This is a genomic window from Sorangium sp. So ce385 (assembly GCF_051474135.1).
Lineage (GTDB): Bacteria > Myxococcota_A > Polyangia > Polyangiales > Polyangiaceae > Sorangium > Sorangium cellulosum_D.
In genome coordinates, this window is sequence record NZ_CP150337.1 from 7095989 (window position 1) to 7153659 (window position 57671).

Annotated in this window: 43 protein-coding genes and 1 tRNA gene (1 of these 44 cut by a window edge); 20 read left to right on the forward strand and 24 right to left on the reverse strand. The window is 73.0% G+C overall.

Features of this window, described 5'->3' with window-relative positions:
• The 8 genes from WME83_RS25700 to WME83_RS25735 all read right to left on the reverse strand — a co-directional run.
• Positions 1-3030: the 5' portion of a hypothetical protein gene (locus tag WME83_RS25700; protein WP_437321926.1), read on the reverse strand. 2424 nt of this gene lie to the left of the window's left edge; only the first 3030 of its 5454 coding nucleotides appear in the window; its start codon is at positions 3028-3030; its stop codon lies beyond the left edge, outside the window.
• Between the two features lie 178 nt (positions 3031-3208).
• The gene (locus tag WME83_RS25705; RefSeq protein ID WP_437321927.1) at positions 3209-4816 is read right to left on the reverse strand and encodes a serine/threonine-protein kinase; all 1608 of its coding nucleotides are present in this window, start codon (positions 4814-4816) and stop codon (positions 3209-3211) included.
• A gap of 96 nt (positions 4817-4912) precedes the next feature.
• A complete protein-coding gene (locus WME83_RS25710) occupies positions 4913-5929 on the reverse strand; it encodes a hypothetical protein (RefSeq protein WP_437321928.1) in 1017 nt (338 codons plus the stop codon).
• Complete coding sequence (locus WME83_RS25715; RefSeq protein ID WP_437321929.1) at positions 5929-7011, reverse strand: tetratricopeptide repeat protein; 1083 nt, start codon at positions 7009-7011, stop codon at positions 5929-5931. The genes WME83_RS25710 and WME83_RS25715 overlap by 1 nt, the downstream gene beginning before the upstream one ends.
• 214 nt (positions 7012-7225) lie before the next feature.
• Entirely contained in the window at positions 7226-7534 is a 309-nt protein-coding gene (locus tag WME83_RS25720) for a hypothetical protein (RefSeq protein ID WP_437321930.1), read from the reverse strand.
• A 55-nt stretch (positions 7535-7589) separates the two neighbouring features.
• Positions 7590-8657, reverse strand: a complete 1068-nt coding sequence (locus tag WME83_RS25725) for a DUF4190 domain-containing protein (protein WP_437321931.1) — start codon at positions 8655-8657, stop codon at positions 7590-7592.
• Positions 8658-8723: 66 nt separating this feature from the next.
• On the reverse strand, positions 8724-9899 hold the full coding sequence (locus WME83_RS25730; protein WP_437321932.1) for a hypothetical protein: 1176 nt from the start codon (positions 9897-9899) through the stop codon (positions 8724-8726).
• Positions 9900-10075: 176 nt separating this feature from the next.
• Positions 10076-10162, reverse strand: a tRNA-Leu gene (locus WME83_RS25735).
• A 342-nt stretch (positions 10163-10504) separates the two neighbouring features.
• On the opposite strand from WME83_RS25735, the gene WME83_RS25740 reads away from it, so the two are divergent.
• The 9 genes from WME83_RS25740 (at position 10505) to WME83_RS25780 (ending at position 19124) form a co-directional block, all read left to right on the forward strand.
• Positions 10505-11842, forward strand: coding sequence for a dihydroorotase (locus WME83_RS25740; protein ID WP_437321933.1), 1338 nt, complete (start codon positions 10505-10507; stop codon positions 11840-11842).
• Entirely contained in the window at positions 11839-13305 is a 1467-nt protein-coding gene (gene rimO / locus WME83_RS25745) for a 30S ribosomal protein S12 methylthiotransferase RimO (protein ID WP_437321934.1), read from the forward strand. The genes WME83_RS25740 and rimO overlap by 4 nt, the downstream gene beginning before the upstream one ends.
• A 109-nt stretch (positions 13306-13414) precedes the next feature.
• Entirely contained in the window at positions 13415-13804 is a 390-nt protein-coding gene (locus WME83_RS25750) for a hypothetical protein (protein WP_437322043.1), read from the forward strand.
• Positions 13805-13902: 98 nt separating this feature from the next.
• Positions 13903-15384: a sigma-54-dependent transcriptional regulator gene (locus WME83_RS25755; protein WP_437321935.1), complete on the forward strand. Its 1482-nt coding sequence runs from the start codon at positions 13903-13905 to the stop codon at positions 15382-15384.
• Between the two features lie 85 nt (positions 15385-15469).
• Positions 15470-16126 (forward strand): type IV pilin protein, encoded by a 657-nt coding sequence (locus WME83_RS25760; protein ID WP_437321936.1) that lies wholly within the window; start codon positions 15470-15472, stop codon positions 16124-16126.
• A gap of 150 nt (positions 16127-16276) precedes the next feature.
• Positions 16277-16885, forward strand: a complete 609-nt coding sequence (locus WME83_RS25765) for a type IV pilin protein (protein WP_437321937.1) — start codon at positions 16277-16279, stop codon at positions 16883-16885.
• Between the two features lie 102 nt (positions 16886-16987).
• Complete coding sequence (locus WME83_RS25770) at positions 16988-17578, forward strand: pilin (RefSeq protein ID WP_437321938.1); 591 nt, start codon at positions 16988-16990, stop codon at positions 17576-17578.
• 62 nt (positions 17579-17640) lie between these two features.
• Positions 17641-18138, forward strand: a complete 498-nt coding sequence (locus tag WME83_RS25775) for a hypothetical protein (protein ID WP_437321939.1) — start codon at positions 17641-17643, stop codon at positions 18136-18138.
• Positions 18135-19124, forward strand: a complete 990-nt coding sequence (locus WME83_RS25780; protein ID WP_437321940.1) for a hypothetical protein — start codon at positions 18135-18137, stop codon at positions 19122-19124. Before WME83_RS25775 ends, WME83_RS25780 begins: the two co-directional genes overlap by 4 nt.
• 188 nt (positions 19125-19312) lie before the next feature.
• Here the strand turns inward: WME83_RS25780 and WME83_RS25785 are convergent, their stop codons facing one another.
• Together WME83_RS25785 and WME83_RS25790 are read right to left on the reverse strand one after the other, a co-directional pair.
• Positions 19313-21637 carry a PEGA domain-containing protein gene (locus WME83_RS25785; protein WP_437321941.1) on the reverse strand — a complete coding sequence of 775 codons (2325 nt, stop codon included), beginning with the start codon at positions 21635-21637 and terminating at the stop codon, positions 19313-19315.
• A 401-nt stretch (positions 21638-22038) separates the two neighbouring features.
• Complete coding sequence (locus WME83_RS25790) at positions 22039-24846, reverse strand: hypothetical protein (RefSeq protein ID WP_437321942.1); 2808 nt, start codon at positions 24844-24846, stop codon at positions 22039-22041.
• A 178-nt stretch (positions 24847-25024) separates the two neighbouring features.
• Here WME83_RS25790 and gatC point away from each other — a divergent pair, with 178 nt between their 5' ends.
• From gatC to WME83_RS25825, 7 genes are all read left to right on the forward strand, one after another.
• Positions 25025-25336, forward strand: coding sequence for an Asp-tRNA(Asn)/Glu-tRNA(Gln) amidotransferase subunit GatC (gene gatC / locus WME83_RS25795; RefSeq protein WP_020737093.1), 312 nt, complete (start codon positions 25025-25027; stop codon positions 25334-25336).
• Between the two features lie 5 nt (positions 25337-25341).
• Positions 25342-26883 carry an Asp-tRNA(Asn)/Glu-tRNA(Gln) amidotransferase subunit GatA gene (gatA, locus tag WME83_RS25800; protein WP_437321943.1) on the forward strand — a complete coding sequence of 514 codons (1542 nt, stop codon included), beginning with the start codon at positions 25342-25344 and terminating at the stop codon, positions 26881-26883.
• Positions 26884-26899: 16 nt separating this feature from the next.
• On the forward strand, positions 26900-27496 hold the full coding sequence (locus WME83_RS25805; protein ID WP_437321944.1) for a GNAT family N-acetyltransferase: 597 nt from the start codon (positions 26900-26902) through the stop codon (positions 27494-27496).
• 93 nt (positions 27497-27589) lie between these two features.
• Positions 27590-28762: an NAD-dependent epimerase/dehydratase family protein gene (locus WME83_RS25810; RefSeq protein ID WP_437321945.1), complete on the forward strand. Its 1173-nt coding sequence runs from the start codon at positions 27590-27592 to the stop codon at positions 28760-28762.
• Between the two features lie 20 nt (positions 28763-28782).
• The gene (locus WME83_RS25815; RefSeq protein ID WP_437321946.1) at positions 28783-30069 is read left to right on the forward strand and encodes a lysophospholipid acyltransferase family protein; all 1287 of its coding nucleotides are present in this window, start codon (positions 28783-28785) and stop codon (positions 30067-30069) included.
• A complete protein-coding gene (locus WME83_RS25820) occupies positions 30066-31211 on the forward strand; it encodes a tRNA pseudouridine synthase B (protein WP_437321947.1) in 1146 nt (381 codons plus the stop codon). The genes WME83_RS25815 and WME83_RS25820 overlap by 4 nt, the downstream gene beginning before the upstream one ends.
• A gap of 232 nt (positions 31212-31443) precedes the next feature.
• Complete coding sequence (locus WME83_RS25825) at positions 31444-32736, forward strand: hemolysin family protein (RefSeq protein WP_437321948.1); 1293 nt, start codon at positions 31444-31446, stop codon at positions 32734-32736.
• Between the two features lie 296 nt (positions 32737-33032).
• On the opposite strand, the gene WME83_RS25830 is transcribed toward WME83_RS25825, so the two are convergent.
• Positions 33033-33965, reverse strand: a complete 933-nt coding sequence (locus tag WME83_RS25830; protein ID WP_437321949.1) for a formin — start codon at positions 33963-33965, stop codon at positions 33033-33035.
• A 705-nt stretch (positions 33966-34670) separates the two neighbouring features.
• On the opposite strand from WME83_RS25830, the gene WME83_RS25835 reads away from it, so the two are divergent.
• Positions 34671-35645 carry an alpha/beta fold hydrolase gene (locus WME83_RS25835; RefSeq protein ID WP_437321950.1) on the forward strand — a complete coding sequence of 325 codons (975 nt, stop codon included), beginning with the start codon at positions 34671-34673 and terminating at the stop codon, positions 35643-35645.
• Between the two features lie 283 nt (positions 35646-35928).
• Here WME83_RS25835 and WME83_RS25840 read toward each other — a convergent pair whose 3' ends face one another.
• From WME83_RS25840 to WME83_RS25850, 3 genes are read right to left on the reverse strand one after another with little or no spacing between them, the layout of a single operon-like run.
• Complete coding sequence (locus WME83_RS25840; protein WP_437321951.1) at positions 35929-38286, reverse strand: Tex family protein; 2358 nt, start codon at positions 38284-38286, stop codon at positions 35929-35931.
• A 55-nt stretch (positions 38287-38341) separates the two neighbouring features.
• Positions 38342-39640: an imidazolonepropionase gene (gene hutI / locus WME83_RS25845; protein ID WP_437321952.1), complete on the reverse strand. Its 1299-nt coding sequence runs from the start codon at positions 39638-39640 to the stop codon at positions 38342-38344.
• Positions 39641-39682: 42 nt separating this feature from the next.
• Positions 39683-39835 carry a hypothetical protein gene (locus WME83_RS25850; RefSeq protein ID WP_437321953.1) on the reverse strand — a complete coding sequence of 51 codons (153 nt, stop codon included), beginning with the start codon at positions 39833-39835 and terminating at the stop codon, positions 39683-39685.
• A 346-nt stretch (positions 39836-40181) separates the two neighbouring features.
• On the opposite strand from WME83_RS25850, the gene WME83_RS25855 reads away from it, so the two are divergent.
• Positions 40182-41090: a hypothetical protein gene (locus tag WME83_RS25855; RefSeq protein ID WP_437321954.1), complete on the forward strand. Its 909-nt coding sequence runs from the start codon at positions 40182-40184 to the stop codon at positions 41088-41090.
• A gap of 110 nt (positions 41091-41200) precedes the next feature.
• On the opposite strand, the gene nagZ is transcribed toward WME83_RS25855, so the two are convergent.
• From nagZ to WME83_RS25870, 3 genes are all read right to left on the reverse strand, one after another.
• Positions 41201-42313 (reverse strand): beta-N-acetylhexosaminidase, encoded by a 1113-nt coding sequence (gene nagZ / locus WME83_RS25860; RefSeq protein ID WP_437321955.1) that lies wholly within the window; start codon positions 42311-42313, stop codon positions 41201-41203.
• A 127-nt stretch (positions 42314-42440) separates the two neighbouring features.
• A complete protein-coding gene (locus WME83_RS25865; RefSeq protein WP_437312360.1) occupies positions 42441-43451 on the reverse strand; it encodes a zinc-dependent alcohol dehydrogenase family protein in 1011 nt (336 codons plus the stop codon).
• A 109-nt stretch (positions 43452-43560) separates the two neighbouring features.
• A complete protein-coding gene (locus WME83_RS25870; RefSeq protein ID WP_437312361.1) occupies positions 43561-44544 on the reverse strand; it encodes a DMT family transporter in 984 nt (327 codons plus the stop codon).
• A gap of 138 nt (positions 44545-44682) precedes the next feature.
• Between WME83_RS25870 and WME83_RS25875 the strand changes: the two genes are divergently transcribed.
• Positions 44683-45759, forward strand: a complete 1077-nt coding sequence (locus WME83_RS25875; RefSeq protein ID WP_437312362.1) for a CAP domain-containing protein — start codon at positions 44683-44685, stop codon at positions 45757-45759.
• A complete protein-coding gene (locus WME83_RS25880) occupies positions 45756-46946 on the forward strand; it encodes a GspE/PulE family protein (protein ID WP_437312363.1) in 1191 nt (396 codons plus the stop codon). Before WME83_RS25875 ends, WME83_RS25880 begins: the two co-directional genes overlap by 4 nt.
• A gap of 63 nt (positions 46947-47009) precedes the next feature.
• Here WME83_RS25880 and WME83_RS25885 read toward each other — a convergent pair whose 3' ends face one another.
• The 7 genes from WME83_RS25885 to WME83_RS25915 all read right to left on the reverse strand — a co-directional run bounded on the left by WME83_RS25885 (position 47010) and on the right by WME83_RS25915 (position 57259).
• Positions 47010-48401 carry a GH1 family beta-glucosidase gene (locus WME83_RS25885; RefSeq protein ID WP_437312364.1) on the reverse strand — a complete coding sequence of 464 codons (1392 nt, stop codon included), beginning with the start codon at positions 48399-48401 and terminating at the stop codon, positions 47010-47012.
• A gap of 18 nt (positions 48402-48419) precedes the next feature.
• Positions 48420-49475 (reverse strand): ABC transporter ATP-binding protein, encoded by a 1056-nt coding sequence (locus tag WME83_RS25890; protein WP_437312365.1) that lies wholly within the window; start codon positions 49473-49475, stop codon positions 48420-48422.
• Positions 49476-49477: 2 nt separating this feature from the next.
• On the reverse strand, positions 49478-50437 hold the full coding sequence (locus WME83_RS25895) for an ABC transporter ATP-binding protein (protein WP_437312366.1): 960 nt from the start codon (positions 50435-50437) through the stop codon (positions 49478-49480).
• Positions 50427-51383, reverse strand: a complete 957-nt coding sequence (locus tag WME83_RS25900) for an ABC transporter permease (RefSeq protein WP_437312367.1) — start codon at positions 51381-51383, stop codon at positions 50427-50429. The genes WME83_RS25895 and WME83_RS25900 overlap by 11 nt, the downstream gene beginning before the upstream one ends.
• A gap of 22 nt (positions 51384-51405) precedes the next feature.
• Positions 51406-52383, reverse strand: coding sequence for an ABC transporter permease (locus WME83_RS25905; RefSeq protein WP_437312368.1), 978 nt, complete (start codon positions 52381-52383; stop codon positions 51406-51408).
• Positions 52384-52431: 48 nt separating this feature from the next.
• Positions 52432-54162: an ABC transporter substrate-binding protein gene (locus WME83_RS25910; RefSeq protein WP_437312369.1), complete on the reverse strand. Its 1731-nt coding sequence runs from the start codon at positions 54160-54162 to the stop codon at positions 52432-52434.
• A 724-nt stretch (positions 54163-54886) separates the two neighbouring features.
• Complete coding sequence (locus tag WME83_RS25915; protein WP_437312370.1) at positions 54887-57259, reverse strand: right-handed parallel beta-helix repeat-containing protein; 2373 nt, start codon at positions 57257-57259, stop codon at positions 54887-54889.
• Positions 57260-57671: the final 412 nt, after the last annotated feature.

Genomic DNA, 57671 nt, shown 5'->3' on the forward strand with positions numbered 1-57671 from the left:
CTTCGACGCCTCGTCCTCGTCGCCCTCGACCTCGATCAGCGCCGCGAGGAGGCGCGCGACCTTCGGCCAGTCGTTCAGGCGCTCGGCGAGCCGCTGCAGCCGCGCGATCGCGTCGAGGTCGTCCGGCTCGGCGGCGTGGACCACCTCGAGCGCCCGGACGGCGCCGTGCGGATCGTCGAGCGGGCCCTCGTACAGCGCGGCGAGCCGCTGCGCGATGTCGAGCCGATCGGTGCCGTCGACGAACGCGAGCTCGCGCTCGAGCGCGCCGGCGACGCCGCGCAGGTTGCCGCGCCGCTCCTCCAGCTCGGCGATCCCCCGGAGCGCGATCCGGTTCTGCGGATCGAGGTCCGTGACGACCATCTCGTAGCGCGCGATCGCCGCCTCGAGGTCGCCGGATCCCTCCGCGAGCATGCGCGCCTCGCGCAGGGCGAGCGAGATCTTGCCGGGCTCGCTGTCCGTGAGCGCGCCGAGCCGGTGGAGGAGCTCGGCGCCGAGCTGGACGTCGCCGCGCTCGCCGGCGTCGTCGGCGAGCCGCGCGAGCGCCTCGGCGTCCTCGCCGTCGGAGAGCAGGAGCGCGAGCGTCGCGCGCTCCCCGTCGCGATCGCCGAGCTCGCGCTGCGCCGCCGCGGCGGCCCGCCGGGCCGCGACGCGCGCCGCCCGGTCGCCGAGCAGCTCGGCCCGGCCAAGGAGGAACCGCACGAGCTCGGGCAGGCGGTTCGTGCGCCGGTAGAGGTCCTCGATCGCGGGGGCCGAGGCGTCGCTCACCGGGTCGATCTCGATCGCGCGCTCGACCCGGTCGAGCGCGCCCTCGACGTCGCCGGCGCTGAGGAGCAGCTCCGCGGCCTGGACGAACAGCGCCGGGCGCGCCTTGCGGTCCGCGAGCAGCGCGCGCTCGCAGACCGCCCTCGCCGCCTCGACGAGCCGGCCCGCCGCGACGTACGCCTTCTCCGCGAGCTCCCACAGCTTCGGCTGCCGCAGGAGCTCGGCCGCCTGGCTGTAGGCGTCGCCCGCGGCGCCCGGCTCGTCGAGCCGGCTCCGGAGCTCGCCGAGCTTCTGGAGGAGCGGCCCGCGGGTGAGCTTGTCCTGGAACCGGGAGGCCGCGTCGGCGAGGACGCGCGCGGCGAGATCGAACCGCTCGCCCCGCTCGAAGAGCTTGACCGCGGACTGGACCGCCGTGCCGTCCTCGGGCGACAGGCTCGCGACGCGGGCCCACGCCTCCGCGGCCGCGATGGGGTCGCGGCGCTTCTGCTCGTGGAGCGAGACGAGCTTCTTCTCGATCTCGATCTTCTGCGCGACGTCCGGGGTCGCCGCGGCCTCCAGCTCGAGCAGCGCGGCGAGGTCGTCCCAGCGGGAGCTCCGCTCGAGCAGCCGCCGCAGCTCGGCCTGGGCCTGCGCGTCGCCGGGATCGAGCTCGGAGAGCAGCCGGAAGGCCTGGACCGCCGTGTCGACGTCGCGCAGCTGCGCCTCGCACAGCCCCGCGACGTCGCGCAGCTGCGCCTTCCTGCGCTCGACGGGCGCCGTGGGGACGCGCGCCGCCGCGAGCAGGACGTCGCGTAGCTCGGCGAACATGCGCTTCTGGCGGAGGTGCTCCTCGAGCTGCGTCAGCGCGTCCAGGTTGGCGGGATCGGCCTTGAGCACCTCGCGCAGCCTGGCGAGCGGCAGCGGCTTTCGGGGCTGGGTCGGCTCGTCGCCCGCGAGCGGCGGCGGCTCCGGCGCGGCGGAGGCGTCGGGCGAGAGAGGCGCCGGCGCGGGGCCGGGCGCGGCAGCGCTCCGCAGCGACCCCGGCGCGTCCGGGGTCGCGGCCGCCGGCGCGAACGCGGCCACCGCCGGCTGGACCAGCTCCGCCGCGCCCGCGGCCGACAGCGGCGAAGGCACGCTGGAGGGGGGCACCGGCGGACCCGAGGGCGTCCGCCCGGGAGCCGCGGCCGAGGCGGGCGGCGCCGAGGGCGCCCGCGCCGGAGCCGGGATCCCCGGGGGCATCGACGGCAGCCGCGGCGGGGGCGGCAGCACGGACGCCCGCTTGCGGGCCTCGGCCGCCATGAACCCGTTCGGGTTCACCTGAAGGTAGGCGAGGTAGCGCGGGCGGAGCTCGGCGGTGCGGCCCAGCTGCTTCCCGTAGTGATCGGCGAGCTGCATCGCGCGGTCGTGGCCCGGCAGCGCGCGGAGCGCGTAGACCGAGTACGAGTAGCCGTACTCCCCGTCGTACGTCTCCGCGAGCGCGACGAAGAGTTCCGCCGCCTCGTCGCGCTCCGGCTGCGGCACCGGCTCGCCGGCCTCGATGCGCTCCACGATGGCGACGCCGAGCGCCTGGATCAGCCCCACGTCGTGCGGCACGAACGCGCGCGCGTTCCGCAGCGCCGCCGCGGAGCCCGCGAGGTCGCCCGCGCGGCGCCGGATGTCGGCCTCGTCGCGCAGCAGGGCGAGCCGCCGCTCCGGGTCGTCGATGAGCGCCTGCTCCATCGCGAAGTACGGGATCGCCTCGGCGTACTGCTGCTGGGCCTTCAAGAGCTCGCGCGCGGCGTAGATCGCGTAGACGTTGTGCGGATCGAGGTCCGCGAGGCGGCGCCAGTTCTCCAGGGCGCGCTCCGGCCGGGACAGCGGCGGCTCGCCCCACAGCCGGCCGAGCTCCTCGTGGAGCGTCGAGAGCTGCGCGCGCACCTCGGGCCGCTCGAAGAGCAGCGGCGTGAGCGCCTTCACGAGCCGCTCCAGCAGCGCGACGAGCGCCTTCTGATCGCCCTTGTCGCGGTAGAGCTGCGCCAGCCGCTCGGCCGCCGTCCGCTGCGTCGGGTCCTTGTCGATGGCGATCATGAGCGTCCGCGCGGCGTGGTGCGCGTCGCCGATCGTGGTCGACCACACGTTCGCCGCCTCGCTCAGCCAGTGCGCTGCATACGATGGATCCGCGGTGGAGCTGCCGACGCGCTCGAGCAGCATGGCGTACGAGCGCGGGTCCTGCTCCCCGGCTCGGTGCGCATACGCCAGGGCCTCCCCGTCATGCGGATTCGTGACGAGGCGCTGGATGAGCGTTTCCATCTCCCGGGGATCCATCGGTGCGCGGCGAAGTTACACGTTAGCCTCCGGCTCGTACAGCGACTCTCGGCCCCATCCGCCCAAAGGTCACCGCTGCTTCTCGCGCCCGCGGGCCCACGTCGACGAGCGGTTTCCGGCGTCCGCGTCGGCGCGCGCGGTGTGCGCCGCGCGCGTGCCGTCATCAGTCGAATTTCACATACGGCTTGCGCGACTGCTGCGGCCTGCGCTTCGGCGCCGGCGCCGAGGGAGCGCCCGCGGGCTCGTGCGCCGCGCTGGCGGCGGCCGCGGGGAGCGGCGCGGGGGCCGGCGGCGGCGCCGCCGCGGCGGGCGGCGCGGTGGGCGGCGCGGCGGGAGGCGGGGCCGGGCGTGCGAGCGCGCCCGCGAGCGCCCTGGCTTCCAGCGCCACCCGCTTCTCTAGCCTGCTCACGCCGCCGTCGGCGGGGCGGCGGAGCTCGCGCACGGCGAGCACCGTCACGATCAAGGAGAGGGCGACCGTCCCCACGGCGACGCGCGAGGTGAGCTTCCGCGGCGCGGGGCGCGACGTGCTCGGCGGCAGCGAGGCGTCCGCGCCGTCGCCCACGACCGCGAGCAGCTCGCTGGTCGCGCCGACCTCGGCCGGCTGCGCCGGGGCGGGGCGCTCGCGGCTCAGGCTCGGCCTCGCCTCGTCCATGGCGCGATCGAGCTCCGCGATGAACTCCTGCGCGCTCCGCGGCCGCTCCTCGGGCCGCTTGGCCAGGGCGCGCTGCAGGAGCTCGGAGAGCGACGGCGGGATCCCGGCGTCCGGCGCCGCCTCGAGCGCCGGCGCCGGCGACGACTTGATGTGCCTCGCCATCACGACGACCGCGTCGTCGTCGATGAACGGCGGCCGCCCGACGAGCATCTGATAGAGCAGCACGCCGAGCGAGTAGAGGTCGCTCCGCGCGTCGAGGGGCTTGCCTTGCGCCTGTTCCGGAGACATGTAGCGCGGCGTTCCGAACACCGTACCCGCCTGGGTCTCGAGGGCGTCGACCGGCCGCTCGGCTCCGGTCATCACCTTCGCGATGCCGAAGTCGAGCACCTTGCAGATCTCCTCGTGCTCGCCCGCGGGGGGCCTCGCCAGGAACAGGTTGTCCGGCTTGAGGTCCCGGTGGATGATCCCCTTGTCGTGCGCCTCGGCCAGCGACAGGAGCGCGTGCCGGGCGAAGCGGGCGGCGTCGCCGACGCGCAGGCGCCGGAGCCGCTTGAGCCGCTGTCCGAGCGATTCGCCCTCCAGCAGCTCCATCGCGAGGTAGAGCGAGCCGTTGCTCCACATCGGCCCCTCGCCGGGCGAGCCCTGCTCCGCGGAGCGGCCGCGGCCGAAGGCGGCGTCCGTCGCGTCGTCCACGATCTCGCCGAAATCGAAGACGGTCACCGTGTGCGGCGACCGGAGGAGGCTCATCGCGCGCGCCTCGCGCGTGAAGCGGGCCTTGGCCTGCGCGTCGAAGGCCCGGTCCGAGCGGAGGATCTTGATGGCCACGTCGCGGCCCATCGCCTCCTGGCGCGCCCGGTACACCGTGCCCATCGACCCGGCGCCGAGCTTGCCCACGACCACGAACCGATCCGCGATCGTGATCCCCAGGAACGGATCCCCCTCGGCCTCGGCGAGCGCCTCGCGGCTCACGAGGGCCAGCCCGTCGTGGGGGCAGCGCGGCAGCCTGGCGGACGGACCGGTCTGGGAGGCGCGATCGCCGGCGGGGGGCGGGAGCAGGCTGGACGAGCTCCTCGCGTCCAGAGCGACCGGCGCGAGGTGGTGGCACCGCGGGCAAATCAAGGCCGTCCGGCTGGGCTCGCCGGGCGATCCGGGTGCGCTGGAGGGGAGCTGGCCGTCAGCTGTAGGAGCTACCACCGCGATGGGGGTGATCGTCCGTCACTTGGGCCCACATCGCAAGGCCCACGACGGACCCGCAGCAGGAGGGCGACAGCCGAACAGCGAGACATCGCCGCAGGACGCCTCGCTGCAACAGACGTCGCTACAGAATCGCTGCGTTTGTTCAGGATGCCTGACGCACATGCCGCTCCGGCACTCCTCGTTCGTGTCGCACGCGACGCCGACGGCGGCGATGCTGTCCTCGCGCAGCAGCGCCGCGCACGCGCGGACGGTCGAGCCGTCGCCGGTCACGACCTCGGCGCAGCCCACGTTATGCATCGCGTCGTCGGGCGCGGCCGGGCACATGTCCGAGGAGCAGCACGGGATCGTGCAGCGGGGGGCCCCGTCGACATCGGCGCAGAGGCCGGAGGAGCAGTCCGCGTCCCCCATGCACGGCTCGAGGTAGCCGCCACGGCCGGGGCCGACGCGCTGGCACGCCCAGGCCGAACCGGCCGCGACGAGGTTCGTCGTGAGCCGGCACGCCGCCCCGTTCGTCGCGCAGTTGGTGTCCGAGCAGCAGGTGTCGACGCAGACGCCCTCGTCACAGATGCCCGAGCGGCACTCGCCGGGCGAGGCGCAGGCCGCGCCCGAGAGGCGCGCCCCCACCTCGGGCCGGTCGACGTCCCGGCCGATGCGACAGACGCCGCTCCCGCCGCCGTCGGGGATCCAGCAGACCGCGTCCCGGACGGGATCGCAATCGCTCGAGCTGCAGCACGCGCGCGCGCAGACGCTCGGCCCCTTGCCGCCGAACCGCCTGGGATCGAGGCAGAAATCGTGCGTTCCGCAGCCGTCGTGGTCGTCGCAAGGGGCGCCCAGCGCGCGCTCGATCTGCGTGTCGACGCAGACGCCGTCGCTGCAAAGGGCGCCCTCGGGGCACGCCGGGGGTCCGATCGCGCCCTCCTCCGAGCAGAGCACCGTGCCCAGCTTGCCGTCGACGAGGACCTCGCACCCGACGCCGAGCAACGCGAGCGCCGGGAGCCCGCGGACGAGCCTCCGCCCCGCGGCGCCGAGGCCCATCAGAACTGCACCTCCAGCCGGGCTCCAGCGGCGCCGAGCGACACGCTGACGCGCGCCGCCTCCTCCCCTGCGCGGGCGGCGAGCGAGGGCGGGGCGCCGTCGCGGCCCGGGCTCGCGGCGCCCGCGAGGGCGGCCGAGAGCGGGCGTGAGGCGCGCGGGCTCGCCGCGGGGGCCCGCGGCGACAGGTACAGATAGAGCGCCGCCGCGCCGGAGAGCCCGGCGACCAGCAGGGCGACGTCCGCGGCGACGGCGCACTGGTGGGCGGCGCTCGCGTCGGCCTGCAGATCGGCGACCGAGACGCCGCCGCCGGTGCGCTCGCCGGAGCCGGGATCCCGCGCCACGGCGAGGGCGGCGAACACGCCGCCGACCACGAGGGACCCCGCAGCGATGCCCCCGCTGACGTAGAGCCAGGCCCCGTACGGCCTCACGCCGTTCGGCGCCCCGGAACGGCGCGGCAGGCGCGGCAGATACGGCAGCGCCGTCGGGGCCTGCGCGGGCGGGGAGGGCGAAGGCGGCGGCGGCTTCGCGCTGGAGAGCTCCCGCTTCGCGCCCTGCAGCCGCTTGAGGACCGCCGCGACCTCCTCACGCTCCTTCGGGAGCGCCTCCATCTCGAGATAGCGACGGTAGTAGTGCTCGGCCTGCTCGATCTCGCCCAGCCGCTCGTGGATGACCGCCAGGTTGTAGATGAGCTCTTTGCCCTCGGGATCGAGCGCCACCGCGGCCTTCAGCTTCGCGATGGCCGCGCGGTACTCGCCGTGCTGGTAGAGGCCCTGCGCCTCGTCGTGCAGCGCGGTCGCTTGCTCGATGCGGCTCCGCTTCTCCGCCGACTCCTGCGACGGCGGCGTCGCGGGGCGGGCCGGCGCGCCGGCCTGCGGCGCGCTGCCCTGCGGCGCGCTGCCCTGCGGCAGCGGCGCGGCGCCGGGCGGCGCGGGCGCGCCGAGCGGCGCCGGCGAGGGCATCTGCGCGGCCGCCGCCGGCGGCGCTCCGAGCGAGGCCGCCGCGAGCGCGCAGGCGAGGCGTACGACGATGCGCCCGGCCTCGGGACCGATCGAGAGCGGCGGGCGCGCGGCGCGATTCGTCACGGCCGCCCACCATAGCGTAACTTCCGCGCGCGGAGCGGCCTCTTGCGTGGCGCGCGCCACGCAAGAGGCCGCGGCCTGCGCCGCGCGATCGGCCTGCGCCGCGCGATCAGCCTGCGCCGCGCGATCGGCCTGCGCCGCGCGATCCGCTCCCATCGTCGGCGCGCGGCTCCGGTCATGGGGCGCGCTCGTTCCCCGGAGGCCGCCGCCGCGCCGATCACCGGAGCTTGCAGCTGTGCGCGCCGGCGAGGACGAACGCCCGCTCGCACCTGACATCCACGGTGCGCTTCGGCGTCGTGAACTCGAATGTCTGGCCGAACGGCGTCCGCTCCAGCCGGGTCATCTGCGCCCTGCACCCCTCGCCGGCGCGGCGCGGCTCCGACGCGCCCGAGCCGCCGTCCTCGCCGCACGCGACGAGCGCCGCCATCCGCTCGACCTCGGCGTTGTCGGAGAAGACGTTGTAGGCCGCCGAGACGCTGAACGCGACGCAGACGGCGAAGAGGGCGAGCTGGACGAAGCGCTTCACGCGCCGAGCTTACCCCGTCCGGGGCGCGGGGGGCTGGCCGCCGCGCGCGACGCGGTCAGAGCCGCATGCCCGAGCCGGGCAGCGGGTGCCACGGCTGGCGGCGGGTCGTGTACTGCCCCCGCACGAACGCCCCGAGCACCGGCGCGATGTTGCGCGCGATGTCGTCGTCCCACTCGCCGCCGTTGATCCCGTCCTGCGGGGTGAGATCCGGCGAGAGCAGGAAGAAGCCGGGGTAGAGCCGCCGCGGCATCTTGATCTGATCGAGGTCCTCCTTGAAGACGTCGATGTCCACGCGCACGAGCCGCACGCTCCGGAGCGCGGTCTGCATCAGCGGATCGCCGAGCGCGCGGTCGACGCCGCGGCACGGCTCGCACGGATCGCTCGTCGTCATGACGAGGACCTTCTCGCCTTTCGCGTGCGCCTCCGCGCGCTGCTTGGCGAGCTCCTCGCTGAGGGTGGAGACGTCGACGCCGATATCGACGATCGAGAGCCCGCCGATGCGCCGGTGCGTCGTGTGCTGAGGGACGCTGCCGCCGGGCTGCGCCGCCGGAGGAGGCACGTCCGGCAGCGGCGCCGCCGGGGACGCGGTGCTCGCCGGCTCCGGCGAGGCCTCCCCCTCGCCGAGGGCGGCGGTGGTCTCGCCGCCGCTGTGCGTCGTCCACATCCACACGCCGAAGCCGATCGCCGAGCTCCAGCAGAGCGTGAGGAGGACGCCGAGCGAGAGCCCGACGCTGGCGAGCCCGTGGCCCCTGCGCGCCTCGGGGGCCCGCTCGATCTCGCGGCGGGCCGCCCAGCCGAAGGCGATCGCGGCGACGGCCCCGAGCGGCCCGAAGAGCGCCGCGACGACCGAGCTCACGGCCAGCGTCGAGAGCGGCGGTCGCCCCGGCGGGGGCGGCCGGGTGAGGTAGGGATCGTGGATGACCGGCAGCGGCGTCGAGGCGCCGCTCGGCAACGGCGCTCGGGGCGCGGCCGCGACGCGCGCCGCCTCGTCGCCGGAGGGTGCGCCGACGGGCAGCTCGCCCCCGCGGGGCAGGACGCCCGCCCGAATCTCCTGGGGCGCCGTCAGAGGCTCGTTCGCATCGCGGTTCGGCGGTGGCTGACTCGGGCCGAATGCGTGGCTCACGTCTCTTATCTTAGCGCCAGAGTCGGCGCCACGCTCGCCGTACGCACCCTCACGGCGCGCCGGGGCTCAAGGGACGCAGGCGCGCTCGAGCACCCTTAAGACTGCGCGCTTCGTGCTCACACCGGGGCTCATCGCCTCCGTCCATGCGACGCCCACGCGCTCGCCGGCGAGGGTCAGGCTGGGAGGATCCTTGACGGGAATCGCCCCATCCGACACCCGGATCCCCCGGGCGGAAGGCGCTCCGTCGGCGCCCAGCTTCACGAGCAGGAGCTGCCCGTCGGCCTTGCCATCGTGGCCGACCCACGCCACGAACGCCCCGTCGCCGCTCGGCGCGAGCGCGCGCCATTTGCCCTTGCCGAGCACCCAGGGCGCCCCGCGCGGCCGCGCCTCGGCGTCCAGCGCTCGGGCGAGCAAGGTGGGCCCTTCGTTCCACGCCACGAGCGCCCCGCTGCTGGTGGCCACGAGCCCGAGCCGCCGCTCCTTGTCCGGCGTTTCCTGAGTCGCGGCGGCCGAGCGGTCGCCGCCTTCAGGCTTGGCCACGATGTGGGCATTCCCTTCCCGGCCGGCCGCGTCGAACCGCGAGGCCCGGACGCTCCCGTCGTCCTCTTCGTGCCACACGACGAGGTAGCCGCCGGACGCGTCCGCAGCGACCGCCGGCCAGCGCGGCTTCTTGGTGTGGCGCGTGACCCCGACCGCTTTGAGCTGCGGCTGCGCAGGGTCCACCGGCGCGAACTGGAAGACGCCCAGCTGGTTGCGCTCCGCCCCGAAGGGGGCCGCAGCCACCAGGGAGCCGCCCGGAGCCGGCGCGATGGCGACGTTCTCGCTGACCTCCCTCCCGATCGCGCCGACGCGCAGGATCTCCGTCGGCGGGTTCGTCTCCCAGCGCGGCCGGGCGTAGGCGAGCCCCTCGGCGTCGAACCACGTGACCGCCCAGGCCTCCCCCGAAGAGAAGATCCGGAGCCCTGCCTCGCGGGTGTTCGAGATCGCCCGCGCCCGGGCGATCTGCCGAGCGTCGTTGTCGAAGCCGGCGAACGCGATCTGCGCGTCACCGCCCTTGAGGTCCACGAGCCACACGGCGCCGAACGAGCCGTCGGCCCGGCCGGCCACCCCCATCCCCTCGCGCAGGATGTAGGTCGCGACGTCGCCCGACTTGACCTTGCACCCGGTGAGGGTCCCGAAGGGGACGAACTCCTGCACGCCGGACCCGCGCGGGGGCTCGACCTCGACCGTCGCCGTGGCCACGGCCGGCTCGGTCGAGGCGCTCAGGGCGGGCCCAGCAGCGGGCTTGACGTCGCTCGATCCGGACGCTGCGGCCGCAGCGCCCCCGGGCCGGGATGCGCTGCGATCGCAGGAGATGCCGCAAAAGGCAAATAAGGAGAGGGCCACTATAGTGGCTAGACAAGGATAAGAAGAGCGCCTGGTGCGAAGCAGAGGACTTGAACCTCCACGGGAGTTACCCCACTGGAACCTGAATCCAGCGCGTCTGCCAATTCCGCCAGCTTCGCGAGCGGGACGGCATCACTACCTCACCCCCTCGCGGTTCGTCAAGCCCCACATCACGCCCAGAGCGTTTTTCTTCCGGCGCGTGTCGCCCGCCGCTCCACCAACGAGCAGCCCAGCCGCCCTTCGCCACCTCGGCCGCGCGGGCGCCCCGCAGCTGCGCCCTCGGCCGCGCGGGCTCCCTCCTGCCGACCCGCAGCGGCGTCCTCGGCCGCGGTGGTCTCCTCTCGATCGCCCCGCCGCGCCCCGCCGCACCCCGCCCCGGTCTCCCCGGCTGCGCCGGCCCCCCTCGCCGACCCCGCAGCGGTGCACGGCGAGAGGCGCATGTGCTAGGGGAGCGCGCTCCCATGGCGGCCATCGGCTCACCTCCCCCTCTCCTCCTCTTCGTCGGCGTGCGCGCCGTCGACCCGGCCCATCAGCTCGACGACGTTGTCGACGTCGTCGTGGAAGACGGCGTCATCACCCGCGTGGGGCGCGGCGCAGCGACCGACGATCTGCGCCGCGCCGGCCAGGCCGAGGTCGTCTCCGGCGAGGGGCTCCTGCTCCTCCCCGCCTTCGTCGATCTCCACGCCCACCTCCGCGAGCCCGGGCAGGAATACAAGGAAGACATCGCCTCCGGGCTGGCCGCCGCGGCCGCCGGCGGCTTCGCGCACGTGTGCGCGATGCCCAACACGCGGCCCGTCAACGACACCCGCTCCATCACCGAGGCCATGGTCGCCCGCGCCCGCGCGCTCTCGGGGCCCGCGCTCCACCCCATCGGCGCGATCACGATCGGCCAGAAGGGCGCCGAGCTCACCGAGATGGCCGACCTCAAGGAGGCCGGCGCCGTGGCGGTCTCCGACGACGGGCGCTGCGTCACGTCGAGCGCGGTCATGCGCCGCGCCCTCGAGTACGCGAAGACCTTCGATATGCCGGTCATCCAGCACGCCGAGGACCACGCCCTCACCGAGGGGGCGCAGATGCACGAGGGGGCGATCTCGACGCGCCTCGGCCTCCGGGGCTGGCCCCGCGTGGCGGAGGACATCATCGTCGCGCGCGACGTGCTGCTCGCCGAGGCCACCGGGGCCCGCTACCACGTGGCGCACATCTCGTCGCTCGGCGCGGTCCGCATCCTCCGCGAGGCGAAGGCCCGCGGCATCGCCGTGACCGCCGAGGTGACGCCGCACCACCTCACGCTCACCGACGCCGCCGTGCTCGGCTACGACACCGCGTGCAAGGTCAACCCGCCCCTGCGCGAGCAGGCGGACGTCGACGCGCTCCGCGAGGCGCTCGCGGACGGCACCATCGACGCGGTCGCGACCGATCACGCGCCCCACTCGACGCTCGAGAAGGACTGCGAGTTCGCCGAGGCGTCGCCCGGCCTCATCGGCCTCGAGCTCGTCGTCCCGGTCCTGCTCGACCTCGTGCGCCAGGGCGCCCTCCCCCTCGGGCGGCTCGTCGACGCGCTCACCCGCGCCCCCGCCCGCATCGCGCGGCTCGAGGCGCCCGCGATCAAGGCCGGCGCCCGCGCCGAGCTCTGCCTCGTGGACCCGAACCTGAGCTTCGTCCTCGACCCGGCGCGCCTGCGCTCGAAGAGCAAGAACACGCCGCTGCTCGGCAAGCAGCTCACCGGCCGCGTCAAGATGACGCTCGCCGCCGGCCGGGTCGTCTTCGTCGACGGCGACGGCGAGGGAGCAGCAAGATGAGCTCGCGCAAGGTCCACTTCGTCAGCCTCGGGTGCCCCAAGAACCGCGTCGACTCCGAGGTGATGCTCGGCGTCGCCCGCGCGGCCGGCTACGCGCACGTCGACGACGCCGCCGAGGCCGAGGTGATCGTCGTCAACACCTGCGGCTTCATCGGCGAGGCGAAGAAGGAGTCGATCGACGCCATCTTCGAGATGGCGCAGCACAAGGAGCACGGCAGCTGCAAGCGGCTCGTGGTCGCCGGCTGCCTCTCGCAGCGCCACCCCGAGGAGCTCGCCCGCGAGATGCCCGAGGTCGATCACTTCCTCGGCTCGAGCGACATGCTCAAGCTCGGCCAGGTGCTCGCGGGCGACGCGGAGCGGATGCTCGTCGGCAACCCCGCCGAGTGGCTCATCCGCGCCGGCGATCCGCGCACCCTCTCGACCCCCGGCGGCAGCGCCTACGTCAAGATCGCCGAGGGCTGCAACCGCACCTGCTCGTTCTGCGTGATCCCCGACCTGCGCGGCGCGCAGCGCTCGCGGCCCATCCCGGACGTGGTGCGCGAGGTCGAGCAGCTCGCGGCGGCGGGCGTCCGCGAGATCAACCTCATCTCGCAGGACACGATCGCCTACGGCCGCGACGCCGCGGGCCGCGCGCAGGGCGGCGAGCGCGCGACGCTCGCGGAGCTCGTCCAGAAGGTCGCCGACGTGCCCGGCGTGCGCTGGGTGCGGCTCTTCTACCTCTACCCCGAGACGATGACCGACGATCTCATCGAGCTGCTCGCCGGCCACCCGCGCGTCGTGCCCTACGTCGACATGCCGCTCCAGCACGCCGCGGACGCGATGCTGCGCAGGATGCGGCGCGGCCACGGTGGCGACCGGCTCCGGCGGGTCGTCTCCACGCTGCGCGAGCGCGTGCCCGACCTCACGTTCCGCACCGCGTTCATCGTCGGCCACCCCGGCGAGACCGACGCCGAGTTCGAGGAGCTCTGCGATTTCGTGCGCTGGGCCGAGTTCGAGCGGGTCGGGGTGTTCCGCTACTCCGACGAGGAGGCGAGCCGCAGCTACGCGCTCGAGGGCAAGGTCCCCGCGCGCACGGCCGCGAGCCGCTACCGCCGCCTCATGACGCTGCAGCGCCGCATCGCGCACAAGAAGAGCGCCGCGATGATCGGGCGCGAGCTCGAGGTGCTCGTCGAGGGGACGAGCGACGAGCACGAGTACGTGCTCATGGGCCGCCACGCCGGTCAGGCGCCCGACATCGACGGGCAGGTCTACCTGTCCGGCGGCGAGGTCCGCCCCGGCGAGATGTGCCGCGTCCGGATCACCCAGGCGAGCGACTACGACCTCGTGGGCGAGCTGCTCGACGAGGACGAGGGCCAGCGCGGCGCCGCGCTCCCCGTGCCCCCGGAGCTCGGCGCGGTGGCGGCGAAGCGGCGCGTCGCCCTGCGCGTGCTGCAAACCGACGGACGCGAGCGCCAACAGAATTGACGGCCCCGCCGGCGGCGCGTCGCGCGACGGCTGAAAATCGCGCGGCGCCGCGGCGCTCACGGGCGCCCTGGGCGCGGCACGCGGTGTGCTATGAAGCCGTCCCGTGCCGATGCTCCGCCGCGCGCTTCACCTTGCTTTCGCCCTGGCGATCTCGCTGCTCGCCGGTGCGGCCTGCCTGAGCCCGACGCTGCCCCTCCCCCCGCCCGAGCCGGCCGACACGATGCGGCCGTCCGCGGACCGCGAGGGGGTGTGGCAGATCTCGGGCAACTGCGCCCCCGGGGCGCGCGTCAGCGTGTTCAACGAGCGGACGCAGCGGGGCGTGATCGAGGACGACACCGACAAGAACGGCCGGTACCACCTCGAGATCGAGGCGGAGCTCTGCGACGTCCTGCTCGTGTGGCAGGAGCTGGAGGGCAACGGAGGCGAGGAGAGCGCGGCGCAGTCGTTCGTCGTCGAGGAGCGCACCCCGCTCGGCGTCGTCAACGACGCCTGCCCCTGAAGGCCGACGGGCGCGCGACGGCGCGCGTCAACGCAGCGCGCCGCGCCCGATGGCCGCCGTCGACGCGCGCGCGGAGCGTCGTGTAGTGTGGTGGCGTGATGGCGTCGATCTCGCCGAGCATCCCGCCGACCGCCACCCGGGTGCTGGTCGTCGATGACGAGCCGGGCCTCCGTCAGGTGCTCAACATCGCCTTCCGCCGCCAGGGCTACGAGGTCGCGCTCGCGCCCGGCGCCGGCGCCGCGCTCGAGGCGATCCGCCAGAACCCGCAGCCGTTCCCGCTGATCCTGACCGACCTCGTGATGCCCGACGGCTCGGGGATCGAGGTGCTCGCGGCCGCGAAGGCGCGGAGCAGCGCGACCGAGGTGATCGTGATGACCGCGCACTCCACCGTGGAGAGCGCGCTCGACGCGATGCGCCGCGGCGCGTACGACTTCGTGACCAAGCCGTTCTCGCCCGCGGAGCTCATCGCGCTCGCCGCGAAGGCGCTCGAGAAGAGCTCGATCGTCGCCGAGAACCAGCGGCTGCGCGCGCAGCTCGAGCGGCTCGACCTGCCGTCGCGCGAGCCGCTCGGCACGAGCCCCGCGATGCAGCGGATCTCCGAGCTCATCGGCAAGATCGCGCCGACGCGCACGACCGTGCTGATCACGGGCGAGAGCGGGACCGGCAAGGAGCGCGTGGCCCGCGCGATCCACGAGCAGAGCGACCGCGCCGCGAAGCCGTTCCTGGTCGTCAACTGCGGAGCGCTGCCGGAGGCGCTCATGGAGAGCGAGCTGTTCGGCCACGAGAAGGGCTCGTTCACGGGCGCCGGCGCGCGCGCGCTCGGGCTGTTCCGGGAGGCGGACGGCGGGACGCTGCTCCTCGACGAGGTCGGGGAGCTGCCGGCCTCGCTGCAGGTGAAGCTCCTCCGCGTGCTCCAGGAGCGGAAGGTGCGCCCGGTCGGCGCCGCCGCGGAGATCGCGGTGGACGTCCGGGTCCTCGCCGCGACCAACCGGGATGTGGAGGTCGAGGTGCGCGAGGGGCGGTTCCGGCAGGACCTCTATTACCGGCTCAACGTCATCCGCATCGAGCTGCCGCCCCTGCGCGAGCGCCCCGGGGACGTCTCGCGGCTCGCCGAGCGCTTCCTGCGCCGCTTCGCCGCCGAGCTCGGCAAGGACGTCCGCGGCCTCACGACGGACGCGATGCGCGCGCTCGACGCCTACGGCTTCCCGGGCAACGTGCGCGAGCTCGAGAACATGATGGAGCGCGCTGTGGCGCTCGCCGGAGGGCCCTCGATCGGCCTCGGCGACCTCCCGAGCGCCGTCGCCGGCCTCAGCGCGAGCCCGGCCCCGCTGCTCGCGCAGCTGCCGCCCGGCGGGTGCATGCTCGACGAGGTGCTCGGGGAGGTCGAGCGCCGGCTCATCCTCCAGGCGCTCGAGCGCACCGGCGGCGTCCGCAAGGCCGCCGCGAAGCTGCTCGGCGTGTCGTTCCGGTCGCTGCGCTACCGGCTCGCCAAGCACGCGCTCGCCACCGACGCGGACGGCGACGACGACCTGGAAGGGGGATCCCGACGAGAATCGTCACCGCCCGGCGCCCCGCAGTGACGGTTTTCGTCACCGCGGGAAACGAACACAACCACACACACCTCGCGCAGCTCGCCCTCTCTCTCAAGGAAAACCGAGGAAACGCATGAGCTTCTCGCGGAAGTCGAAGACGGCGCAGGGCCGCGCCCCCCTTGGCACGTCGCCTGCTGGAACGTCCGTGCGCATGCGGAGCACGCGGCGACAGCGAAGCGCGGCGAGGCGAGCGTTCACGCTCGTCGAGCTCCTCGTCGTCGTTGCGATGGTGGGTATTCTCGCGGCGCTCGCCCTCGTCGGGTATCGCAAGTACATGAACGCGGCGGGCGTCGCCGAGCCGAAGGCGGTCATTCAGGGGATCCGGGGCGCGCAGGAGTCCTACAAGGCCGAGATGCTCGTGTACCTGGATGTCTCGACCTCGCTCAACACCTGGTACCCTGATGGGCCGCTCACCAATCAGAAGCGCGCGTGGGGCGGCGACACCCCCAACGGCGACAGGTGGCGGATGCTCAACGTGACGACCGACGGCGCGGTCCGCTTCGGGTATGCGACGAAGGCGGGCACCGAGCCCAACTTCACCGTGACCCCCAACTCGGGCTTCTCATTCAGCGGGTTGCCCGGGCCTCCGCTGAGCGATCCGCAGTTTTTGCCGAACGGCCCCTGGTACGTCATCCAGGCGGCCGGCGATCGCGACGTGGATGGGACGCTCGCCTTGCTCCTGACGACATCGACGATGTCCGGGATCTACTGGGAGAACGACACGGAGTAGAGGATGGTTTGCCACGGCGCGGCGCCGAGAGCGCCTGTCCGTGGGAGAGGTTTTCGCGCTGCGGGCTGGCCGGGCCCCGCACCAGGCATCGTCACGGTCCGTCTCGGCCAGGAATCCAATTAAAGAAAGCATCACGGAGGATCGACACTCATGCGTGCACTGAAGCGATACGACAGAAGAGGCTTCACCCTCGTCGAGCTCATGATCGTCGTCGCCATCATCGGCGTCCTCGCCGCGCTGGCGATCTTCGGGGTCCGCCGGTACCTCGCGAGCGCGAAGAGCTCGGAGGCCAAGAACACCGTGGGCGCGATCTCCCGCGGCGCGGTCGCCGCCTTCGAGCGCGAGACGGCGCCTTCCGCGATCCTTGGGGCCGGCGCTACGTCGGCTGCCGCGACCAACAGCCTGTGCGCGAGCGCCGACCCGGTGCCCGATGCCGTTCCGTCCGGAGGCAAGTACCAGCCGAACACGGCCGCAGGGCAGGACTTCGAGCTCGGCAGCGAGACCGTGGGCTGGCCGTGCCTGAGGTTCGCGATGACCCAGCCGATCTATTTCCAGTACCACTATTACGCCGGTGCACGTGTTCCCAACCAGGACACTCCTCCTGCGGTCACTGGGACGTATTTCGAGGCGGGCGCCGTCGGAAACCTCGACGGGGACACCCCGCCCGTTTACAGCGTGTTCACGCGCTTGGGCCAGGTGGACGCCAACGGGCAGCTCGTCGTGGCCACGCAGGTCCACGTCGAGAGAGAGTACGAATGACCTGATTTCTGGCTGCCTGGCTCACGGATGAGCCGGGCAGCCAGGGCCGAACGAAGCCACCGGTCATGAGGGTGTACCATGCGATACACGGATGCGTCTCGTGTGCGCGGATTCACGCTCGTCGAGCTCATGATCGTGGTGGCCATCCTCGGCGTGCTCGCCGCCCTGGCGATCACCGGGGTGCGCAATTACCTCACCGCGGCGAGGACGGCTGAAGCGAAGCAGATCGTCGGCGCCATCACCCGCAGCGCCATCAACCAGTTCGAGCGCGAGCGCGACGCCTCGCAGGTGCTCCCCGCGGCGGGATTCTCCACGGCGAGCCCCCACACCCTCTGCGCCTCGGCTGCGCCGGTCCCCCTCGATTTCACCTACGTCCAGGGGACGAAGTACCAGCCGAGCGCGGCGCCCGGCGTCGACTTCATGTCGGGCTCGACGACCGAGGGCTGGCAGTGCCTCGGCTTCACCGTCGAGCAACCCATCTACTTCCAGTACTCGTACCAGGTCGGCAGCGGCTACCTCAGCGAGGGCCTGACGGGCGCGCCCCTCCCCAGCAGCGCGGAGGCGTTCGAGGCGGGAGCGCGCGCGGACCTGGACGGCGACGGCCGGCCGTGCACGCTGGTCCGCATCGGCGAGGTGCGCGACGGCGAGATCGTGACCAGCACCGCGATCTTCACGGAAAACGACCCGGACTGACGCGGGCCAGGGCCGTCGGTGGCGCTTGTTGGATCGTGGAGGGGTGAGGTAGAGAGGAGCCCATGACCTGGCGCTCCTGGAGCGCGCTGGAGCTCAGCGCGGCCTTCGCGGTCGGCGGCAGCGTCCTCGCCGTCGCCGTCCCCGCGTTCTTCCGAAACCTCAGCGCATCCAAGCTGAGCGAGCCGATCGAGGGGCTCGACCGGCTGGTGACCAGCGCGGTCGCCTACGCCGAGTCGCGGCCGCAGGAGATCAGCTTCCCCCCGTCCGCCCCGCTGACCCCGGCGCAGGTGCCGCGCGGCGTGCGCGCGGTCGATCCGCCGGAGTCGTGGGAGCACCTCACGTGGCGGTCGCTCGACTTCCGCGTCGAGGGGCCGCACGCGTTCGCCTTCCAGTTCACGAGCGAGCTCGACGCGTCGAAGGCCATGCGCTTCATCGCGACCGCGCACGGCGACCTCGACGGCGACGGCGCGCTCTCCACGTTCGAGGTGCGCGGCGAGCGGATCCCCGGGGAATCGGCCCGCGTGCTCCCGGGCATGTTCGTGGACCGCGAGGTGGAATGATGGGGGCTCGTCCGGCGCCCGGGTCCGCGGACGGCTCGCCACCCCGCCCGCTCCTCTCCCGCGTCGCGCGCGCGCGCGACGCGCTCGTCACGGCCGCGCTCTCGGCCGTCGCCGCCGTCGCGATCGGGAGCGTGCGCGCGCCGGCCGCGGCGCTGGAGAAGCGCGTCGCCGAGACCTCCGACGTGTACGTCCTGCCGCCGCCGGACGAGGTGGTCACCCTCTCGCTCGGCTACCGCTCGGCGCTGGCCGATCTGCTGTGGTCGCACGTGCTCGTCTCGCAGGGGCTGCACACCATGGAGCGCCGCAGGTTCGAGAACCTGACCCTGCTGCTCGACGCCATCAACGCGCTCGACCCGACCTTTCGCGAGCCGTACCTGTTCGCCGACGCGCTCATCACGTTCCAGACGACAACGACCCCGCACGAGGAGGTCGTCAAGGCGCGCGAGATCATGGAGCGCGGGGTCCAGAGCCGCCCCCTGGACGGCGAGCTCTGGCTCGCGCTCGGCCAGTTCGTCGCCTTCATCGCGCCGGCCTCGTACCTGACCGATCCCGCGGAGAAGGCGCAGTGGCGCCTCGACGGGGCCCGGATGCTCGCGCGCGCCGCGGAGCTCGGCGGCGGCGACGCGAACATCAGCTGGCAGGCGCTCGGCGGCGCGGGCATCCTCGGGCGCGCCGGCGAGCGCGAGGCAGAGATCCGGTTCCTCCAGCGCACCCTCGCCGTCACGGACGACGAGGAGCTGAAGCGGAAGATCCGCGGGCAGCTCGACGTGCTCCTCGGAGAGCAGGCCGCGGAGGCCTACCGCCGGCGCCTCGACGGCTTCAGCGAGATCTGGCGGCGCGATCTGCCGTTCGTCAGCAAGACGGCGATCCTCGTGCTGGGCCCCCCGCGCGACCCGGCATACTGCGCGGGCGGCGCGCACGCCGAGGAGCCGCGGTGCGCGACGACGTGGCGCGCGTGGGCCGAGCGGGTCGAGGGCGAGCGGTGAGGCTCCTCGACGCCGCCGGGGTGCGGGCGTCGCCCCCGCGACAGCGCCGTTCGGGACGGGCCGTGTCAGGGAGGGTTCACGCGGGGAATCGCGAGGCGTCGTCGGCCTCGCCCGACGCCGCGAGGTAGCTCCTCGGCGGTCCGAGCAGCTCCGCCCGTGCGCCGGGCGCCGCGGGCCACCGCGGCGCGTCAGTCGAACCTGACGGCCGCGGTCTTGGTCTCGCCGGCCTTCACCGAGACGGTGACCGACTTCTTCCCGAGCTCCGAGTGGATGAAGGTCACCGTGTGCGACCCCGCGGGGACGCTGACGCCGACCTTGGGCGTGCTCCCCAGCGGCCGCCCGTCGAGGACCACCTTCGAGACCGGGATCGAGTTGATATTCAGGGTCGCATTGCCGGCGGCAGCCGCGGGCGCGGGCGCAGCCGCCGGCGCCTCCGCCTTCGGCGCCGCGGCGGGCGCCTCCGACCTCGGCGCAGGGGCGGCCGGCGCAGGCTCCGGCTCCGACGCGGGCGCGGGCGCGGCGGCGACCGGGGCGGCGGCGGCCGGCTCGGGCTTGCTCGCCTCCTCCAGCGCGATCCGGATCGTCTTCTCGGCCAGCCCGTCCTCGAACGAGATCGCCTGGGAGAAGTCCGTATACCCCCTCTTCGTCGCGACGATCTTCCAGCGCTCCGACGGATTGACATCCACCTTGACGGGCGGCTTCTTCCAGGCCGAATCCGGCAGCTTCTTCTCCGTCCCCTTGGAGCTCACCAGCTTGACCGAGGCGCCCGACGTCGCGAGATCGAGCGTGACCTGCCCCTTCAGCACCTTGAGCGCGACGGTGCCGAGGTCCTTCGTCTGGCCCTGACCGACCTCCACCGTCTGCTCCACGGGCTCGTAGCGCTCGCCGCCGTCGAAACGGATCTTGTGCTCCCCCGGAGATACGCTGACCTCCAGCGGCAGCGTGCCTTTCTCCACACCGTCGATGAAGACCTTCACGCCGGGCTGCGCGCCCGACGCCTTCACGCCGGTCGCCGTCGACGCGTTGGTCGAGGTATGCGCCGCCGCGCCGTCGAGCGTGATCACGACGACCTTCTCCTTGCCGCCCTCGACGACCTCGACGGCATCGCGCGGCGGGAAGTCGGGGGCGAGGATCTTGACCACCTTGGAGCCGGGATCGAGCTCGCGCACGACGCAAGGCACGGTGTCGCAGCGCTTCTGGCCGTCGATGAAGATCTCGGCCCTCGCGACCGAGGTGCCGCCCGGGGCCTTCAGGTCGATGGTGAGCGCGCCCTTCTTCGGCACGAGCATGACCACGGCCAGGATGAGCACGGCGACCAGCGCGAGCCCGCCGAGGAGCACGCCCGCCTTGCCGGCGCCCTGCTGCGTCGCAGGGCGCGGGCGGATCGCCGTCGGCTCGTCGTTGCGCGACAGCGAGCGGTGGCCGATCTCCGGCGGCATCGCCGGCGCCGGCGGGGCGCTCGGGATCGGCGGCGGCGTCGGGATCGGGGTGCGCGTCCTCGCGGCCGGCGCCGCGCCGCCGGAGCTCGCGAGCAGCGCCGCGGCCGCCTTCGGGAGCGCCGGCGAGCTCACCGTCGGCAGCGGTGTCGTCCGCCCGGGCATGCTGTCGCTGCCCGGCCGGTCGTAAACGTGGGTCGACTCCTCGTCGTCGTCCCAGTCCATGTCGACCGCGGTGCCCTTGCCCGACTGAGGCTTCCCCTCGTCGGCCGCCTTCTGCGGCGGCTTTACCGACGGCACGCGCACCGGCGGCGGGACCACCGGGGGCAGCGCGCTGGTCGGCGCCGGCGGCACCGGGCTCTTCGACGGCAGGGCCGGGGCGGTGACCGGGGGCAGCGCCGATTGCCGCGAGGGAGGCGGCACCACGGGCGGCAGAGAGCCCGGCTTGACCGAAGGGGGCATCGGCGGCGGCAGCGAGCCGGGGCTCGTCCCCTTCGCCGACACCGGCGGCGGCAGCGAGCCGGGGCTCGTCCCCTTCGCCGACACCGGCGGCGGCAGCGAGGCCGGCTTGACCGAGGGGGGCATCGGCGGCGGCAGCGAGCCGGGGCTCGTCCCCTTCACCGGCACCGGCGGCGGCAGCGAGCCGGGACTCGCGCCCTTCGCCGACACCGGCGGCGGCGGCAGCGGGGAGGCCATCCCCCCAGGGAGCGTCACCGCAGGAGCGGGCGGCGGCACCGCAGGAACGTTGGGGGGCGGCGGCACCGCGGCGCCGACGAGGGTGCGCTGGCGCGTCGGCGGCGAGGGGGGCACGAGCGCGGGGCTCGCGGCGCGCGATGACTTCTTGGCGAGCCCCTCGAAGACGTCTAGATCGCTGCCGCCCTTGTTATCGGCCATGTTCGAGAACTCCTCAGGACATGCGGCGCCGTTCGCCGCGGCTTCCGAGAAACGATCGCGCACGCGTCGCGCGATGAGCGTGATGGGGAAGAGCGGGCCCTCGTCGCGGGCGAGCTCGGAGAGCCCTGCGCGACCCTGACCCGCTGCAGCGTACCGCTGGTCCGGTGACTTCGCGAGCGCCATCGGGACGATCCCAGTCGCGGCGCCGCGGCGCGCGCGCCGCGATCTCGCGCGGATCTCGCGCGTCGCGGCCGGCGCGACGCCCCATGACGTCCGCGGCGCTCGGGGCCTCGGACGCGCGCTCGCCTGCCGTCATCGTCCGGAAACAGACGCCCAGCGCGGCGTGAATCGCGTGGATCGATCGCGCGCGGCGCTCGATGGCGCGCCTCGACGCGATCGCGCGCCCGCGCTCCCGACGCGCTGTGCGCGCGACCTCCGCCAGCGAGCCCACGCCGATCCGCGCCAAAAGGTCGCAAGCTCCGAAGAACGGCAAACGGTGCACCGACCCCCTGTTTCTAATCCCTCGGACCGCCGACGCACAAGCGCCTACTGCATCCCAGGCGAGGATCCGGGCGCCTCCACGATCAGGGGTCGCCGTCCGCGGTTTCCTCTTTCTTCGGCTTTTTGAAGTATCGAACGCGCTTCTGCTGGAGCGGATACCAGACGCTGTGCGGAACGATGGGAGTGGACTCGAACATCCGGCCCGCGCCGGGCGCCTCGGCGCGGGTGAGCCCGACGGCGCGCGGGCCCGACGGCGGGTGAACGGCGGCCCCGGCGAGATCTGTATCGCCGCCGAGGGCCACCGAGAGCGGCCGGGGGAGATAGATCCGCGAGGAGCACCCGAGCCCCGCCAGGAAGTCCTGGAGCAGCTTCGCGTCGCGCGGGTCCACGGGCGTCGGGGGCGGCGCCGAGGCGTCCGGCGACAGCGCGGCGTCCGGCGCGCTGGACGGGCCGGCCGCGGCCCGCTCGACGTAGATCAGCATGCCGTCCTCGTCGTTGACCCCCAGCGCGGCCACGGCCCCCGCGCTGCTGGCGGCCCCCGTCGCGATCCGGACCGCGCCGCGCACCGGCGGGGTCGGCGAGGCCGAGAACGCCCCGGCCGAGTGCCAGATGCTCGACGCCCCGCCCTGGCCCGCCCCGGGCGCCGCGCCGCCGTCGCCGAGCATCGCCACGATCGGGCCCGCCCCGGCCGGCGGGGGCGCCCCGGGCTCGCCCAGCGGGGCGGCCGCGACCGTCCGCGGGTCGACCTTGAGCACCCGCAGGCGCACGCCGGGCCGCGCGGGATCGGGGCGGATCTCGGTGGTCGCGAGCGCGTACGGGAAGCCGTGCTGCGGGAGCCCCTGGGTGCGCCAGACGCCCTCCCCCGCCTCGGCCGGCGCGGCGCGCGGCGCGAGCGGCGGCCCCGGCAAGAGGTGCCGCAGCGTCATGTAGAAGAAATCGCGCGCCTCCCGCCGGATGTAACGGGGGAAGTTCATCAGGCCCATGCCGCGGATGAGCCGGCGGCCGCGGAACCGGTAGCCCGAGAGCCCCGAGACCTCGCCCTCCGCCTCCCACTCGCCCTGGAGCGGGCGCCCCAGCGCGGGCAGCTCGCCGCTCGGCGCCACGTGGTAGAACTCGAGCCCGCTGTGGCCCGCGTTCATGTCGAGCGCGATCCCGTAGGAGCAGCGGGCCTGGATCATCGCCTGCGACAGCGCCTCCGGGCTCACGTCGGCGCCGTAGAAGTACGCGACGAAGCGCTCCCGGGTCAGGCAGATGCCGGTCCTGACCGTGTGCGTCTTGTCGGCCCAGCCGGGCGGCGTGCCCCCCCACCACGTGCGCCCGAACGGATTCCACTTCTCGTCCTGGACCATGACCGTCATGTTCTGGCGGTACGAGAGCATCCACTCGGGGACGGTCTCGTCCTCCGACCAGGTCCCGAAGAGCGTGCTGCCGTCGCGCCGGACGGCCACGGTCGCGGCGTACGGCTTCGGCGGCAGGTACATCACCCCGTCGGCCATCATGCCGAACTCGCCGTGCATCGCCTGGAAGCCCGCGTTCGACGCGGCGACCACGCGCTTCATGACCTCGGGCGTGCGCGGGATGAGCCCCGGCCCCGCCTCGCCCGTCGCGCCCTTGGGCTCCACCGTGCCCGCCATCATGTGAAGCTCCACCTGCCGCGGGTCCCAGAGCGCGATGTAGACGCGCGTCGCCTTGCGCGAGCGATCCGCCCGAATGAACGTGGTCATGAACGCCGGCGGGAGCCCGTCGAGCTTGCGCACGAAGGCGTCGCCGCCCTGCGGGTTCCACTGCCCCTCCCCGGGCAGCGCCGGCGTCACCCAGGGCTCGAGCGGCGCGGGCGGCCAGCCGATCTCGGGATCGATCGGGATCTGGCGGACGGGCGGATCCAGCGCGCTCTTGCCGAGATCCGCGGCGATGTCCTCGGCGCCCGTGTCGCCGGTCACCGCCTCCTTGTTGCGGAGGATGAAGTCGAGCGCCGTGAACGCCACGGCCTTGACCGTCTGCATGGCGGCGTCGCCGATCACGAGGCGCACCCGGTCGACCGCCCAGGTGACGAGGTTCCCGGGCCGCGCGATCTCGAACGACTCGGCGCGGATCCACGCGGGCAGCGGCGCGTCCGCGCCGCGCAGCGGCAGCCGCGCCTCGCGGCCGCCCGCGCGGACGACGACCTCGCCGTCGCCCTCCAGCGCGACCGCGACGTCGACCGCGCTCGCGGCGCGGCGGCCCTCGTCGGGCGCCGCGGCGCCGGGGCCCTCCGCCGCGGGGTCCTCCGCGCCGCCCGCGCCGGGGTCCTCCGCGGCGGCGTCCTCGCCGCGGGCCGGGTCGATCGCGTACGTCCGCCGGCCGATCCCGCGCAGCCGGCCGGTCGCCTGCCAGCTGGTGATGGCGTGCTGGAGCCGCTCGACCGGCGACCAGTCGGCGCCGCCCGGGGGCGCCTGGCCGTCGAGGTCGAGCACGTGCACCGTGGGCGACGCCGCCTCGATCAGGGGGCGCGAGACGTACGCGAGCGCCTCGCGGCGGAGCACGGGCTTCGACTCGTCCGCGCCGCTCGTCTCCGTGAGGTTGTGGATGCCCGAGACGTCGAGCAGGACCCCCTCGGGCGAGAGCCGCGTGTCGACGAGGTAGAGGTCGGTGGGCTCCCCCCGGACGGCGCCGCGCGCGACGGCGCGCGCCCTGACGCCGAGCGGCCGGAAGCTGCCGCGCGGCGGGTCCACCCACACCACGTCGCCGGACGCCGCGGCGATGCCCCGCTCCGCGAGCTCCGCGACGAGCGCGGCCGATCGGTCTCGAGCGCCTCCGCCCACGTCGGGCGCCATCGCCGCGGCCGCGGCCGCGCAGAGGACGATGATGCCGATGCGCTCGCGGCGCAGGGAGGGCGTTTTCGGGGACTGCATTCGCCTACAACGCGCGGAGGGCCGGGGCTCCTGCCCGAACGGCCGAGGGCGCGCGAGAGCCCGCCGTTATCACCGTTTTTGTACCGCGGCCAGATTCGGGGGGGCGCCCGCGGAGCGGCGCCGCATGCGTCCGGCTCTAGCGTCCGCGGAACCGGCGGTGCTACATCGGGCGCTCGCCATGTCGAACGCTGACTCGCCCCCTCTCCGCCGCGATGAGGCGCTGACGATCGCGCGCCTCGCTCACCTCGATCTCTCCGCCGAGGAAATGGAACGCCTCACCGGTGATCTCGGCAACATCCTCAGCTACGTCCGGCAGCTCGAGGAGCTCGACGTCTCGGCGGTGCCGCCGACGGCGCACGTGCAGATCGAGCGGCTGCCGCTCCGCGCCGACGAGGAGGCGCCCAGCCTGCCGCGCGAGGTGGCCCTGCGGGAGGCGCCGCGGGTCGAGGACGACGGGTTCGCCGTGCCGGCGTTCGTGGACGAGGGGTGAGGCCGATGGACACAGCGATCCTCGACCGTTCGATCCCGGAGCTCGCGGCGCTCGTGCAGCGCGGCGAGGTGAGCGCCGAGGAGGTGGCCCGGGCCGCGCTCGCGCGCATCGAGCAGCGCGACGGCGCGCTCGGCGCGTTCCTCACCGTGCAGGGGGAGCAGGCCATCGAGGCGGCGCGCGCGCTCGACGCGAGGCGCGCGCGCGGCGAGGCGCTCGGCCCGCTCGCCGGCGTGCCGATCGGGCTCAAGGACGCGCTCTGCACCGAGGGCGCGCCGACGACCGCCGGCTCGAAGATCCTCACGCGGGCGCCGGCCGGCGGCTCGTCGAAGGCGCCCGACGCGGCGCGCGGGTACCGCCCGCCGTACGACGCCACGGTCGTCGCCCGCCTGCGCGAGGCCGGCGCGATCCTGCCGGGCAAGTGCAACATGGACGAGTTCGCGATGGGCTCGTCGAACGAGAACAGCGCCTTCGGTCCGGTGAAGAACCCGTGGGACCGGACGCGCATCCCCGGCGGGTCGTCCGGCGGCAGCGCGGTCGCGGTGGCGGCGGGGATGACGCCCGGCTCGCTCGGCTCGGACACGGGCGGCTCGATCCGCCAGCCGGCGAGCCTCACCGGCGTCGTCGGCGTCAAGCCGACGTACGGCCGCGTCTCTCGCTACGGCCTCATCGCGTTCGCCTCGAGCCTCGATCAAATCGGCCCGTTCGCGCAGGACGTGAAGGGCGCCGCGCGGCTGCTCGAGGTGATCTCGGGCCGCGACCCGCGCGACGCGACGAGCCTCGACGCGCCGGTGGGCGCGTACGAGGCCGCGTGCGGCCGCGACGTCGCGGGCCTGCGCATCGGCGTGCCCGAGGAGTACTTCGCGAAGGGCATCGACGGGCAGGTCGAGGCGAAGGTGCGCGAGGCGATCGAGGGCCTGCGCGGGCTCGGCTGCGAGGTGAGGCCCGTGCACCTGCCGCACACGCGCTACGCCGTGGCGGCCTATTACATCGTCGCGACCGCCGAGGCGTCGTCCAACCTGGCGCGCTTCGACGGCGTGCGCTTCGGGCTGCGCGTCGAGGGCGAGCGCGGCGGGAAGGCGGACCTCCAGGGGCTCTACGGCGGCACGCGCGGCGAGGGGTTCGGCCGGGAGGTGAAGCGCCGCATCCTGCTCGGCACGTACGTGCTCTCCGCGGGCTACTACGACGCGTACTACCTGCGCGCGCAGAAGGTCAGGACGCTCATCCGGCGCGATTTCGACGAGGCCTTCCGCGAGGTCGACCTCATCGCGGCGCCGGTCTCGCCGACGGTCGCGTTCCGGCTCGGCGAGCGCGTCGACGACCCGCTGTCGATGTACCTGGCCGACGTCTACACGCTGCCCGCCAGCATGGCGGGGCTGCCCGCGATCAGCGTCCCGTGCGCGACCGCGCCGGCCCCCGACGGCGGGCCTCCGCTGCCCGTCGGCCTGCAGCTCATCGCGCCGGCGCTGGAGGAGGCGCGGCTCTGCAGGGCGGCCTACGCCTGGGAGCAGATCTCTCCGGTGCGCGGCCTGCGCGCGCCGGTCGCGTGACGGAAGGGGCGCGAGGGTGAGCTCCGCGATCGCGGTGGCGGCGGCCGGCCCGGAGCACCAGGCCGGGCTCGAGGCGCTCTTCGAGGCCGCCGGCACGCCCTGCTACTGCCGCTACTACCACTTCGAGGGCACCAACAACGAGTGGCTCGCGCGGTGCTCGGACGGCCAGGGCGAGAACCGCCGGGAGTTCGCCGCGGCGCTCGCCGCGGGCAGCGACGAGGCGCGCGGCGTCGTGGCGCTCGCGCAGGGCGCGACGGACGTGGTCGGGTGGCTCAAGGTCGCCCCCGCCGCGGCCGTGGCGAAGGCCTACGAGCGCCGCCTGTACCGCGGGCTGCCGTGCTTCGCGGGCGATCGCGCGGGCGTCTTCCTCATCGGATGCGCCGTCGTGCACCCGCGCCACCGCCGGCAAGGCGTCGCCACCGCGCTCGTCGCCGGCGCGGTGGAGCTCGCGCCCGCGTGGGGGGCGCGCGCCCTCGAGGCCCTGCCCCGCCGCCCGCGGGAGCCGGTGAGCGACGAGGAGCTGTGGACCGGCCCCGTCTCCGCGTTCACGCGGAACGGATTCGTCGAGGTGCACACGTTCGAGCCGTATCCGGTCCTTCGCCGGACGCTGTGACGTCGCCGCGGCGCGGATCCGGCGGCGAGGCCCGCCTCCGGTCGCGCTGCGCTTGCGCGCGCCGGCCGACCAGGTAGTGTCGCGGCCGCGCGCATGGCTCCCTCGTCCGAGCACCCCGACGCTCCGGCCAACGACCTTGCCGAGCAGAGCTCCTCCGCCGGCGTGGGCCGCGCCGCGCCCGCCCCCGGCGCCGGCGCGGCGGCGAGCGGCCCCGGCGCGCCCGCGGCGCCGTCGTCGGCCGACGCCTCGCCGCTCAGCCGGCAGGCGTCGTCGCGCCCGCGGGGCCGGGTCGTCGCCCTCACCGGCGCCGCGTCCTTCCTCGGGCGCAACCTCATCGGGATCCTCGAGGAGGACCCCGGCATCGCCCGCGTGGTGGCCATCGACATCAAGCCGCCGGACACGGGCGGCTCCAAGCTGCGCTTGCACACGATCGACCTGACGGCGCCGGCCTCGGAGGAGCGCGTCGCCGAGGTGCTCGCGGCCGAGCAGGTGGACACGCTCGTCCACCTCTGCTTCCTCTCGTCGCCGACCCCGGCGACGGCGTGGGCGCACGAGCTCGAGTCGGTGGGCACGATGCACCTGCTCCACGGCGCGCGCCAGGCGAGCCTGCGCAAGCTGATCCTCTGGAGCCAGACGATCCTCTACGGCGCGCACCCCACCAACCCCAACTTCCTCACGGAGAAGCACCCGCTCCGCGCCGATCCGGACGAGCGCTTCTTCGCGGACAAGATGGCCGCCGAGCGGGAGTTCAACGCGTTCGGCGCGAAGGCCAAGGGCACGACCGTCACCATCCTGCGGACCGCGCCGATCCTCGGGCCGACCGTCCAGAACTACCTCACCCGGTTCCTGGCGCGGCGGCTGGTCATGACGATGCTCGGCTTCGATCCGCTGTGGCAGTTCATCCACGAGGTCGACGCGATCGCCGCCTTCAAGCTCGCCATCGACGGCGATTTCCCGGGCACGTTCAACATCGTGGGCGACGGCGTGCTGCCGGTCTCCACGATCGTGCGCCTCGCGGGCCGGACGCCCTTCCCGGTGCTGCACAGCGCGGCCGGCCCGCTCGTCGCCGCCCTCTGGGCCGCGCACGCGGCGATCGCGCCGCCCAGCTTCCTGCGCTACCTGCGCTACGTGTGCGTGGCGGACGGCGAGAAGGCGGCGCGGGTCATGGGGTTCCGGCCGGTCTACACCACGCGTGAGGCGCTCCTCGATTACATCAGCGCGCAGCGGCTGCGGGACGTGCGGCTCCTGCAGGAGACACCCGCGTGAGGCGGCTCGGGGGGTAGAGCATGGGCACGGAGCACGATCGAGAGCGCAAGGGAGCAGTGAACGGGCCGCCGGCGTCGACGCGGAAGCGCTCGGAGCGGCCGGGGTCGATGCCGGTCGTGCCGAGCATCGACGTCGAGGAGGAGGAGACCCGGTACCTGGCGCCGATCGGCCCGACGGAGCCCTCGGACGATCGCGAGACGCAGTCGTCCGAGGCGCACGCCCCGGTCGTGCCGGTGACCGCCGAGGAGCTGCAGCGCCAGATCCGGGAGCTCGAGTCGCGGCTCAAGGGCGTGCTCGCCGGGAGCGCCCCGCAGGACGCGAGCGTCGGGGCCGCGGGCGGGCCCGAGACCGAGCGGAGCCCCCGCGAGGGCGGCGCGCCCGGCGAGCACGTCGGTCACGGCGGTCACTTCGGTCACCTCGGTTACGCCAGCGAGCCGCCGCTGTCCGAGCCCGGGACCGCGCGAGACGTCCTGTCGACCGATTTCTACCTGCGGCAGTGGGGTCGCGCCGGCCTGCGCAGCCGCTCGGAGGAGGTCGACGAGTTCGGCTTCGATCCCAAGTACGAGGCCCGGTACAGGCCGCTCTTCGACTTCCTGTACCGGCACTACTTCCGGATCGATCTCCAGGGCGTCGAGCACATCCCCGCCGAGGGGCGGTGCCTCGTGGTGTCGAACCACTCGGGCGGTCCGATCCCGTACGACGGGCTCATGCTGCGGGCCGCGGTGCGGCGGGAGCACCCTGCGCGCCGGGAGCTCCGCTGGCTGGCGGACGACTTCGTGTACTACCTGCCGTTCGCCGGCACGATCATGAACCGGCTCGGCGCCGTGCGGGCTTGCCAGGAGAACGCCGAGCGGCTGCTCGCGGGCGAGCGGCTCGTCGCGGTGTTCCCGGAGGGGGCCAAGGGCAGCGGCAAGCTCTACAAGGACCGCTACCAGCTCCAGCGGTTCGGTCGCGGCGGGTTCATCCGGCTCTGCCTGCGCACGCGCACGCCGCTCGTCCCGTGCGCGATCGTGGGGGCCGAGGAGACGAACCCGCTCTTCTACCGGGTCGAGCACGTCACACGCGCGCTCGGCATCCCGTACCTGCCGATCACCCCCACGTTCCCTGCGCTCGGGCCGCTGGGCCTCGTGCCCGCGCCCACCAAGTGGAAGATCCGCATGGCCGAGCCGGTGCGGTTCGACGCCTACGGCCCCGAGGCGGCGGACGACCAGATCCTGGTGCGGCGCCTCGCCGAGCGGGTGCGCGCGACCATCCAGGGGCTCCTCGACGAGACCCTGGCCACCCGGAAGTCGATCTGGTTCGGATGAAGCAGGCGGCGCCGGCGGCTCCTCCGCCCATGCTCGAGCACGCCACCGAAGGGGCTCCGCCCCCCGCGCCCGAGCGGGCCGCGACCGTGAGGCCGCGCCCCGAGGGCGTGCTGGTGATCGACAAGCCGCAGGGTCCCACGAGCCACGACGTCGTGGCCCGGCTGCGCCGCGCCCTCGGGGTGAAGCGCATCGGGCACGCCGGCACGCTCGACCCGATGGCGTCCGGCGTCCTCGTGGTGCTCGTCGGCGAGGCCACCAAGCTCGCCCCGTACCTGACCGCGCAGGACAAGCGCTACACGGCGCGGGTCGTCCTCGGCGTCGGGACGGACACCCTCGACGCCGACGGGGAGGTCACGGCGGCCGAGCCGCTTCCGGCGTGGCTCGACGAGGAGCTCGGCGCGCTCGCCGGGGCTGGCGGCCCCCCCGGCGTCGAGGCGCTCGCGGCGGCGGCGCCGCGCATCGCAGCGGCGCTCGAGGCGGAGCGGTCGCGGCGGGAGCAGACCCCGCCGGCCTACTCGGCCATCAAGATCGCGGGGCAGCGCAGCTACGCCCTCGCGCGCGCCGGCCAGGCGGTCGAGCTGGCGGCGCGGGCCGTCGAGGTCCGGTCGCTCGCCGTCTCCGGCGCCTCCCGCGGCGGCCCCGGCGCGCCCGACGCCGTCGCCGCGCCCGCCACCCTCGACCTCGAGCTCGAGGTGAGCAAGGGCTACTACGTGCGCTCGCTGGCGCGCGATCTCGGCGCGCACCTCGGCGTGCCCGCGCACCTGTCCGCGCTCCGCCGCACCGCGAGCGGCGCCTTCACCGTGGCGCGGGCGGTGCCCCTCGACGCCGGCGCCGACGCGCTGCGGGCGTCCCTGCGCCCGCTCGCCGAAGCCGCCGCCGAGAGCCTCCCCGTCGCCCGCCTGACCGAGGATGGCGCGCGGCGCGCCCGTCTCGGACAGCCGCTCACCGACGCCGACTTCTCCCTGGCTCCTGCGCACCCTGGCCCCGCTGTGTGGCTCGATTCGTACGGACGCGTCGTCGCGCTTGGCGCCCCGGAGGCCGTCGAGGGTGCCGATGCCGAGGGTGCCGAGCGCTCGCCAGCGCTGCCCGCGACCCGATTTTCCGTCCTGCGTGGTTTTTCTGGGGGTGATCGACATCCGTGAAAATCCTGCTCGGTAGGGGAAAAACCACAACAGAGGGCAATTCCCTGGACTTCAGCAGATCCACGGATCATGTCATTGGACGAGCTCGGCCCAGACGGCCGAGCCTGGGAGTCTGTCTTGCATCGAGTCCGGAGAAAGCGCGAGGATCCCTCATCTCCTGAGATTTCGCGCCCCGGTCCGGTTGCGCTCCCCTCGCCTGTTCCGTTACGATTCGTCCGTTAGGAGCCTCGGTTTGAGTCCCGATTTCGTTCCATTGCCAGCGCTCGGCGCTGCAGTTCTCTCCGCTGTACTTGGCTCGCTGTTCGTCGGCGCCGACACCGCACTGACGACGCTGAGCGCGACGAGGCTCGGCGCGCTGATTGAGCAGTCGACGGGCCCGACGAAGGCCGCCTACGAGCGGATTCGTCAAGAAGACGCCAAGCTTCGCTCCCGTTACCTGCTCGGCTGGGTCGTATCGACCAGCCTGACCGCCGCCTGCTTCGACCTCTTCTTCCGGCGGAGCTTCCCCGAGACGGCCCTGCTCCTCGGCCTGGCGACGACGATCGTCGTCAGCGGGGCCCTGTACGAGGTGAGCTCGACGCTGGGCCGCAAGCACGCCGATCGTGCGGCGTCGATGGCGGTGCGCTTCTTGCGCCCCCTGGAGATCGCGATGCTGCCGCTCGCCGTGCCGCTCGGCTGGATCGGCTCCAGGCTGGGGCCGCGGGAGGGTGAGCAGCCGTCGGATCCGCGGGTCGCCGAGGCGGAGGTCGAGATCCTGGTCGATGAGGTCGAGCGCTCTGGCCTGTTCGGGCGAGAACCGGCGGAGATGATCCGGAATGTGCTCGAGTTCGCCGATCGCACGGCGCGGGACGTCATGGTGCCGCGGTCCAAGGTCGAGGCGATCGAGATCTCCACTCCGCTCGAGAAGGTGCTGGAGATCGTGACCGAGAGCGGTCACTCCCGGTATCCGGTGTACAAGGATCAGATCGACAACATCGCTGGTCTTCTCTATGCGAAGGACCTGTTCAAGGTCCTGGAGGAGCGGCGGCTCAAGAACACGACGCTCCGGGAGATCACGCGGAGCCCTGCCAATTTCGTCGCCGAGTCGCAGCCGCTCTCCTCGCTGCTGCGGGAGATGAAGAGCCGGCGGCAGCACCTGGCCATCGTGGTCGACGAGTTTGGCGGGATGTCCGGGATTGTCACCCTCGAGGACGTGCTCGAGGAGATCGTGGGCGACATCCGGGACGAGCACGACGAGACGGACGACGGGGCGGCGATCCAGGACCTCGGCGACGGCCGTCTGGTCGCCGACGCGGCCGTGTCGATGAGCGATCTCTCGGCGTACCTGGGGGCGGAGCTCGACCGGGAGGGGAAGTACGAGTCGCTCGGCGGCATGCTCACACAGCATGTGGGCAAGGTGCCCGAGGTGGGCACGGCCGTGAGCAAGTTCGGCTTGCGCTTCATCGTGCGGGACAGCGACGAGCGTCACATCGGCAAGGTGGAGATCGTCCGTCCGCGAGCCATGGGCGCCGGCGGAGCAGCCTGAAGCGGTCGAATCGCCCCAAACGGACGGCCTGAAGCGTCCGAGTCACCCCGAACGGACGGCTTGAAGCGGTCGAGCCGGACGGAGCTAGACCACCAGTCTCCCCACCGTCCCCGGCGAACCAAGCCGCTTTCGGCCGTACTTCCGGTCTGCGTTGCTTCCGGTCTGCCGCGGCCGAGCGGCGCGCGCCCGCACAGGAGACGGGCCCAGATCGGCGTTTTCGGCGCACAGGCGTACTCCAGTACGCCGAGCACCGAAAACGCCGAGGTGGGCCCGTATCCGCAGCGGGCGCGTGCCGCTCAGCGGGCGAGGGAGATTTTGCGGAGCTCGTTCGCGAGATCGTCGCCCTCTTTGATGAGGCCGGGCGTCTCGGTGGCGGGGTTGTCCTTGTTGCCCTCGAGGAGCTGGCGGACGTCGATCATCGCGCCGCGCAGCTTGAAGACGATCTGCTCGCTCGTGAAGGCAGCCACGGATTGAGGATCGACCGGAAGGGCCTGCAGGTCGCCGCCGGCGATGTCGCCCTTCGTCCAGCGGGTGGCCTCCTTCTCGGCGGGCTTCAGGCCCTGCTGCGTCCGCTCGAGACGGGTCACCGTGTACTTCGCCGGCCAGTCCTTGCCGAACGGGAACGGCGCCTTGTTCGGAACGAGCTCGGCCAGCGTCTTGTCGCCGTCCCGGCGGAAGACCACCGAGAAGTTCACCACCGGCTCGTCCGCCTCCTTCCACGACTTCTCGACGGGCCCCTGCGCCGCCGCGAGCAGGTTCTTGAGGCTGTCCTTGGTCTTGTTGAGATCCTGGACGGACGTGGTGTAGGCGAGCACCTGGCGCATCACCCGGCCCGGGAGGCTGCCGATCTGCTTCCCCTCCAGGTTGGTGGCGTCGAACGGGACGTTGATCGCGCCGAGCTCGGTCGTGAGCTGCGCGGGGAACTTCTTCTGCGCGAGCTCCGCGGCGGCGTCCTCGAGCTTCTTGTTCAGCTCCTGCATCTTCTCGTTCGCGGCGCGCACGTCCTTCTCGAGCGCCGCGGCGCCCTCGACGGCGGCCTTGCCGCGATCGCCGCGCTCCTTCGCGCCGCCGATCGCGAAGCCCACCGCGATGCCGACCACCGCCGCGAGGCTCGCGTAGAGCGCCGTCTTCTTCGAGGCCTTCCGGCGCTCCTGCTCGACCTCCTCGCCGACCTCGACCTTGATCGTCTGCGCGGCCGCCGTCGGCTTCGGCGGGGGCGTCTGGATCACGGGGCGCGGCTGCTGCGCGAACGGGGGCAGCGGAATGCCTGGAGAGATGCCCGGCGGGGGCGCGATGCCTCCCACGGACGGCATCGGCGGCCGCGCGCTCGGCGAGGGCACGCCACCGGGGACCGGGCTCCCGTCGGGCGGCGGCCCCGATCCGGGCTGCGGGCCAGGCACGGGGAGGGGGACGGCCGCTCCCGGTGCCCCGCCAATCGACGTTTTGCCAAGCCGAGCCTTCAGATCGATTTTGCTCTTCTTCTTTTCTTCAGCCATCGGCTCCTCGGGGACGGGATCGCTGCACCACTTCGCCCTGAAACTTCCAGCCCGCCCGAGGGAACCGACCCACCACGGCCCGAACCGGAGCTGCTCCCGCGCGAGCGGCGACAGGAGGTGACACGGGCCGGCCTCCAGCGGACCGACATGGGAGCGGGCAGAAAAAGATCAGCAACACAACGGGAGCGTCGGGCGAGCGGACGACCCGCCGGGCACGTTAGCGGCGCGCCGCCTGGAATGTCAACGCGATGGCGATCCTGGCGCGGGATGTGTTTCGGCAGGCGATCGCCAGGCCGCTCCACCGCCGCGCGACGCCGCCCCGCCGCCGCGATCCGCGGCAGCGCCCTCGCCGCGGTGTGAGGCCTCTCCCGACCGTGACGCAGGCGGTCATCGGCAGCATGGCCCTCCGCGGGGGGACCGGGTAGGAAGCAGGGGCGCATGGTCTCGTTCAAGTTCGGCGGGGGCCGGCAGGCGCCGCCCCCATCTTCCCCCGGCGGGGGCCGGCAGGCCTCGCCGCCGCGGCGACCGCCGCTCCGGATGGAAACCCGGCGGGTGACGAGCTTTGATGGAACCGACATCGCCTACCGGGTGACGCTGCCGCCGTTCGAAGGGGCGAAGGCGGTGGTCCTCGTCAACGGGCTCGGCGGGCCCTACCTCGCCTGGCGGGCGCAGATCGAGTACCTCGCCGACCAGTACCGCTTCATCACGTGGGACTACCGCGGGATGTACGCGTCGAGGCGCCCGTCGCCGGACGCTCCGGACGCCTACGCGGTCGCGCGCCACGTCCGCGACCTGGAGGCGATCCTCGCGGCCGAAGGGGTCCGGCACGGCTCGCTCATGGCGTGGAGCATGGGCGTCCAGGTGGCGCTTGAGGCGTTCCGCCGGCTCCCGGGGTTCGCCGCAAACCTGGTCCTGCTGAACGGAACGCATCGCCCGCCGCTCGAAACGATGGGTCCGCTGCCGGGCCTCGGGCGGCTGTTCCCGCCGCTCGTGGCGCTCGCCGCGCGCGCGCACACGGCCGCGGCCCGCGTGACGCGTCGCACGATCGGCCAGGCGGACGCCGTGATGTGGCTGACGCGGCTGGGGCTGCTGGGGAAGACGCTCGACGGCGAGGTGTTTGCCGAGCTGGTGGAGCCGTTCGGCGAGGTGGATCTGGAGGCGTTCCTCCGGAACCTGCGCGCGCTGGGGACGCACGACGCCGAGGAGGTGCTCGAGCACGTCGAGGTCCCCACGCTGCTCATCACCGGCGACCGCGACGCGTTCACGCCGCGGGCGCTGGTCCAGTCGATGGCGCGGCGTATTCCGCTGGCCGAGATCCTCGTGGTCCGCGGGGGGACCCATACGACCGCGCTGGAGTTTCCGGAGCTCGTCTCGCTCCGGATCGAGCGGTTCTTCGCGGATCACGGGTTCTAGATCTTCGATCCCCGTCTGCCGTCCCCGTCCCCCGTCTCCCCTCTTCCGTCTTCCGTCTCCCGTCTGCGTCTGGCCTCCGCGTGCGCGTGCGCGTGCGCGTGCGCGCTCCCCGTGAACGGACGACGTGTAGGAGCGCACGAAGACGAGGACGACGAGCGCGGCCGAACACGGTCACGCGCACGCGCACGCGCACGCGCACGAAGAGGAGCACGGAAGAGGGGGGACGGGAGACGGGAGACGGAAGAGGTGAGACGGACGACGGATGCCGGCGGGGGCTCGCCTCTTACTTCCGCAGCAGATCCGCAAACGGATTGTTCCGGAACCCCCCCGCCGAGCCGCCCTGCCCCTGCCCCTTCCCTTGCCCCTGGGCCGGCCTGCGGCCGTCGTTACGGCCGCGCGCGTCGCCACCCGGCGGGCCGCCCGCCTGGGGGCGCGCGCCGGCGGGGGCGCCGCCCTTCTTCGCCGTCAGCGAGATGCGCTTGCGCACGAGGTCGACCTCCAGCACCCGCACCTTGATCTTCTCGCCGACCTTCGCGACCTCGTTCGGATCCTTCACGAACCGATCCGCGAGCTGCGAGACGTGCACGAGGCCATCCTGATGGACGCCGATGTCGACGAAGGCGCCGAACGCCGTCACGTTCGTCACCACGCCCTCGAGCTCCATGCCCGGCTTGAGATCCTCCATCGTCCGCACGTCGTCGCGGAACTTCGGCGGCTCGAACGTGGCGCGCGGGTCGCGCCCGGGCTTCTTCAGCTCGCTCAGGATGTCGTTCAGCGTGAACGAGCCGACGTCGCCGGACTCGTACTTCTTGGGATCGATCCGCGCGATCGCCGCCGTGTCGCCGATGAGCGACCCGACCGGCACGCCGAGATCCGTCGCGATGCGCTCGACGAGGCCGTAGCGCTCCGGGTGCACCGCGCTCGCGTCGAGCGGGTGCTCCCCTCCCCGCACCCGGAGGAAGCCCGCCGCCTGCTCGAACGTCCGCGGGCCGACGCCGGCCACGTCGAGCAGCCCCTTGCGGCTCTTGAACGCGCCGTGCAGGTCGCGGTGGGCGACGATCTTCTTCGCGAGGCTCGTGCCGATGCCGGCGACGCGGGCGAGCAGCGGGGCGCTCGCGGTGTTGAGCTCGACGCCGACCAGGTTGACGCAGCTCTCCACCACCTCGTCGAGCTTCCGCGCGAGCAGGCCCTGGTAGACGTCGTGCTGGTACTGGCCCACGCCGATGCTCTTCGGGTCGACCTTCACGAGCTCCGCGAGCGGATCCTGCAGCCGCCGGGCGATGCTGATCGCGCCGCGCACCGTGAGGTCGAGGTCGGGGAACTCCTCGCGCGCGACCTCGCTCGCCGAGTAGACGCTCGCGCCCGCCTCGCTCACCGGGACGCAGTACATCTCCTTCAAGCCCTCCGACGCGAGCACGTCCTTCACGAACGCCTCGGTCTCGCGGCCGTGCGTGCCGTTGCCCACCGCGACCGCGCGGAGCGGGTACTTGCGGCAGATGCGGCGCAGGTCCTGCCGCGCGCGCTCGAGCGCGTCGCTGCTGCCGACCAGGTAGATCGTCGTGTGCTCGAGGAGCTTGCCGGTCTCGTCGACGACGGCGCACTTGCAGCCGGTGCGCTGGCCCGGGTCGATGCCGAGCACCGCCTTCGTGCCGAACGGCGCCGCGAGGAGGAGCTCGCGGAGGTTCTGGGCGAAGACCTCGACCGCGGCGCGATCGGCCTGCATCTTCAGGTCGACGCGCACGTCGCTCTGCACCGCCGGGAGCAGGAGCCGCTTCACGGCGTCGTCCGCCGCCTTCGTGAGCTCGGCGGCCCACGGCGATTTCGGCTTCAGGCCCACCGCCGCGTGGATGCGCGGGACGAGCGGCTCGGGCGCGAGCTCGATCGCGGCGCGCAGCACGCCCTCGGCCTCGCCGCGGCGGATGGCGAGGTAGCGGTGCGACGGGATGTTCGCGACGGGCTCCTCGAAGCTCGCGTACATGTCGAACTTCGTCTGCTTGCCCTCGTGCTCCTCGTTCTTCTGGACCTTGATGACGCCTTCCTTCGCGTAGGCGTCGCGGACGAGCTTGCGCACGTCGGCGTGCTCGGCGATGCGCTCGGCGCAGATGTCGCGCGCGCCGGCGAGGGCGGCCGCCGTGTCGGGGACCTCCTTCTCGGCGCTGACGAAGGCGCGGGCCTCCTCCTCGGGGCTGCCGTCCTCCGCCTGCGACCACATGCGATCCGCGAGCGGCTCGAGCCCCCGCTCCTTCGCGATGATCGCGCGCGTGCGGCGCTTCGGCTTGAAGGGCAGGTAGAGGTCCTCGAGCTCGGCCTTGGTGCGGCAGGCGCGGATCTTCGACGCGAGCGCGTCGGTGAGCTTGCCCTGCTTCTGGATCTCCGCGAGCACCGTGCCGCGGCGCTCCTCGAGCTCGAGGAGGTAGGCGCGGCGCTCCTCGATCGCGCGGATCTGCACCTCGTCGAGCCCGCCGGTCGCCTCCTTGCGGTAGCGGGCGATGAACGGCACCGTCGCCCCCTCGGCGAGCAGCTTGGCCACCGCCGAGACCCCGTGGCGCGGGAGGCTCAGCTCCTCGGCGAGGAGCGGGACAGGATCGAACGAGCTGTCCGTGCGGCTCGGGACAGCGACAGGGCTCTGCGTCTCAGTCATGGGCGCGGCATACGCGCAGGGTGCACGCGCGTCCAGGCTTGACTTGCGGGCCGCCTCAGCCGGCCGTCGCGATGACCTCGCCGTCGCGCAGCACGGCCAGCGCGCGCGGCGCGCCCCAGGGCTGCACGATCGCGTTCTCGTGCGGCAGGTCCCAGACGGCGAGATCGGCGCGGAGCCCCGGCCGCACGGCGCCGCACACGCCGCCGAGGCCGAGCGCGGCCGCCGCCTCGCGCGTCGCGCCCAGGATCGCCTCGGCGACCGTGAGGCCGTAGAGGCGCACCGCGAGCGCGAGCGCGAGCGGGAGGCTCTCGGTCGGCGCCGTGCCGGGGTTCGCGTCGCTGCCGACGATGAGCGGGACGCCGGCGGCACGGAGCGCGGCGACGGGCGGCGGCTCCTGCCGCAGCGTGAAGCTCGCCACCGGCAGGAGCGCGGCGGCGACGCCCGCCCGGGCGAGCGCCGCGATGCCCGCGGGCGCGACGTGCTCGAGGTGATCCGCCGACGCGGCGCCGAGATCGGCCGCGAGCTCGGCGCCGCCCACGTCCGCGAACTGCCCGACGTGCACGCGCACGCCGAGCCCCAGCGCGCGCGCCCGCTCCAGCACCGGCCGCGCCTCGGCGACCGAGAACGCGCTCCGGTCGATGTAGGCGTCGACGTAGCGCGCGAGGCCGCCCGCGGCGATCGCGGGCAGCCAGGAGCGCGCGACGACCTCGGCGTAGGCGGCGCGGTCGCCGCCGGCCTCCGGCGGCAGCGCGTGCAGGGCGAGGTACGTCGGCACGACGCGGGGCAGGCGCGCGTCCCTCCCCGCCTCGGCGACCGCCTCGAGCTGCTTGCGCTCCGAGGCCTCGTCGAGGCCGTAGCCGCTCTTCGCCTCCACGGCGGTCACGCCGAGCGCCGCCATCCGGCGGAGGCGGGCGCGGAGCGCGCCGGCGAGCTCGCCGGCCGTCGCGGCGCGCACCGCGCGCATGCTCGCGACGATGCCCCCGCCCGCCGCGGCGATCGCCTCGTAGTCGCCCCCGGCCATGCGGACCGCGTACTCCGCGTCCCGCGAGCCGACCCAGGGCGCGTGCGTGTGACCGTCGATGAGCCCGGGCGTGACGACCCCCGCGGCGTCGAGCGCGATCTCGAGGGTGGGCTCAGCGGCCAAGATCTCCTGCCTGCTCCCGACCACCTCGATCGCGCCGCGCCGCACCACGATCGCGGCGTCCTCGATGACCCCGAGCGCGTCGCCGGCCGTGGCGCGGGACGGATCGCACGTGACGAGCCGGCGAGCGACGATCGCGAAGCGGCCGCCGCTCAGGAGAGGGCCTCGAGGAGACGGCGTCGGCCGATCCGGGTCAGGTCGCGGGAGAACCATCTGGGCCTCGTGGTGGCTGCGAGCATCACGGCGCGGGCCAGCTCAGGTGCGCTCCCCGCCCTCGCTCACGCCGGTATAGCCGATGAGCCCTCGCCGCGCCTCGGCGTCGCCGTCGAAGAAGATCCGTCCTGCGCCCGGCGCGAAGCGCACGCGCGACGCGGGGCGAGCGCGGCTCGTCGGAGCGCGTCGCGGCATGCGCGACCGCTCCTCCGTGAGCGTCGGCGCGTCTCCTGAACGCGCTCGATGCTCCGAGACCTCCGCCGGCGCGCGCCGGGCTGGAGAAACGCCAATTGAAGTGACGACATAAGCGTCACAAACATGGAACTTTGACCGATTGAGTTAACAGCCTATCTTCCACTTGGTGGCGGCGCCAACAAAGCGACCCCACCAGCGCGCTGCGGGCGTGGTCTGTCCGCGTGCTGCCGGCAATTCGGCATGACGGCGATGAGGCTGCTTTCCGCGGCCGCAGCGCGCCATGCCGCTCCAACAACCATGCAGCAAGACTGCGGGCCGTGCTCACGGCCCTTCGCGAGGTATCGCAATGCATCCTTCCAGGTATACCGCAGTGGTCCGCGTCTTCTCGATAGCGCTCCTCGGGTCGCTCTGCGCCGTCGGCTCGCCGGGGTGCAAGGCCGAGGAGGGAGCAGAGATCGCGGGCGGGGAGACGTCGGTGCAGCGGGTGCACCACGGCTCGGTGCTGATCGAGGAGCGCTTCGCCGCGCCGGAGCACGACCTCCTGTGGGTCCGCGCCGCTCGACCTCTCCAGATCGAGTTCGCCATGAAGCAGGGTCAGGCGACCTTCGCGGGCGGCGAGGCGCATCAGGCCGTCTCGGTCTCGTCCGATGGCTTCGTGCGCCTGCCGGCCATCCAGGCGGGGCCCGCGCACGACGAGAGCTTCATCGAGGTGTCGGTCGACGGCGCCGTGCTCTTCGATGATCTCCGCGTGGCCACGCTGCCCGAGGGCGCCGTCGCGCAGCTCGGCGAGCTCGCCGCGTCGAGCTCGGACGCGTTCGTCGCGCTGAGCGATCGCTTCGCGATCGTCGATGAGGTGGTGTTCGCGGACGACGCCGGGTGGTCCGGCAAGCGCGTATCGAGCGAAGACGACGAGGGCGACGGCGCCGGGATCGAGGCGCGCGGGCTCTGTGTCCGGGCAGCGTGGGGCCCCGGCCGGGTGGAGTGGTCGATCTCCAACCCTTCGAGCTGGGGCTACTCCGTCAAGCCGGAGACCACGACCAGCCTCGTATGGGCCGCCTCGCCCGGCCAGGACATCGACGGCATCTACAACAGCAGCTGGGGCTGCGGGACCGCCTACAAGGTGCCTGACTCGTGCACCGCGACGGTCACGAGCAACGGCATCTCCTGCTGCTGCAACGCCGCGATGGCAGCGCTCGGCCACGTCTGTGCCTGGGTCAACCCCGGCGCGATCGGCTGGGCGAACTGCCCCTTGTGAGGGCGAGGCCCGCCGCGCGCTCCGCGTCGTTCCTCACGGGCCCTCGGGCGGAGTGATCGAGGACGGGAGCCAGCGATCGCAGCGGCGATGAGGCCGTCGCGCGCGCGCTCTCACGTCGCCGCCTCGGCGCGCGCGGCCTGCGCCCGCTCGATGTCCGCGAGCACCGCCCGCGACGCGGGCCCGCCGACGACGTCGGCGAGCGCCTCGGGCGACGCGACCGGCCGAGGCGGGCAGCTCCGACGCAGCTCGAGGCAGCGGCCGGCCGCCTCGGCGCAGCGCTCGCGAAAGCGCGGATCGCGCTCGGCCCTGCGCACGAGCGCCTCGTGCGCACGATCCTGCAGGTCCTCGTCCTTGCAGACGAGCAGCGCGTCGCAGCCGGCCTCGATCGCCGCGATGGCGGCCTCCTCGACCGGATGGTGCGCCGCGATCGCGGCCATCTCGAGGTCGTCCGAGAAGAGCACGCCCCGAAAGCCGATCTCGCCGCGCAGGAGGCCGGTGCAGACGGCCCGGGAGAGCGTCGCCGGCACGCCCGGATCGAGCGCCTCGACGACGATGTGCGCCGTCATCAGCGACGCGACGCCGGCGCGGCAGGCGGCGCGGAACGGCGGCAGCTCGATCTCCTCGAGGCGGCCGCGGCCGTGGGCGATGGTCGGGAGCGCGAGGTGGCTGTCGAGCGCGGTGTCGCCGTGCCCCGGGAAGTGCTTGCCGCACGCGAGCACGCGCTCCTCCTGGAGCCCCTCCAGGAACGCGACGCCGCCCTCCGCGGCCGTGCGCGGGTCGCGGCCGAACGCGCGATCGCCGATGATCGGGTTCGCGGGGTTCGAGTCGACGTCGAGCACGGGGGCGAAGTTCAGGTTGATGCCGACCGCCCGGAGCTCGGCCGCGACCGCGCGCGCCGCGCGGCGCAGCAGCGGGAGATCCAGGAGATCGCCGAGCGAGCGCATCGGCGGCAGCTTCAGGAACGGCGCGGGGAGCCGCGTGACGCGGCCCCCCTCCTGGTCGATGCCGAGGAAGGGCGGCCGATCCGGGCCGCACGCCGCGGCGAGCGCCGAAGAGAGCCGCAGCGTGGCGGCCATGTCGGGGACGTTGCGCCGGAAGAGGATCGCGCCGCCCCGCCGCCCCTCGGCGAGCGCCCGGAGGTACCGGGCCGGCGGCTCGGCGCCGTCGAAACCGCCCACGATGAGCTGCCCACACAGGACTTCGAGCGCCAGATCGAGCTGCACCGTCCACCACCTCTCGCGCGGCGCAGGCGCGTGGCTGGCCGCAGGGTCCGTTCGTAAACGACTCGGGCCGAGGAGGCCACTTTTGAGGGGCGCGCCGGCGGGAGGCCCCGCGCCGGGGCCGGCTCGGTCAGAACCGGAGCGCGATCTTGCCGAAGTGTCCGCCGCTCGCCATGTGGTCGAGCGCCTGCCGGATCTCGGTGAAGGGGAACACCCGGTCGACCACCGGCCGGAGGCCGTTCGCCGCGATCGCGCGGTTCATGTCCTCGAACATCGCGCGCGAGCCGACGAAGATGCCCTGCGCGGTGATCTGCTTCATCAGGAAGGGGAACAGGTTGAGCGCCGGCGCGCCGCCCGAGAGCACGCCGATGAGGCTCACGCGCCCGCCGACCCGCACCGCGCGGAGCGACCGGGCGATCGTGCCCTCGCCGCCCACCTCGATCACGTGATCCACCCCCGCGCCGCCGGTGAGCGCGAGCGCCTGCGTGTCCCAGTCGGGCGTCGTGCGGTAATTGATGGTCTCCGACGCGCCGAGCGACCGCGCGCGCTCGAGCTTCTCGTCGCTGCTCGAGGTGACGATGACGCGCGCGCCCGCGGCACGGGCGAGCTGGAGCGCGAGGATCGAGACGCCGCCCGTCCCCTGCACGAGCACCGTGTCGCCCGCCTTGAGGTGGCTCGACGCGAAGAGCGCGTTCCAGGCGGTCACCGCGGCGCACGGCAGCGTCGCCGCCTCCTCGTCCGTGAGGTGCGGCGGGACCGCGACCACCCCCTCCTGATCCACGAGCACCTGCTCCGCGAGCACCCCGGGCAGCTCCCCGCCGAGCGCCGCCTTCGTCTTGGCCCAGGAGATCTCCCCGTCGATCCAGCGCTGGTGGAAGATCGGGGACACGCGATCGCCGACCTTCACCCGCGTCACCCCCTCCCCCGCGCCGATCACCTCGCCGACCCCGTCGGAGAGCGGGACGAGCGGCAGCGAGAACTTCGGGTTGTAGAGGCCCTTCGTCACGAGCAGGTCGCGGTAGTTGAGCGACGCGGCCTTCATCCGGAGGACGATCTGCCCGGGACCGGGCTTCGGATCCGGAAGGTCCATCGGGCGGAGCGCGTCGAGGCCGAACGAACCCTGGATAGCGAACGCTTTCATGCGGATCCTCCTTGAGCGAAGCTGGCTATCTCATGAGGGCTGGACTCGGTCAACGTGAGAGGCAACGTGAGAGGCAACGCGAGAGGCAACGTGACAGGCAACGCGAGCGTCAGCGCGCGCCGCGCCGCGCGTCGCGCAACGCCTGGGCGGCGAGCCAGAGGCCGGCCGCCATCACCAGCGCCGCGCCGAGCAGCTGGCGCGCCGACGGGATCTCGCCGAGCCAGGCCGCGGCGAGCACGTGCGAGAGGACGACCCCGACATAGCCGATCGCGCCGATGCGCGCCGCGTTGTCGAGCGCGTAGGCGCGCGTCATCGCGAGCTGCCCGAGGCCGCCGGCGAGCCCCGTCCCCACCAGCAGGACGAGGCCGAGGGCGTCGGGCGTCCGCCAGACCGGGATCGACAGGAAGATCATCGCGGCGCTCGCCACCAGCGAGAAGTGCAGCGCGATCGACTCGGGGCTCGCGCGCGTCCCGCTCCCGCCGATGCGACGCAGCCAGATCATGGCGAACGCCGAGAAGACGGCGCCGAGCGTGGCGACGAGCGCGACCTCGCCCGCGATCGCGAGCCGCGGCGCGGCGACCAGCGCGACGCCGGCGAACGCGAGCACGGTCGCGAGCCAGAGGCGCGGGCTGCTCCGCTCGCCGAGCAGCCGCGGCGCGAGGAGCGCGACGAAGATCGGGCTCGTCGCGCCGAGCGTGACCGCGTCGCCGAGCGCGATCTCCGGCGTGCCCAGCGTGTAGAAGGTGCAGAGCATCGCGCCGGTGCCGCAGAGCGAGCGCGCCCACGTGAGGCGCCGGTCGCCGCGGCTCATGGAGAGCGGCGCCCGGCGGACGAGCGCGACGCCGAGCGCGGTGGCCGCGCCCACCAGCGTGCGCGAGGCCGCCACCTCGGGCCACGGGGCGCCCTCCGACGAGAGCCGCGCGAGGACGTTCATCGCGGCGAAGAGCGCCTGGGCCAGGATCATCCACAGGACGCCCGCGGTCGGGTGCGCCGCGCGCCCCTCGCGCTCCGCGGCGAGGACGATCGCGGAGGCCCCGGGCGGGTGCGCGGCGACCGCCCCCTGTGACGACGACGACGTGCTCACGAGGCGCATCGCTTACCACCTCGCCGCGGCGCACGCCGCCGCGCGCGGCGAGGACGATCGCGGCGCTCCCTGGTGCGCGCGCGGCAGCGAGGCGCTACCGTCGCAGCGATGCGCGCGATCACGAGGAGAGGACGAAGAGCAGGTGCGATGTGCGGCCGGCGGGAGCGCTGGCGCGGGGCGCCCTGGCTGGGGCTCATCGCCGCGGGCGCCCACGCGCTCGGGTGCGGCGCGAGCGCCGGGAGCGCGCCGGCCGAGGGGCCGCCAGGGGGCCAGGCCGCCGAGGCGGCGGCGGAGGAGGGCGCGCGGCCCTCGGGCGGCGAGGCCGCGGACGCCGAGCCCGGCAGCGGCGGCGAGGCGCAGGCCGCCTCGGCGCCGCCCGCGCCGGGGAAGCTGATGACCCGCGCCGAGGCGGGGCGGTACGTGCTCGAGCTGGTGAACCGCGATCGGAAGGCGCACAAGCTGCCGCCGGTCCGGTGGGACGAGACCGCGGCGCGCGCGGGGCGGCGGCACGCGGAGGACATGGTCCGCGTGGGGTTCACCGGCCACTGGGGCAGCGACGGCGCGGTCCCGGAGGAGCGCTACACCGCGGCGGGCGGCGACGGCTTCGTCATGGAGAACGCCGGCTGCTTCGCCGACGCGATCCCGCGCGAGCTCGACCCGGACCCGCGCTTCTCCGCGGAGAGCCTGGAGCGCGTCCACCACGCCTTCATGAACGAGAAGCCCCCGGCCGACGGGCACCGGCGCAACGTGCTCACAGCGTCGCACACGTCGCTCGGGGTCGGGCTCGCCAAGGCCAAGGGGCTCGACATCGCCTGCATGGCGCAGGAGTTCGTCGACGACTACGGGACGTACCAGCCGCTGCCCAAGCGGGCCAAGGTGGGCGAGGTGATCCGGGTGGCCGGCGAGATCGGCGCGCCGGCGAAGATCGCGGGCGTCGGGATCTCGCGGGTCGAGGCGGGCAAGCCGATCGCGCCGGAGAAGCTGCTCAAGATGGGCGGATACGCGATCCCGTCGCCCTACGCGACGTTCTTCCCGAAGGGCTTCAAGACGCCTATTCCTCTTCAGGTGAACGGCAATCGATTCGACATCCAGGTCCCGCTGGACGACCGGAAGCGCCCCGGCCTCTACGGCGTCAGCGTCTGGGCGACGTTCCCCCCGTCCAACGAGCTCAAGATGGTCTCGCTCCGCACGATCGACGTCGGCGGCAAGGGAGGCGGCCGGTGAACCACAGCCGCCCCCCCGCGTCCTCGGCGTCGGAGGAGCTCGACGCGGTCAAGGTGCTCGATCACCTGGTCCGCCGCGCGGTCTCGATGGGCGCGAGCGACATCCACGTCGAGCCGAAGCGCGACGGCATCCGCGTGCGCTACCGCGTCGACGGCGTGATGGTGGCGCAGGGGCAGATCCCGATCGAGATCGCGCCCGCGCTCACCTCGCGCGTGAAGGTGCTCGCGCGGATGGACATGACCGAGCGGCGCCTGCCGCAGGACGGCCAGTTCAGCCTGGAGCTCTACGGCCACCCGCTCATCCACCTGCGCGCCTCGACGTTCCCCGCCATCCACGGCGAGACGCTGGTGATGCGCGTGCTGCTCAGCCACCAGCTGATCCCGCTCGACAAGCTCGGGCTCTCGGAGGGCGACCTGCCGCGGGTCCAGGGGCTCGCGGACCGCGCCTCGGGGCTCATCGTCGTGTGCGGGCCGACCGGGTCGGGCAAGACGTCGACGCTCTACTCGCTGATCAAGGTGATGAAGACCAGCGAGCTCAGCATCGTGACCCTGGAGGACCCGATCGAGGTCGAGTTCGCCGACATCACGCAGGGGCAGACCAACCCGAGGCAGGGCTTCACGTTCGCGACGGGCCTGCGCGCGATCCTGCGGCAGGACCCGGACGTGATCATGGTCGGCGAGATGCGCGACCCCGAGACGGCGCAGATCGCGCTGCAGGCGAGCCTCACGGGGCACCTCGTGCTGTCGACGCTGCACACCTCGGACGCGGTCGACACGGTCGCGCGGCTCGTGGACCTCGGCGCGGAGTCGTGGATCGTGGCGAACGCCCTGCTCGCGGTGATCGCGCAGCGGCTCGTGCGGCGGCTCTGCGAGGAGTGCGCGGAGACGTACGAGCTCGAGAGCGACGTGACGGGCGAGGAGGACGAGGTCCTCATCGAGAAAGGCACAGAGCTGAAGCGCGCCGTCGGGTGCCAGACGTGCCACCTGACGGGCTACCGGGGCCGGATCGGGCTCTTCGAGATGCTGGAGCTCGACGACGACCTGCGGGATCTCGTCAAGGCGCGGGCGGGGAAGCGCGCGTACCGGGAGGCCGCGCGCAGGGTGGGGCTCGTCCCGCTCCGGGAGGCCGGGCTCGCCCGGGTGAAGGAGGGCGTCACCTCCCTGGACGAGGTGCTCCGCGTGACGTGACGCGCTTCTGATGCAGAGAGCGGCGCTCGTCGGACGCAGATCGCACGCGGCGAGCGCCGCCGGTCAGGTGGCCTGCGAGGCGCCGTCGTCGACGGCGTTCTCGGCGATGACGCCCTTGTACCAGAGCGCGCTGTCCTTCGGGGTGCGGCGCTGCGTCTCGTAGTCCACCCAGACGATGCCGAACCGCTGGGAGTAGCCGCGGTCCCACTCGTAGTTGTCCATCAGCGACCACACGAAGTACCCGGCGAGCGGCGCCCCGGCGTCGATCGCGCGCCGCGCCGCGACGAAGTGATCGCGCAGGAACTTCAGCCGCTGCTCGTCCGGGATGCGGCCGTTCTTGTCCGGCCCGGTCGAGTAGGCCGCGCCGTTCTCCGTCACGTAGAGCTTCGGCACCCCGTACTCCACGTGCAGCCGGATGAGCAGCCGCCGCAGGCCTTCCGGGTACACCTCCCAGTTCATCTCCGTCTGCTCGGACGCGGGGGCGACGTGCACCGTCCTCGGCAGGTTCTGCTCCTCGGGGACCTTGGTGCTCCGCAGCACCGCCCGCGAGTAGTAGTTGAGCCCGAGGAAGTCGCACTGCGTCGCGATGATCTCGAGATCGCCCGGCTTGCACACGGTCAGCCCCTCCGGCGGGAGGTAACCCAGCTTGATGTAGTCCGCGATCATGTCCGCCGGGTAGTGCCGGCCGTAGAGCGGATCGAGGAACCAGCGGCTGAAATACCCGTCGTAGTGGCGGGCCGCGTCGTAATCGGCGGCGCTCGGCGACGCGGGCATCGCGTAGTTCATGTTCAGCGTGATGCCCACCTCGGCGCCGGGGCTGTTCTTGCGCAGCACGGGCACGGCGAGGCCGTGCGAGAGCAGGAGGTGGTGGCTCACCGTCAGCGCCTTGCTGAAATCGCGCATGCCCGGCGCGTGGATCCCCTTCTCGTAGCTGAGGAACGCCGTGCACCACGGCTCGTTGTGGGTGATCCACTTCTTGACGCGATCGCCGAGCTTCCGCGACACCACGTCGGCGAACTCCACGAACGCGTCGGCCGTCGAGCGGTGCAGCCAGCCCCCGACCTCGTCCTGGAGCACCTGCGGCAGATCCCAGTGGAACAGCGTCGCGTACGGCTCGATCCCAGCCTCGAGCAGGCCGTCCACCAGCCGGCTGTAGAAGTCGAGCCCCTTCTGGTTCACCGCGCCCCGGCCGTTCGGGAGGATGCGCGGCCACGCGATCGAGAACCTGTAGGCCATCAGGCCCAGGCTCTTCATCAGCGCGATGTCCTCAGGCCACCGGTGGTAGTGGTCGCACGCGACGTCGCCGTTGGTCCCGTCCGTGATCTGGCCGGGCGTCTTCGCGAAGCGATCCCAGATGGACTCGCTGCGCCCGTCCTCGCTCGTGGCACCCTCGATTTGATAGGAGGACGTCGCGGCCCCCCAGACGAACTTGTCGGGAAATCTCAGAGACGACATGTTGTGTTGTGATTCTCCTCAGACAGGCACGGCCTCGACGGAGGCGGGCACCTTGCGGTCGTAGTGCGCGGAGGGCGCGACCGAGCCGGGCGAGTAGAGGTGGCAGCGGACCCAGTGCCCCGAGCCGACGTCGACGGCCGCCGGCATGGCCTCCCGGCACGTGTTCATCACGCTCGGGCAGCGGTCGGCGAACGGGCACCCCGGCGGCGGGTTGATGAGCTTCGGCGCGCCGGAGCGGGCCGGGAGCTCGCTGCGGATCGAGCCGTTCGGATCCGGCACCGCCGAGAGCAGGAGCTTCGTGTACGGGTGCGCCGGCTGCTGCATCAGCTCCTCGCTGGGCGCGCCCTCCACGATGTGGCCGGCGTACATCACCATCGTGCGATCCGCGACGTAGCGCGCGCTCGCGATGTCGTGCGTGATGTAGAGGTACGAGATGCCGCGCTCCTCCTTGAGGCGCTCCATCAGGTTGAGGACGCCCATGCGGATCGAGACGTCGAGCATCGAGATCGGCTCGTCCGCGAGGATCACGCTCGGGTCCACGGCGAGGGCTCGGGCGATCGCGACGCGCTGCCGCTGGCCGCCCGAGAGCTGGTACGGGTACTTGGCCGCGACCTCCGCCGGCGGGTTCAGGTCGACCGTCTTGAGCAGCGCGTGCACCTTCTCCCGGAGGATCGCGGCGTTCGGCGCCTTGTTGTGGAGCAGGAGCGGCCGCTCCAGGTGGTAGCCGATCGTGTGCACCGGGTTGAGCGAGCCGAACGGATCCTGGAAGATCATCTGCACCTGCCCGCGGTAGGCGAGCGAGGCGCGGTTCGGCTCCTCCTTCAGCACGTCGCGACCCTTGAACAGGATCTGCCCGGCGCTCGGCGGCATCAGCCGCGCGAGCAGCCGCGCGATGGTGCTCTTGCCGCTGCCCGACTCCCCGACCAGCGCGATGACCTCGCGCTCGGCCAGCGAGAACGAGGCGTCGTGCAGCGCCCGGAGCTGCTGCGTGCGAAGCCCGCCGCCGACGGGGAAGTACTTGGCGAGGCGCACCACGTCGAGGACAGGCGAGACATAAGGTTGCGTCATCGTCATCGTCAGTAGAGGTGGCAGGCGCCGCGGTGCTCGGGCGCGATTTCACGGAGGACGGGCAGCTCGTTCTGGCAGGTCGCGAAGGCCTGCGGACACCGGGGATGGAAGCGGCAGCCGGGCGGCGGGTTGCGCATGTCCGGCGGCGAGCCCGGGATGCCCTGCAGCTTGCGGCGCGGCCCGCGGACCGAGGGGAACGACCCGAGGAGCCCCTGCGTGTACGGGTGCTTCGGATCGCTGAACAGGTCCTTGGCGCGGGCCGTCTCCGCGAGCTTGCCCGCGTAGAGGATGGCGATGCGCGTGGAGAACTCGGCGATGAGCGAGAGGTCGTGCGTGATGAAGAGGATCGAGAAGCCCAGCCGGTCCTTGAGGTCGGCGATCTGCTGCAGGATCTCCTTCTGCACGACCACGTCGAGCGCCGTCGTGGGCTCGTCCATGATGAGGAACGGCGGCTTGAGCGCCATGGCGATCGCGATCACCACGCGCTGCCGCATGCCGCCCGACAGCTGGTGCGGGTAGCTCGCCAGGCGCGACGTGTCGATGTTCACGAGCTTGAGCAGCGCGGCCGCGCGCTCCATCGCCTGCGCCGGCGTCACGCCGTCGTGCGCGATGATGGGATCCGCGATCTGCTCGCCGATCGTCAGCACCGGGTTGAGCGCGGTCATCGCGCTCTGGAACACGAGCGCCATCTTGCGCCAGCGGAAGGCGCGGAGCTGATCCTCGGTCATGGACAGGACGTCCTGCCCGGCGAAGAGCACGCGTCCGCCCGTGATCACCGCCGGCGGGCGGAGCAGCCGCATGATGGCCATCGCCACCGTCGACTTGCCGCTCCCCGACTCGCCGGCGAGGCCGAGCACCTCGCCCGGGGCGATGTCGAAGGAGACGTTGTCGACCGCGCAGACCGGACCCGTCGGGGTCATGAACTCGACCCGCAGATCCTGAACCGAGAGAATCGGACTAGGCGCCATGAGCCCTCACTACCGGCGTTGACGGACCAGCCGCGACCTTGCGGCTCTTGAGCATACGCGACCAGGCCCCCTCCGCGCGGAGCCGCGGATTCGAGATCTCGTCGATGGCATAGTTGATCAGGGTGAGCGCGAACCCGACGAGCGCGACGCACACGCCGGTGGGCACGATGGTCCACCACGCGCCCGTGAGGAGCGCGGCGTTGTTGCTGGCCCAGTAGAGGTTCGTCCCCCAGGTGACGGCGCTCAGATCGCCGAGCCCGAGGAACTCCAGGCCGACCTGCGCGCCGATGGCGTAGATCGTCGCGTTGATGAAGCCGGACATGAGGAGCGACGTCATGTTCGGCAAGATCTCGAGGAAGATGATGCGCGCGCTGCCCTCGCCGCTCACGAGCGCCGCGGAGACGAAGTCCTTGTCGCGCAGCGCGAGCACCTGTGACCGGAGCACGCGCGCGTTCCACGCCCAGCCCGTGAGGACGAGGACGAACAGGATCGTCATCGGCCCGGCCGGCAGGTAGGCCGCGATGACGACGGCCATCGGCAGGCCGGGGATGATCAGGAACACGTTCGTGAGCAGCGAGAGCACGTTGTCGACCCAGCCGCCGAAGTAGCCTCCGGCCATGCCGATGATCGCGCCGATCGCCATCACGGCCAGGCCCGTGGCGACCCCGACGGCCAGCGAGGTCCGCGCGCCGACGATCGTCTGCGCGAGCACGTCCTGACCCTGGCCCGTCGTGCCGAAGAGGTGCTCGGCCGAGGGCGCCTCGTGCGGCATGCCCACGAACGCGTGCGGATCCTGCTGCACGAACGTGGGGCCGAGCAGCGAGAGGAGCAGGAAGAAGAGCACGATGAGCGTGCCCACCATCGCCTTGCGGTTCGAGAGGAGGAGGCGGAACCACCCCGCCGCGCGGGAGACGCCGCCCCCGCTGTTGCCTTGTTGCGCAGCCATCGCTTCTCCTGGAGCCAGACCTTCAGCGCGCGCGGGCGCGGGGGTCAAGGAAGACGTAGATGATGTCGACCAGGAAATTCGCCCCCAGCACGGCGAACGTGATGGTGAGGAAGATCCCCTGCATGAGCGGGTAATCCTGGTTGCGGACCGCCTGGATGAGCAGGTAGCCCTGCCCCGGGTACGAGAAGACGATCTCGGTGAGCAGCGAGCCGGCGAGCACGAAGCCGAGCGCCATGCCGAAGCCGGTCACGTTGGGCAGGAGGGCGTTCCGCGCGGCGTAGGTGAACATGACCCGCCACTGCGAGAGCCCCTTGGCCTGGGCCATCGTGATGTACTCCTCGGACAGCACGGTGACCATCGCGCTGCGCATGCCGAGCATCCAGCCGCCGACGGTGGCGATGACGATCGACAGGCCGGGCAGGACCATGTGCGAGAGCACGCTCCCGATGAACTCCAGGCTCCACTCGGGCGAGAGCGTGTCGCTGTAGGCGTGGCGCAGCGGGAAGAGCCCGAGCACGAAGCCGAGGATGTAGAGCGACACCATCGCGAGCCAGAAGTACGGGAACGCGCCGAGGAACATCAGGACGGGCGGCATCACCGAGTCGAGCAGGCCGCCCCGCTTCCACGTCGCGATGATGCCGAGCAGCGTCCCCAGGCCGAAGGCGATGATCACGGCGGCGCCGGACAGCAGCAGCGTCCAGCCGAGCCCCGTCGCGATCACCTCCGTCACCCGCGCGGGGAAGTGCGCGACGGAGGTGCCGAGATCGCCCGTCAGGGTGTGGCCCAGGTAGGTGATGTATTGCTTGTAGAGCGGCTCCCCCGTGAACCCGAACGCCTTCCGCAGCGCCTCGATCGCCTCCGGCTGGAGCTGGCCGCGGAAGCGCGCGAACATCGCCGAGGCGGGATCGCCCGGCATGAGCCGCGGGATGATGAAGTTCAGGGTGAGCGAGGCCCACGCCGCGATGAAATACAAGCCCAGCTGTCGAAGAAGGTAACGCACAGAAGCTCTCTCTTCTAACCTGCTCTCCGGATCAGATCACGCCCGACGTCACTTCGGCTTGAGCTCGGTGAGGACGAGCAGGTACTCGGGCGGGTTGTTGGGCGACAGCTTCGCGTACGGGTTCTCCTTGCTGGGGAACCCGGTGAAGCGGCGGGTGTTGAACTCGCCCCACGACGGCCCGGGGAACAGCGGGACCGAGGGCGCCGTCTCGGAGAAGATCTCCTGGAGCTGCTCGAGGAGCTTCTTCTGCTCCGCTGGATCCGTGGCGGCCTCGAACGCCTCGAAGAGGCCGTCCGCCTGCTTGGCGCCGAACCGGTGCCAGTTGCGCGCCGACGACTCGCCGACCGGCTTCACGGTCGCGGAGCCGAGGAGGTCGCGGTAGAAGTTGTACGGCGTCGGCTCCTCGTTCGACCAGCCCATCGACAGGTCGAAGGTGCCCTTCTGGAGCGCCTCGAAGAACGCGCTGAAGTCGTACGTCTTCAGCGTGGCCTCGACGCCGATCTGCTTCACCTGCTGCGTGACGATCTGCGCCGCGCGCACCCAGTCGGACCAGCCCGTGACGACGTTGATGTCGAAGCGCAGCGGCTTGCCGTCCTTCGCGCGGATGCCGTCCGCACCCTTGGCGTAGCCCGCCTCGTCGAGGATCTGGTTCGCCTTGGCCACGTTGAACTTCACCCAGTCGCCGCTCTCGACGACCTTCTGGCTGCGCCAGCGCTCGTGCGCGTCGCTGAGCGCCGTCGCGTCCGCCGGCCGCGTGTAGTTGTTCATCGCGACCTTGACGATCTGCTCGCGGTCGAGCGACATGCTGATCGCCTTGCGCACCCGCACGTCGTCGAGCGGCTTCTTCGTCGTGTTCGTGTAGACGAACACGGTGCTGCCGACGAGCGGGAACCAGTAGTGGTGATTCGTCGGATCCTTGCCGACGTAGACCTTCTCGATCTCCGGGACGAAGTTGCCGGCCCAGTCGACCTCGCCGTTCAGGAGCGCCAGGTTCGCCTGGTCGTTGCCCGGGTAGGCCGGGAAGCGGAGCCCCTTGATCGCGGGCTTGCCCTGCTGCCAGTAGTTCGGATTACGACCGAGCTCGTAAATCTGGTTCTGGAAGTTCTTCACCTCGGTGAAGGGCCCCGTCGCGACCGGGTTCTCGTTGGTGAAGGTGACCGGATCGGCCACGTCCTTCCACTTGTGCTCCGGCACGATCGGCTGGTGCCCGAGGAAGACGAGCCCGGGGACGTACGGCCGCGTGAGCGAGAACTCGACCGCCGAGTCGCCCTTGGCCTCAACCGCGGTCAGCCACTTCCAGACGCCCTGCAGGTCGAGGGCGGCGTGCTTCTTCAGGAGCCCGAAGGTGAAGGCGACGTCCTTCGCCGTGAAGGGCTGGCCGTCGGACCACTTCACGCCGGGGCGAATCGTGAAGGTGAGCGTCTTGTTCCCGTTGCTCCACTCGTATTTCGAAGCGAGCCAGGGGGTGAACTCGCCCTTCATCGTGTTGTAAACGAGGAGCGGCTCGTAGATGCCAGCGACGGTTGGCCAGCGAACGTTGCCTGGGGCCAGCAGAGGATTGAAGTTGCGCACCCACGACGCTTGCTGCTCGATCGAGACGGTCAGGAAGGTGTCCGCCGTCGTGGGGTTCTTGACGGCCCCGGGAGCCGTCGGGGCGGTGCCAGCGCCGCCCCCGGGGTCCTTCTTCGCGTCGGGCTTCGGGCAACCTGCCACGGCGCCGACCGAAAGAAGCAGCGCCGAGAGAACCAACGTTCGACGCGGCAACAACCAGTTCCTCATGAGAATGCTCCTCGCGGGGCCCTCGTGGACACGCCCGAGCGCCCACCGTCCCTCTCCCACTCAACTGATCTTCCTGGAAGCCGCCACGTGACACAGCGACTCGCCGGACCCCTTCGCCGCGACGCAGCGCGCCATACCGGCATCCAGCCGTCGGCACTGTAGCCGTCTTCGCACAGCAGTGTCAACGGGGATTCGAGGTCGCTACCAAGTTCTCGTGCCGCTCACTCAGGCGCGTTTTCAAGGGAGATGTCGTGGCGCGTCATGTGTCGCGGCAGCAATTCCGTCTCATGTTGTCATCGCGCGTCATGACACCTGAGCACTCTGGCGCTCACACTGTTTTTTTCTTCGCTCGCAGCAAGGAAGGAGGCAGTCGATGACGCATCGTCTCAAGGAGCGGCCGGGGCACGTCTATACAGATGTCCGCGAGCGATGACAAGACCAGATTTTTCCGGCTCGTCCCCGCGCGCGAACGGGCACTCCACGGGCGGGCGAGGCGCAGCGCGCCGCCGGCGCAGCCTGCGCGGGCGGCGGGAAATCGTGTCCGGAGCGCGCGGCGATGCGCGCGATACGCAGGTGCGCGCGGCGTCGATTCGGGGCGCGCGATTCGAGGTGTGGAGCCTCGATCTGCGCGGCCGTGCCCCCGAGTACGATGTATCGGGGGAGATTCCGTTCCATGTCTTCTAGGTTTCGAGCGGTGGGGCGCGGCGCGATCCGGCGGCGCGCCTCACGGAAGCGAGGGAGCGGACGCGGGCACGAGGAGGCCGGCGTCGAAGCGCTCGTCTGCCGCGATGTTGTCGGTGAACGCGTTCTCGCCGTCCTTCTTCAGCTCGGGCGCGGGCGAGCCCTGCACCACCAGCCCGAAGAGGTTGTCCCAGGCGCGCACCCGGGAGAGGCGCCCCGAGCTCCGATCGAACAGGATGCCGGCCCGCGCGCAGCCGGTCACCCGCACGCCGTCGAGGGTGGCTGTGGACCCGGCGAGCGCGAGGACGCCGTCGGCGACGGCGTCGCCGTGCGGCGCGCCGTCGACGGCGTCGCCGTGCGGCGCGCCGTTCCCGGCCTGGCCGCCCCCGGTCACGCCGTCGATGACGGTCTCCGCGATCTCCGCCTCGGCGGCGAACAGCGCCACGCCGGCCGTGCGGCTCGCGCGGATGAGGGACGAGGCGAGCCGCAGCTGGTAGCCGGCGGCGGCGACGCCGATGCCCGCGCCGTCGTCGTCGTCCGACGTGCCCTCGATGAGGTCCCCGGTGATCTCGACCTTGCCGCCCGGGAGCTCCGCGCCGGCGAGGACGCCGACCGAGCGGCTCCCGCGGATCACATTGCCCGAGAGCGCCGCGGCGGCCCCGCGGTAGACGACGATCCCCTGCCCCACCGGCGCGCGCCGGTCCGGCGCGACATGCCCCTCGACGAGGTTGCCTGTCACGGTCGCCTCGGATCCGGCATACCCCACCGACAGGCCGGTCCCCTCGTTGTCGCGAAGGACGTTCGACGCGAGCGTCACGCGGCCCTCCATCACGGACACCCCGGCGCCGTCGCCCCAGGCCCCTCCGGCGATCGTCCCCTCGACGAGGTTGCCCGCGGCGACCAGCTCGGAGAGATCGCCCACGTGAACCCCGGTCCCGCGGTTGCGGACGATGGCGCTGTCGTGGAGGCGCATCGCCGCGCCGCGGGCCACGGCGACGCCGAACCCGCCGAGCAGCGACGGGGACGCGGCCGCCACCGTCTCCTGGACGAGGCTCCGCATCATCGTCGCCGCCGTGCCCTCGCCGAGCACGGCGACGCCGATCTCCGCGTTGCCGAGGAGCACGCTCGAGTCGATCGCGACGCGCGCGCGGCTCGACGCGTACACGCCGACGCCGTAGCTCGGCTCGACGCTCCCTGGCATCGTCCCCTCGACGAGCACGCCGGAGATCGTCGCCGACGCGCTCCCCGTCGCGACGATGCCCGACAGGCGGTTTCCGACCACGGCCGTGCGCTCGACGGACACCTCGGCGCCGTCCCGGGCGACGATCCCCTCGCCGTCCCGGAGGCGCTCCGACGGCGAGGTCCCCTCGACGAGGCTGCCCACCACGGTCGCGGAGGCGCCCGCGTAGAGCGCGGCCACGCCCGCCGCGCGGCTGCCCGTCACGGCGCTCTCCCGCACGAACAGCGCGCCTCCGGCGTCCGCGAGCGCGCCCATGCCGTCGCCCGCCGCGCCGGCGCGCGTCCCCTCGATCCAGCTCTCTGCGACCGAGATCCGCGCGCCGTCGCCCGCGAGGACGCCGGCGTGGGCAGCGCCCTTGATGTGCACGCGCTCGAGCGTCACGGCGCTCGAGCCCATCGCGACCACGCCGGCGCCGTCGCCGCCGATCTCCAGCCCCCGGAGCGTCACCTCCCCTGCCTCGAGCACGGCCACGATCGCGGGAGGGACGACCCGCGGGCTCACCCCGCGGAGCCGCACGCGCGAGGCGCACCGGCCGGCGATGGCGACAGGCCTCGTGATGACGACCGGCTCGTCGTAGGTGCCGTCCGCGAGCGCGATGGTCCCGCCGTCGGCGACGCGCGCGAGCGCCGCCTCGAGCGTCGTGACCGGCCTCGCCTCCGAGCCGTCGCCGTCCGCGCCGACGTAGCTCGGGTCGACATACACGTTGCCGGGCGCCCGGGGCACGTCCCCCCACGGCCCGCGCCCGCAGCCGTCGGGGCCATCGACGCTCACACACCCCGCTTCCGGCGTCGCGAACGTTCCCGCCGGACACTTCGCCATGGCCGGCCTGCAGAGCCCGTCGTCGCCGACGAGCTCGGGAGCGCAGCGCGGCAGGCCGACGGGAATGCACCCCTCGTCGAACTTCGGGATCGTCCCCGGAGGGCATTGGGCCATCGAGGGGTGGCAGAGATCGTCTTTCTCCACGAACAGCTCGGCGCACCCCTGGATGCCCACCGGCATGCACGCGCCCGCGGGCCCGAGGACGTGCCCGCGCGCGCAGGGCGGCGTGACGGGCCAGCGGTCGAGCGGAGTGTCGGCGCCGCGCGAGGCGTCGCTGCACGCGGCGGCGAGCAGCGACAGGGCCGCGATGCCGGCGGCCAGCCAAGACGAACCCGGGCGCGTCGCGCAGAAGCGCATGCAATACCCTCCTCGGACAGCGCTGCCTCGGCGCGCGCCCCGCGCGCCCCCGCGCGCCCGAGGGGCGAACGGGGCCGAGGAGCCGCCGCGGCGGCGCGAAGACCGCTTGTCGTGCATGAACCGGCGCTCCGAGCGCCGGAGATCACCGTCGAGTCCGCAGCAGGATGACGAGGACAGCGCCTGAACGGCGCAGCGCGAACTCCTTCGGAGTAATGAATCTTACAACAGGAGCCAGCCTCCCGCCAGGCAGAGGAATCGCGATCGCGCCGACTTTCCCTGCGTCGCCGCGGACGTCTGCGCGGCGGTGAGATCTCGGGCGCGCGCGGCTCTCTCCGGGCGCGGGGCTCGCGCGCGCCGCCGATCGTGCGGGTCGCACGCTTTCTGTCAACCACGTTGGGCCGCGCCGAGCGCC

Excerpts from the sequence above, each read along its gene's own strand:
- WME83_RS25710 (WP_437321928.1), bottom strand. The coding sequence starts at position 5,929 with ATGGGCCTCGGCGCCGCGGGGCGGAGGCTCGTCCGCGGGCTCCCGGCG.
- WME83_RS25740 (WP_437321933.1), top strand. The coding sequence starts at position 10,505 with ATGGCGGCCATCGGCTCACCTCCCCCTCTCCTCCTCTTCGTCGGCGTG.
- rimO (WP_437321934.1), top strand. The coding sequence starts at position 11,839 with ATGAGCTCGCGCAAGGTCCACTTCGTCAGCCTCGGGTGCCCCAAGAAC.
- WME83_RS25750 (WP_437322043.1), top strand. The coding sequence starts at position 13,415 with ATGCTCCGCCGCGCGCTTCACCTTGCTTTCGCCCTGGCGATCTCGCTG.
- WME83_RS25755 (WP_437321935.1), top strand. The coding sequence starts at position 13,903 with ATGGCGTCGATCTCGCCGAGCATCCCGCCGACCGCCACCCGGGTGCTG.
- WME83_RS25760 (WP_437321936.1), top strand. The coding sequence starts at position 15,470 with ATGAGCTTCTCGCGGAAGTCGAAGACGGCGCAGGGCCGCGCCCCCCTT.
- WME83_RS25765 (WP_437321937.1), top strand. The coding sequence starts at position 16,277 with ATGCGTGCACTGAAGCGATACGACAGAAGAGGCTTCACCCTCGTCGAG.
- WME83_RS25775 (WP_437321939.1), top strand. The coding sequence starts at position 17,641 with ATGACCTGGCGCTCCTGGAGCGCGCTGGAGCTCAGCGCGGCCTTCGCG.
- WME83_RS25780 (WP_437321940.1), top strand. The coding sequence starts at position 18,135 with ATGATGGGGGCTCGTCCGGCGCCCGGGTCCGCGGACGGCTCGCCACCC.
- WME83_RS25785 (WP_437321941.1), bottom strand. The coding sequence starts at position 21,637 with ATGGCGCTCGCGAAGTCACCGGACCAGCGGTACGCTGCAGCGGGTCAG.
- WME83_RS25790 (WP_437321942.1), bottom strand. The coding sequence starts at position 24,846 with ATGCAGTCCCCGAAAACGCCCTCCCTGCGCCGCGAGCGCATCGGCATC.
- gatC (WP_020737093.1), top strand. The coding sequence starts at position 25,025 with ATGTCGAACGCTGACTCGCCCCCTCTCCGCCGCGATGAGGCGCTGACG.
- gatA (WP_437321943.1), top strand. The coding sequence starts at position 25,342 with ATGGACACAGCGATCCTCGACCGTTCGATCCCGGAGCTCGCGGCGCTC.
- WME83_RS25810 (WP_437321945.1), top strand. The coding sequence starts at position 27,590 with ATGGCTCCCTCGTCCGAGCACCCCGACGCTCCGGCCAACGACCTTGCC.
- WME83_RS25815 (WP_437321946.1), top strand. The coding sequence starts at position 28,783 with ATGGGCACGGAGCACGATCGAGAGCGCAAGGGAGCAGTGAACGGGCCG.
- WME83_RS25820 (WP_437321947.1), top strand. The coding sequence starts at position 30,066 with ATGAAGCAGGCGGCGCCGGCGGCTCCTCCGCCCATGCTCGAGCACGCC.
- WME83_RS25835 (WP_437321950.1), top strand. The coding sequence starts at position 34,671 with ATGGTCTCGTTCAAGTTCGGCGGGGGCCGGCAGGCGCCGCCCCCATCT.
- WME83_RS25840 (WP_437321951.1), bottom strand. The coding sequence starts at position 38,286 with ATGACTGAGACGCAGAGCCCTGTCGCTGTCCCGAGCCGCACGGACAGC.
- hutI (WP_437321952.1), bottom strand. The coding sequence starts at position 39,640 with ATGGTTCTCCCGCGACCTGACCCGGATCGGCCGACGCCGTCTCCTCGA.
- WME83_RS25850 (WP_437321953.1), bottom strand. The coding sequence starts at position 39,835 with ATGCCGCGACGCGCTCCGACGAGCCGCGCTCGCCCCGCGTCGCGCGTG.
- WME83_RS25855 (WP_437321954.1), top strand. The coding sequence starts at position 40,182 with ATGCATCCTTCCAGGTATACCGCAGTGGTCCGCGTCTTCTCGATAGCG.
- WME83_RS25865 (WP_437312360.1), bottom strand. The coding sequence starts at position 43,451 with ATGAAAGCGTTCGCTATCCAGGGTTCGTTCGGCCTCGACGCGCTCCGC.
- WME83_RS25870 (WP_437312361.1), bottom strand. The coding sequence starts at position 44,544 with ATGCGCCTCGTGAGCACGTCGTCGTCGTCACAGGGGGCGGTCGCCGCG.
- WME83_RS25875 (WP_437312362.1), top strand. The coding sequence starts at position 44,683 with ATGTGCGGCCGGCGGGAGCGCTGGCGCGGGGCGCCCTGGCTGGGGCTC.
- WME83_RS25885 (WP_437312364.1), bottom strand. The coding sequence starts at position 48,401 with ATGTCGTCTCTGAGATTTCCCGACAAGTTCGTCTGGGGGGCCGCGACG.
- WME83_RS25890 (WP_437312365.1), bottom strand. The coding sequence starts at position 49,475 with ATGACGATGACGCAACCTTATGTCTCGCCTGTCCTCGACGTGGTGCGC.
- WME83_RS25895 (WP_437312366.1), bottom strand. The coding sequence starts at position 50,437 with ATGGCGCCTAGTCCGATTCTCTCGGTTCAGGATCTGCGGGTCGAGTTC.
- WME83_RS25900 (WP_437312367.1), bottom strand. The coding sequence starts at position 51,383 with ATGGCTGCGCAACAAGGCAACAGCGGGGGCGGCGTCTCCCGCGCGGCG.
- WME83_RS25910 (WP_437312369.1), bottom strand. The coding sequence starts at position 54,162 with ATGAGGAACTGGTTGTTGCCGCGTCGAACGTTGGTTCTCTCGGCGCTG.
- WME83_RS25915 (WP_437312370.1), bottom strand. The coding sequence starts at position 57,259 with ATGCGCTTCTGCGCGACGCGCCCGGGTTCGTCTTGGCTGGCCGCCGGC.